The 57,671-nt window shown below is 42.4% G+C and carries 41 protein-coding genes, 2 tRNA genes and 2 pseudogenes (2 of these 45 only partly in view); 21 read left to right on the plus strand and 24 right to left on the minus strand.

Annotation, left to right across the window (positions count from 1 at the left end; translation table 11 throughout):
* From HMPREF0659_RS11980 to HMPREF0659_RS12025, 7 genes are all read right to left on the minus strand, one after another.
* Window positions 1-319, minus strand: the 5' portion of a protein-coding gene (locus tag HMPREF0659_RS11980; RefSeq protein ID WP_044046148.1) for a nitrophenyl compound nitroreductase subunit ArsF family protein. The gene continues 125 nt to the left of window position 1, outside the view; the window shows 319 of its 444 coding nt (coding positions 1-319); its start codon is at window positions 317-319; the stop codon falls past the left edge of the window.
* A gap of 9 nt (window positions 320-328) precedes the next feature.
* On the minus strand, window positions 329-562 hold the full coding sequence (locus HMPREF0659_RS11985; RefSeq protein WP_005800948.1) for a thioredoxin family protein: 234 nt from the start codon (window positions 560-562) through the stop codon (window positions 329-331).
* Window positions 563-640: 78 nt separating this feature from the next.
* Window positions 641-967, minus strand: coding sequence for an ArsR/SmtB family transcription factor (locus tag HMPREF0659_RS11990; RefSeq protein ID WP_044046149.1), 327 nt, complete (start codon window positions 965-967; stop codon window positions 641-643).
* A 371-nt stretch (window positions 968-1,338) separates the two neighbouring features.
* Complete coding sequence (locus HMPREF0659_RS12000) at window positions 1,339-1,806, minus strand: hypothetical protein (RefSeq protein ID WP_044046151.1); 468 nt, start codon at window positions 1,804-1,806, stop codon at window positions 1,339-1,341.
* Window positions 1,807-1,856: 50 nt separating this feature from the next.
* Window positions 1,857-2,753 (minus strand): ankyrin repeat domain-containing protein, encoded by an 897-nt coding sequence (locus HMPREF0659_RS12005; RefSeq protein WP_167310038.1) that lies wholly within the window; start codon window positions 2,751-2,753, stop codon window positions 1,857-1,859.
* A gap of 1,110 nt (window positions 2,754-3,863) precedes the next feature.
* Window positions 3,864-4,253, minus strand: coding sequence for a hypothetical protein (locus HMPREF0659_RS12020; protein WP_013265691.1), 390 nt, complete (start codon window positions 4,251-4,253; stop codon window positions 3,864-3,866).
* Window positions 4,254-4,270: 17 nt separating this feature from the next.
* On the minus strand, window positions 4,271-5,395 hold the full coding sequence (locus HMPREF0659_RS12025) for a hypothetical protein (RefSeq protein WP_013265527.1): 1,125 nt from the start codon (window positions 5,393-5,395) through the stop codon (window positions 4,271-4,273).
* Window positions 5,396-5,570: 175 nt separating this feature from the next.
* On the opposite strand from HMPREF0659_RS12025, the pseudogene HMPREF0659_RS12700 reads away from it, so the two are divergent.
* The 12 genes and pseudogenes from HMPREF0659_RS12700 to HMPREF0659_RS12080 form a co-directional block, all read left to right on the plus strand.
* A pseudogene (locus tag HMPREF0659_RS12700) lies at window positions 5,571-5,744 on the plus strand (IS4 family transposase); the annotation flags it as partial.
* Window positions 5,745-6,169: 425 nt separating this feature from the next.
* Window positions 6,170-6,631, plus strand: coding sequence for a hypothetical protein (locus tag HMPREF0659_RS12030; protein ID WP_052299155.1), 462 nt, complete (start codon window positions 6,170-6,172; stop codon window positions 6,629-6,631).
* Window positions 6,632-6,930: 299 nt separating this feature from the next.
* Window positions 6,931-7,440 carry a hypothetical protein gene (locus HMPREF0659_RS12035; protein ID WP_013265292.1) on the plus strand — a complete coding sequence of 170 codons (510 nt, stop codon included), beginning with the start codon at window positions 6,931-6,933 and terminating at the stop codon, window positions 7,438-7,440.
* Between the two features lie 341 nt (window positions 7,441-7,781).
* Complete coding sequence (locus tag HMPREF0659_RS12040) at window positions 7,782-8,210, plus strand: hypothetical protein (protein ID WP_044046231.1); 429 nt, start codon at window positions 7,782-7,784, stop codon at window positions 8,208-8,210.
* A 705-nt stretch (window positions 8,211-8,915) separates the two neighbouring features.
* The gene (locus HMPREF0659_RS12045) at window positions 8,916-12,230 is read left to right on the plus strand and encodes a SusC/RagA family TonB-linked outer membrane protein (protein ID WP_052299159.1); all 3,315 of its coding nucleotides are present in this window, start codon (window positions 8,916-8,918) and stop codon (window positions 12,228-12,230) included.
* 12 nt (window positions 12,231-12,242) lie between these two features.
* The gene (locus HMPREF0659_RS12050; RefSeq protein ID WP_013265678.1) at window positions 12,243-13,814 is read left to right on the plus strand and encodes a RagB/SusD family nutrient uptake outer membrane protein; all 1,572 of its coding nucleotides are present in this window, start codon (window positions 12,243-12,245) and stop codon (window positions 13,812-13,814) included.
* A gap of 11 nt (window positions 13,815-13,825) precedes the next feature.
* Window positions 13,826-14,713 (plus strand): zinc-binding metallopeptidase, encoded by an 888-nt coding sequence (locus tag HMPREF0659_RS12055; RefSeq protein ID WP_013265523.1) that lies wholly within the window; start codon window positions 13,826-13,828, stop codon window positions 14,711-14,713.
* 136 nt (window positions 14,714-14,849) lie between these two features.
* Window positions 14,850-16,127, plus strand: coding sequence for a DUF4302 domain-containing protein (locus HMPREF0659_RS12060; protein WP_044046233.1), 1,278 nt, complete (start codon window positions 14,850-14,852; stop codon window positions 16,125-16,127).
* Between the two features lie 2 nt (window positions 16,128-16,129).
* A complete protein-coding gene (locus HMPREF0659_RS12065; protein ID WP_013265139.1) occupies window positions 16,130-17,194 on the plus strand; it encodes a BACON domain-containing protein in 1,065 nt (354 codons plus the stop codon).
* Between the two features lie 312 nt (window positions 17,195-17,506).
* The gene (locus tag HMPREF0659_RS12070) at window positions 17,507-17,974 is read left to right on the plus strand and encodes a hypothetical protein (protein ID WP_044046154.1); all 468 of its coding nucleotides are present in this window, start codon (window positions 17,507-17,509) and stop codon (window positions 17,972-17,974) included.
* The gene (locus tag HMPREF0659_RS12075; RefSeq protein ID WP_044046155.1) at window positions 17,967-18,383 is read left to right on the plus strand and encodes a helix-turn-helix domain-containing protein; all 417 of its coding nucleotides are present in this window, start codon (window positions 17,967-17,969) and stop codon (window positions 18,381-18,383) included. The genes HMPREF0659_RS12070 and HMPREF0659_RS12075 overlap by 8 nt, the downstream gene beginning before the upstream one ends.
* The gene (locus HMPREF0659_RS12080; protein ID WP_044046156.1) at window positions 18,383-18,826 is read left to right on the plus strand and encodes a hypothetical protein; all 444 of its coding nucleotides are present in this window, start codon (window positions 18,383-18,385) and stop codon (window positions 18,824-18,826) included. The genes HMPREF0659_RS12075 and HMPREF0659_RS12080 overlap by 1 nt, the downstream gene beginning before the upstream one ends.
* Before the next feature lie 2,331 nt (window positions 18,827-21,157).
* Here HMPREF0659_RS12080 and rbr read toward each other — a convergent pair.
* Window positions 21,158-21,811 (minus strand): rubrerythrin, encoded by a 654-nt coding sequence (gene rbr, locus HMPREF0659_RS12090; protein WP_013265577.1) that lies wholly within the window; start codon window positions 21,809-21,811, stop codon window positions 21,158-21,160.
* A 799-nt stretch (window positions 21,812-22,610) separates the two neighbouring features.
* On the opposite strand from rbr, the gene HMPREF0659_RS12095 reads away from it, so the two are divergent.
* Window positions 22,611-26,405, plus strand: a complete 3,795-nt coding sequence (locus HMPREF0659_RS12095; protein WP_013265708.1) for a TIM-barrel domain-containing protein — start codon at window positions 22,611-22,613, stop codon at window positions 26,403-26,405.
* A gap of 654 nt (window positions 26,406-27,059) precedes the next feature.
* Window positions 27,060-30,254, plus strand: a complete 3,195-nt coding sequence (locus tag HMPREF0659_RS12100; RefSeq protein WP_044046157.1) for a M60 family metallopeptidase — start codon at window positions 27,060-27,062, stop codon at window positions 30,252-30,254.
* Between the two features lie 306 nt (window positions 30,255-30,560).
* Here the strand turns inward: HMPREF0659_RS12100 and HMPREF0659_RS12105 are convergent, their stop codons facing one another.
* The 4 genes from HMPREF0659_RS12105 to HMPREF0659_RS12120 form a co-directional block, all read right to left on the minus strand.
* On the minus strand, window positions 30,561-31,208 hold the full coding sequence (locus HMPREF0659_RS12105) for an NYN domain-containing protein (RefSeq protein WP_044046235.1): 648 nt from the start codon (window positions 31,206-31,208) through the stop codon (window positions 30,561-30,563).
* A gap of 589 nt (window positions 31,209-31,797) precedes the next feature.
* Window positions 31,798-32,682: a hypothetical protein gene (locus HMPREF0659_RS12110; RefSeq protein WP_226893220.1), complete on the minus strand. Its 885-nt coding sequence runs from the start codon at window positions 32,680-32,682 to the stop codon at window positions 31,798-31,800.
* 224 nt (window positions 32,683-32,906) lie between these two features.
* Window positions 32,907-34,604, minus strand: coding sequence for an energy-dependent translational throttle protein EttA (ettA, locus tag HMPREF0659_RS12115; protein ID WP_013265323.1), 1,698 nt, complete (start codon window positions 34,602-34,604; stop codon window positions 32,907-32,909).
* A gap of 269 nt (window positions 34,605-34,873) precedes the next feature.
* Complete coding sequence (locus tag HMPREF0659_RS12120; RefSeq protein WP_013265536.1) at window positions 34,874-35,692, minus strand: KilA-N domain-containing protein; 819 nt, start codon at window positions 35,690-35,692, stop codon at window positions 34,874-34,876.
* Between the two features lie 270 nt (window positions 35,693-35,962).
* On the opposite strand from HMPREF0659_RS12120, the gene HMPREF0659_RS12125 reads away from it, so the two are divergent.
* From HMPREF0659_RS12125 to HMPREF0659_RS12150, 6 genes are all read left to right on the plus strand, one after another.
* A complete protein-coding gene (locus HMPREF0659_RS12125) occupies window positions 35,963-36,232 on the plus strand; it encodes a hypothetical protein (RefSeq protein WP_013265555.1) in 270 nt (89 codons plus the stop codon).
* Window positions 36,233-36,982: 750 nt separating this feature from the next.
* Window positions 36,983-37,186 (plus strand): hypothetical protein, encoded by a 204-nt coding sequence (locus tag HMPREF0659_RS12130; protein WP_044046158.1) that lies wholly within the window; start codon window positions 36,983-36,985, stop codon window positions 37,184-37,186.
* A gap of 27 nt (window positions 37,187-37,213) precedes the next feature.
* Window positions 37,214-38,920: a hypothetical protein gene (locus HMPREF0659_RS12135; protein ID WP_013265507.1), complete on the plus strand. Its 1,707-nt coding sequence runs from the start codon at window positions 37,214-37,216 to the stop codon at window positions 38,918-38,920.
* A 667-nt stretch (window positions 38,921-39,587) separates the two neighbouring features.
* The gene (locus HMPREF0659_RS12140; RefSeq protein ID WP_394330199.1) at window positions 39,588-42,695 is read left to right on the plus strand and encodes a SusC/RagA family TonB-linked outer membrane protein; all 3,108 of its coding nucleotides are present in this window, start codon (window positions 39,588-39,590) and stop codon (window positions 42,693-42,695) included.
* Between the two features lie 22 nt (window positions 42,696-42,717).
* Entirely contained in the window at window positions 42,718-44,331 is a 1,614-nt protein-coding gene (locus HMPREF0659_RS12145; RefSeq protein WP_013265074.1) for a RagB/SusD family nutrient uptake outer membrane protein, read from the plus strand.
* Window positions 44,332-45,279: 948 nt separating this feature from the next.
* Entirely contained in the window at window positions 45,280-47,058 is a 1,779-nt protein-coding gene (locus HMPREF0659_RS12150; RefSeq protein ID WP_013265662.1) for a M6 family metalloprotease domain-containing protein, read from the plus strand.
* 1,044 nt (window positions 47,059-48,102) lie between these two features.
* Here HMPREF0659_RS12150 and HMPREF0659_RS12160 read toward each other — a convergent pair.
* From HMPREF0659_RS12160 to HMPREF0659_RS12210, 12 genes and pseudogenes are all read right to left on the minus strand, one after another.
* Window positions 48,103-48,176, minus strand: a tRNA-Asp gene (locus tag HMPREF0659_RS12160).
* A 25-nt stretch (window positions 48,177-48,201) separates the two neighbouring features.
* Window positions 48,202-48,275 (minus strand) — tRNA-Asp (locus tag HMPREF0659_RS12165).
* A gap of 86 nt (window positions 48,276-48,361) precedes the next feature.
* Complete coding sequence (locus tag HMPREF0659_RS12170) at window positions 48,362-48,880, minus strand: GNAT family N-acetyltransferase (RefSeq protein ID WP_044046161.1); 519 nt, start codon at window positions 48,878-48,880, stop codon at window positions 48,362-48,364.
* Between the two features lie 3 nt (window positions 48,881-48,883).
* Window positions 48,884-50,086 (minus strand): glycosyltransferase family 2 protein, encoded by a 1,203-nt coding sequence (locus HMPREF0659_RS12175; RefSeq protein ID WP_013265628.1) that lies wholly within the window; start codon window positions 50,084-50,086, stop codon window positions 48,884-48,886.
* The gene (locus tag HMPREF0659_RS12180) at window positions 50,087-50,539 is read right to left on the minus strand and encodes a hypothetical protein (RefSeq protein WP_013265061.1); all 453 of its coding nucleotides are present in this window, start codon (window positions 50,537-50,539) and stop codon (window positions 50,087-50,089) included.
* 7 nt (window positions 50,540-50,546) lie between these two features.
* Window positions 50,547-51,155, minus strand: coding sequence for a recombination mediator RecR (recR, locus tag HMPREF0659_RS12185; protein ID WP_013265871.1), 609 nt, complete (start codon window positions 51,153-51,155; stop codon window positions 50,547-50,549).
* 183 nt (window positions 51,156-51,338) lie between these two features.
* A complete protein-coding gene (locus HMPREF0659_RS12190) occupies window positions 51,339-51,818 on the minus strand; it encodes an outer membrane beta-barrel protein (RefSeq protein WP_013265743.1) in 480 nt (159 codons plus the stop codon).
* Window positions 51,819-51,956: 138 nt separating this feature from the next.
* Window positions 51,957-52,106 (minus strand): annotated as a pseudogene (locus HMPREF0659_RS13085) (IS30 family transposase); the annotation flags it as partial.
* 127 nt (window positions 52,107-52,233) lie between these two features.
* The gene (locus tag HMPREF0659_RS12195; RefSeq protein WP_013265679.1) at window positions 52,234-52,491 is read right to left on the minus strand and encodes a hypothetical protein; all 258 of its coding nucleotides are present in this window, start codon (window positions 52,489-52,491) and stop codon (window positions 52,234-52,236) included.
* Window positions 52,492-52,546: 55 nt separating this feature from the next.
* Window positions 52,547-52,816 (minus strand): peptidase, encoded by a 270-nt coding sequence (locus HMPREF0659_RS12200; protein ID WP_226893221.1) that lies wholly within the window; start codon window positions 52,814-52,816, stop codon window positions 52,547-52,549.
* Between the two features lie 1,135 nt (window positions 52,817-53,951).
* A complete protein-coding gene (locus HMPREF0659_RS12205) occupies window positions 53,952-56,159 on the minus strand; it encodes a sodium-translocating pyrophosphatase (protein ID WP_013265392.1) in 2,208 nt (735 codons plus the stop codon).
* A 681-nt stretch (window positions 56,160-56,840) separates the two neighbouring features.
* Window positions 56,841-57,572, minus strand: coding sequence for a nitroreductase family protein (locus tag HMPREF0659_RS12210; RefSeq protein WP_013265359.1), 732 nt, complete (start codon window positions 57,570-57,572; stop codon window positions 56,841-56,843).
* A 97-nt stretch (window positions 57,573-57,669) separates the two neighbouring features.
* On the opposite strand from HMPREF0659_RS12210, the gene HMPREF0659_RS12215 reads away from it, so the two are divergent.
* Window positions 57,670-57,671, plus strand: partial view of an adenosylcobalamin-dependent ribonucleoside-diphosphate reductase gene (locus HMPREF0659_RS12215; RefSeq protein ID WP_013265237.1) — a 2-nt sliver only. The gene runs 2,599 nt beyond the window's last position; a 2-nt sliver of its 2,601-nt coding sequence is all that appears in the window; the start codon is cut by the window's right edge — 2 of its three bases fall inside, at window positions 57,670-57,671; its stop codon lies off the right edge, out of view.

The raw sequence follows: 57,671 nt of genomic DNA on the forward strand, positions 1-57,671 counted from the left end.
AGCCGTTAACAAACAAAGACGACCATGTAACTTCGTACTTGTCTGCAATCGTTTCTTTTTCTTTCTTTGAAATATCTATCACTTTATAGATAATTTTACCGTCTGCTTTTTCTTTTGCATAAAGGCTATCCAAAAGGGCTTCTGTATTTGTTTCTATCGCTCGGCAAGTGATACACCGTTGCGCTCCATGAAAATAAAGAACCTCTATGCGGTTTGACTGTATTTTTTCCGCTTGATTTTCTCCGGTCTTTTTCTTTGAATCGTTACCACAGGAAACTAAGACCAGCATTGCAATCAGTAGATAAAATAATTTTCTCATAGTTCATTTTTATTTGGTTATCAACTCTTTCACTTCTGCAAGGGATAACTTTTTCCCAGCTGATACGACTTTCTCGTCAATCACCAAAGCTGGAAGCCCTAAAATGTTATACTCCATGATTTTCAATAAATCTTCCTCTTTGATAAGGGTTGCATCGCAACCTAATTCTGAAATAGCTTGTTTGGTAGTTTCGTACAAGGCTTTACAGCTTGAACATCCAGTTCCTAATACTTTAATTTCCATTGTCATTCTACTTTAAAATTAATATGATTGTTTGAAGTTCGTAGAACTACGAACAACTGTTCCAAAAAAAAGGTACAGCTATTCACAGCACGAGGTACCTTTGCTTTTAGACTCCCCTAAAAAAGCTGCAAACAAATTTCGGGCAAGTTTCCAGTTCTCCCAGTTTATACAATACCGGACTTTGGGCGTTTCTATTTCCCCCTGAATTAAACCAGCTTCTTTCAATTCTTTCAAATGCTGCGAAACAGTTGCTTTAGCAATAGGTAGTTCTTCGTGAATATCACCGAAGAAGCAACTATCTTGTTTTGCCAAGAAAGCAAGAATAGCCATCCGTGTCGGATGTCCCATTGCTTTCGCAAACCGAGCAATCTGTTCCTGATCTGTTGTGTACCGTTTATTTTTCATTCCAATTCTCCATTCTTCTTTATTGTTCGCAAATATACGAACAACTTTTTGAATAGCCAAATAATGCGGCATATTTTTCTATAGCAGAAGTCGTTAGGCACAGAGGCACCGTTGGTGCGTGGAGGAAAAGAGGATGTTTGCGAGTTTTACTAATGTTTTTGTCTACTTCATTACAAAACATTTGTTTTGCAAGATTTCTTAAAACGTTTATTACCAAAGCTATCAGCAACACGTACACTACGGCTCTGTCGCTCTTTGTGCCTTCGGCACCTCCGTGAGATTGTTTGCTTTCACCTCCGTGTTCTCCCCCTCTCTGTGTGCCTTTTATATGTAGTAGGCTTACTTTATCACTCCATATTTCGGAAGAACCTTTATTTATTGCCAATGTGGCATTTTTCAAAAGAATGATCCATACAATAGATTTCAACTTCACCACAATTAATTTTCATTTTATCGTATGTATCTTGCAATGGAATCGTATCTATAACTTTATATTGCTGTGTATCTATAACGATAACTTCTAACTCAGTAGCAATAAGTATTTTCTTTTCAAATATAGCCATTTCACAAAAAAGAAAGCCTAAGTCTAAATACATTATTCTACGTTTCAAGTCAAAATCATAGATAGCAAAATCTTGATCAATTCCTATAGCAAATATCTTTGGGAATACTTCTATGAACTGAGGCTGTAATAGGTCACTTGACCAAGCAATTTTCGCATAGGAATCGCCTTCCACTATCTTCCCATATATTCGATAAGAATCATTATGATAGTCTTTGAATACTGAATCATAATTTAATCTTTTATATGTATCATAATCGATAATTTCAATGTTCATTTCTTTTTATTATATGTTTGAATCAAAATCATTACCGTAAAGAGACCAATTTAATAATGCTTTATATAATAATCGAAGTCTGCTTTATTTTTAGGGGCTATCTCACGCATTATAACCCCATACATTCCACTTGGTATTGGTGATTTCCAATAATCTAATCCCTTTCTCTTCAAGAAATTAACAACTTTCATTTTCTCTTTGTATGCCTTTGAACCAATTGGGTATACGCATTTACGTAGTTTATATAGAATATCTACTTCAAAAGTAGGGTAATCAGGCTTATCCACGTCTATTTCTGTAAACTTTCTGCGATAGTCTGCTCCTTTTTGTAGAAGATATAACATAATATCCATCCTATCATGAAACATACAATTTTCTATTGCGCAATTTCCAGTAGATGTTGCATAATTAATGTTTGCCCCTGCATCAACTAATAATTTAACCTTCTCAAAGGAGGAAAATACAGCAGCACTTAAAGCAAAATCTCTCATTGGTACAATCTCTCCCAAACCATCCTCCTTAACTCCACAAGCTGTTGAATTTGGGTCTCCTCTATACTTCAGTAATAAAGCAAGTACTTTACTTGAAGGTCTTGTAAAGCGACAAGCTAATAAGACTGCACTTTCTCCAAAGTATTTAGTGGAGTCATCATGTGCATTAGGATTAGCTCCTAACTCTAATAATTTCTCAACAGATTCTATTTTATTAGTCCTTGTTGCTAACATCAAAAGAGTCTGCTTGTACTTTGGATCTCGATAATCTACAGGAATATGCATCTGTAAAACTTGTTTAGAAATCTCTGTAGTATCTTCATCTTCGACAGCCTCTGCAAAAGACCATGCAGGCGTATGTTTATACAACCTAAAATCATCTCCTAACATATCTTTTACGTTAGGCTCTATACACGAAAAACCAACGAATAACACTAATAATAAAAGGTACTTCATACTCATGATAATTTTATTCTTTATATCTTAAAATCCTTCCTATAAGTAAAATGAAAAAGCTTAAAATCCATACGTAGTATCCAATCTGCAATGAAACAATATCACTATGTTTTCCAGCTTCGTTAATAACAATATAGGGGCATCCGTGGAATAAGCATCCTAAAATGAGACTGCCTGTTAATAATATTATCCCGATATACTTTCTCTTTATAAATAAAGATATCAAGAAAAGAATATTCGCATACCATGATATATAATAAACAGTTAGTTTGCTATTTATAAATACTCCAGCCCATCCCAAGAATAAAGCCGTGTATCCCATGTAATCAAAGGAACTATCTCTTACAGAGAAGCATGGTAGAAAGCAGCTAATTATAAATGTAATTAGACCTATAAAGGTTATAATTCTCATGTTCATTTATATCCCTTTCTATTTAATTTGTTATAAGTCAATCTGTAAAGTATGTTTTGAAAGAACTAACTTATTTATAAGTTATTTGCATGCGATCTATATAATATACGTGAGGAAAAGGTTCCTTTAGCACGTATCGTACTACGATATGATTGATAACTGAGTCCCCATAAATCTGATATAGGCTATCTGATTCATGAGTTGTTGAGATTTTATGCTGATTTCCCTTACATTCTACTTCAATTCCACTACTGGACCCCCTCCCTCCAGAACCTGTTGGAATATAAAACAATACTGGGAGTTGTTTGGTGAGATAACCTTTCAAACTTCTGCTTTTCAAATCGCATATAATGTAAAAGATTAACCAAACTACAAAAAACGCACAGCCTACAACATAAGAGTAGTAATGCAGTTTATTCTTTATTTTAAGTATTATATAAGAAAACAGAAAAATCAAAATGTTTAATGATATCATATAGAAATACGTATCTATAATGACATACGCTCCCACATAGAGTAGTATCAACAGCCCCGCTAAGGCCAAGAAACACCAAGTAGCTTCTTCCTTTAATATTTTCTTTAGATTCATTGTCTCATCGAATATTTATAACTAACTTCTCCAAGGAAAAGAATGCAGTTTTTGGCTGCCTTGGAGAGTTCTAAGAGGGAATTAATAAAAATGTCCTAATATACATAATCTACATTCTCCTCCGCTCCTTCGGAAACTCCTTATCAACAATCCGCTTGATGATATAGTTGCGGATGAGCAGAGGAATACCGAAAATAAAAATCACTGGAATGAAAACTGGCACAAGAAGATGCAAATAGAGGTTTGCACGCCTTGACCTGAACGTTTCGCCTTCAAGATTATTACCTATAGGTATAGCCATAATCTCATTTCCGAAGAAGTAAAGCCATAGAGAGATGAGGATGATGATAGAACCTATCACATAAACATTGAGTACTGCCTTCTTGACAATTCTCGGCCGCTCCTTCTCGGGTACGCGCTGCAAAGAACGTACTGACTTGGCTATATTGTTTGCACGAGTATACTTGTCACCCAAGATTTTTTTAAACATCTTATTCATAAGTTTATCTTTTAGCCTTAACTGCCTTGAAGTATAAAATAATAAGGGGTCCTTGGATGATTGACATCGTCTCTTTCAAATAGTTGCAGTCCCTCAAAGAAGACATTGTCATCATTGACCAGCTTGTCACAGACATGATTATGAATCTTATAAATGAGTTCAGATACTGTGAAGTAGCTACCATTGTCTGCTTGCAGGAACACTTTTTCTTCCCTTGACTCTTCCAGTTCATCGTCCCAATGTTCGTACTGCACCAGGATACGACTGCCAATCAGCTTCAGTTCATCCGTCCAGACACCAGGGGTGTATTCGCCAGTGATTTCTTCATTATACGCTTGCAATTCGTCTGCAAAAGCAGCCAACGAATAATATCTCTGTTGCCTGAAGCTCCACGCAATGCCGCATAGCAATTCTTTTGGGAATCCTGTACGCTGGTCTGTTTCCACAGGCTTTATCTGCTGGACTTCTTCTGGCAAGGCATCTGTAAAGAGACGGCCCGTATCCTTGCCGTATTTCAATGCCAAGTTATAATATGACATACTGGCATCCTCGCCAATCATATCGTAGATGGACTTGCGAAGCTCTGGCAACAGGCGGAGGTCGTGATAGTTTATCCTGTCGCTATAGGCTTTATATCCTTGCAGCAGCAAAGCACTGGAGTAGTCTATGCTACCCGACTTCGAACCCCTGATTTTATATTCTTCTTCCTGCTGGCGAGATAATTCCGTCCGAAATTTGAGCTCTCCACGTACAAGGTAGACCCCATCGTCATAGTTCAGAAAGAACTCTGGAAAGTCTAAGGTGTGGAAATCAACTGCCTCATAGGCATAATGCGTCCAGTCAAATCCCTGTCTGTTCCGTCGTTTGAAGCTGCTCTTATAGATGAAGCTGCCGGGAATGATAAATTCCCGACTATGTAATTCAGGTGTATCGGATATTTCTTTATACACAGCGACCAGATAACAGTCTGAGAAGAAATCAAGAGCGCTATCCTTTCCAACCTGTTTCGTTAGCCGGCTAATATCCACAAGAATCTTGCCAAAAAAGTATTTCTTGTAATAATCATTATAGACATAAAAGATATCACCTTCTTTTATCTCTTTCTCAGCATGGGTTATACCCCTGTTTAACTTGATTGCCATAATTTTTCTTTATTACTTCATTACATTTATTTTGCAATTTATCAATACCACCATATTTATCAACTAAAGTTTCCCACCCTAATAAATAGATAGAAAAATAACAGTTTGTCGAATTTTCTTTGTAAATTAGTAATCGCTAAAGAACTGATTTTAAAGACAAGACAACAAAACTGTTATAGAAACAAAAATAGAGAAAATAAGTGAGTTATCCAAACTTTTGAGTGTTAAAACTCGAATGAGTGATGATTTATTTCATCTTTTTGGCAAGTTTGGCATCGGTCACCTGTTATCTCGTCTTTCATTGGAGAAACAGAACGGAGTTTCGACTTCGCAAGCAACTTGTTCACTCGTTGACTCGTCCACTTACCATGTTACTTTGTCTTTGATACAAGCAACTTGTTCACTTGTCCACTCGTTGACTCGTCCACTTATCCACTTACCATGTTACTCTGTCTTTTATTTACCCTGTCTACAAGCAACTGGTTGACTCGTCCACTCGTTGACTTGTCCACTTACCATGTTACCAATTGAAGTATCGAAATCACAGGATAAAGATAAAAATTGAAATGTAGCCCCCCAGAATTTGTTTTTAACAAAAAGATTAAGTAAATTCGCACTTGGTACTTGACTTTGCCAAATTTAAATTTAGAAACCAATTTTATGCCGAGCTATACGATGGAGCAGAGTTGTATGAAGTTTTTAGCGATGGCAGAGAGATATTAAAAGTAATATTTAGCAAGAAAGAAAATAAATTTATATCTATAAAGTAATTTTATGAGAACGTACAAACGAGGAAATTTTGCTATCTATCTATCACAAGAGTATTATTTTTATAAAACAGATAATCCTGATATGTTTGAATTAATAGATAGAAAGTGCCAATATGAAAAGTTGAGCAAAATAGGTTTCTTGCAACATAATAATATAATAAGCTATAAATATGTTTCAAAAAAAGATATTTCAAGCGCCTTTAATACAATAACCTTTGTTAAATATAAGGGATTTAATTTCTTTGTAGAGAATTCTTCAGAAGGCAAATTTATACTTCGTCCATTAGAAGAAGCAATGAAATATTTCAAAGATTTTCCAAGACACGGATATGACCCCATATATGAGGCGATGGAAGAGGAAATTTCTGACATTTGGGAGGAACGCAGACCAATAGAGGGTTTCAAATTTGATGTAGAGCCAATTGTTTATCTTAAAAAAGATGGTATTTGGTTGGTGGAGGAGTAAAACAAGGACATTAAGTTGCATCTTTTAAATAATAGTTGTGTGGTCATAAGATTCAAATCAAAAGATATTCCTGAAAATATTGTTATCCCCAAAGGTGGTACTTTTGATGATTAGGATTCTCCTTTCACTTCACATAGTTTTACAGCTGGAATAAAAGGAAGAATTGGGGTTCCAGAATTTACGATACCAAGAGGTCTTGGAGTTTCTATTGAAGATGGAACTGAAATTTGGAAGATAACACGTGATGATAAGCAAACCTTATATGCAGTATTCAAAGAAGGAAAATTTATAGTTATCAAATGATGAAAATAGAAAAAAAGGTAGGTAAGCGAATCTTAATAAATGGAAAAGAACTACGATTAGATACTTACTGTAATAATGACAATATGTGGTTCTGGTATATCTATACGAAAGAAGAGGTTGATTCAAGGTTATTCTCAAAAAGCGGAGAGTATTTTAAGCTATTCCTTAAAATGGATCAGAAGTATCCTTATTCCGCCTATGAAAGTCGCATGTATTGCATTTACTTGGGGTACAAGTATGAAGTTGAGAATATATGGCATGGATTATTCATACTATCCCCCAACGAACGTAAAACGAGAAGACACCTTAAGCTAAATGACCATGATGATAGCCGAATAGAAGTTCCTTATGAGGAATTCATAGCTTCATCTCCAATTATTTGGGAAGAGCGAAAGCCTATTTCTGATTTTGTTTTTGATGTAGAACCATTAGTCTATCTGTTCAAAGATAATTCATATATTGAAGAGAATCTGCATGGTGCATGGTATAAGAGAAACATCAAATAAAGCGCGAATGAATAATTGTAATCCGATTTAAATAAGAAGATACCTCACAGATACTTGTCATCCCTACTTCAGAAGATATGGATTATCCATTTACTTCCATAGGATTTATCTCTGGTAACAATGGTAGATTAGGAATACCTGAATGAAATTTGCTACAAAGGATAGATTTTGAAGATGGCACTGAACTTTGGGAAGTTTTCAATGATGGAAGAGAAACGCTGCGAGCAGTGTATAAAGATGGAAAGTTTAATACAATAAAATAATTTTGTTATATGGTTTTAAAGGATGTCAGTTATTTAAAGAGGGGCAATTATATATATATGTATGGGCATTGGTTGAATATGGAATTTAGCCAGGAGTTTGATACCTCCTATTGGAAGATTTTTACTGAAAATGATTTCTTTTTAAAATTAGGGTTTAGGAAAGAAAATAATTATTATAAGCTATATATTCCGTATGGACGTAGTTATGGGTATTCTGCATTCTATAAATATTGTTATTGTAAATATCAAGGGGGAAAATATACTCCGAATACGGTTGTGTCAGATGGTAATATCATCCTATTCCCAGATTTGGAAACTCAGACATGCTTATTAGGATTTTTAGATAATGGAGATCATTATATAGAAATCCCATACAAAAAGTTTATTGAAGAAGTAACTGACATTTGGGAGGAACGTACCCCCATTGAGGGTTTCAAATTTGATGTAGAGCCAATTGTTTATCTTAAGAAAGATGGGGTGTGGTTGAAAGAACCGAAGGAACAATAACCTCATGGTATGCAATCATAGACGAATGTGCAGAACTATGGGAGGTGTATAGCAATGGACACGAGGTGCTGAGAGCTGTGTTTAAGTAGACGAGTGAACGAGTTGACAAGTTAGACGAGTAAACAAGTTACTTGTTATGAAGGGAAGTAGACGAGTTTACAAGTTGATGAGTAAACAAGTTGCTTGTTAAGGAGGGTAGTAGACGAGTAAACAAGTTACTTGTTATAAAGGAAAACTCGTTCTCATGTTACTCTGTCTTTCTTTGCAAGCAACTGGTTCACTCGTCCACTCGTTGACTTGTCTACTTGTTAACCATGTTACTCTGTCTTTTATTTACCCTGTCTACAAGCAACTTGTTAACTTGTCTACTCGTTGACTTGTCTACTTACCATGTTACTCTGTCTTTTATTTACCCTATCTACAAGCAACTGGTTCACTCGTCTACTCGTTCACTTGTCCACTTGTCTACTTTTCAACAAAAAAACTTCACAACCTTGCATTTTCAATAAATTTTGCTATATTTGCAAATTGTTTAATACATATGTATCACATGTTTGTTGAGATTATAGATATTTTATACTATGAGTTTAAGCTGTAGTCACTGTGTATGGAAGGCTCAAGAAGAGTTTTGTTTGTCCTTTTATATGATAGAGAAAGTGTTTCACAATCGGATTTAATAAGATCAGACTAAATATAACAAAGTTTATGAGTAAAAAGTTACTTATGTGTTTTGCCATGCTGTTTATGTGCGTAAGCGCAGCATTGGCACAAACTAAAATTTCGGGTACCGTAGTGGCTGCCGACGATAACGAACCCGTTATCGGTGCTACCATTATGGTCGTGGGCACCAAGTCGGGTGCAGTGACCGATGTTGATGGTAAGTTCTCGCTTACCACTGACGTCGCTAATCCTCAGGTTACTGTGGGCTACATTGGTATGGCGTCGCAGACACTGAAGGGTACAACCGACATGAAGGTGGTGCTCAAGTCAAGCACCCAAACACTAAACGAGGTAGTTGTGACGGGTCTTACCCGTACCGACCGCCGTCTCTTTACGGGTGCAACGGACAAGGTTGATGCTGAGAAGGCGCGCCTGAGTGGTGTGGCAGATATCAGCCGTTCGCTTGAAGGTCAGGCGGCGGGTGTGTCTGTTCAAAATGTCAGCGGAACCTTCGGTACGTCTCCAAAGATTCGTATTCGTGGTGCCACCTCTATCTACGGTAGCAGTAAGCCACTTTGGGTTGTCGATGGTGTAATCATGGAAGATGCAGCCAATGTCGGTGCAGACGACTTAGCATCGGGTAATCCAGAGACCCTTATCTCTTCTGCGATAGCAGGTCTTAATGCCGATGATATTGAGAGTTTCCAGATTTTGAAGGACGGTTCGGCAACTTCTATCTATGGTGCGCGTGCGATGGCAGGTGTGATTGTCGTTACTACGAAGAAAGGTAAGCAAGGACAGGCACACATCAGTTATACCGGTGAGTTCACCTCTCGCCTCGTTCCCTCTTATAGCAACTTCGATATCCTCGACTCAAAGGAGCAGATGGGTATCTACAGAGAATTGGCAGACAAAGGTTGGTTGAACTTCTCAGAAGTACTCAATGGTAGCGAGTATGGTGTATATGGAAAGATGTACGAGCTGATTAACACGTATAATGCACGTACAGGGCGTTTTGCCTTAGAGAACACCACAGAGGCACGCAACCGCTATCTACAGCGTGCAGAGTTCCGCAACACCAACTGGTTTAAGGAGTTGTTCTCATCTAATATTATGCAAAGCCACTCTATCAGCTTGAGCGGTGGTACACAGAAGTCAAACTACTATGCATCGTTCAGTGCATTGTTAGACCCGGGATGGTATAAGCAGAGCAACGTAAACCGTTATACGCTCAATGTGAATCTCACACAGCACTTGTCAGACAAGCTGTCGTTGAACCTCATTGGTGGTGCGGCTTATCGTAAGCAGCGTGCACCGGGAACACTTGGTCAGGACGTTGACGTAGTAGGTGGTGAGGTGAAGCGTGACTTCGATATCAACCCTTATTCCTACGCAAGCAACACCTCACGTGTACTTGACCCATCAGCAACCTACGTAGCGAATTATGCACCATTCAACATCTTCAACGAGTTGAATAACAATTATATCGACCTCAATACTCTCGATGCTCGTTTCCAATTGGAATTGAAGTACAAGCCTGTCAAGGGCTTAGAGTTGTCACTCTTGGGTGCATTCAAGTATATGGCTTCAACACAGGAGCATTTTGTGAAGGATGAATCCAATCAGGCATTGGCTTATCGTGCGATGTCAAACGGAATTATTCGCGATGCCAACAAGTATCTTTATAAAGACCCTAACAACCCTTACGTATTGCCAATGACCGTATTGCCATACGGTGGTTTGTATCATAGGGGCGACAACCGCATGAGCGATTATGACATTCGTGCAACGGCAAACTATAGTCACACCTTTGCCGAGAAGCATATCATGAATCTCTTTGGTGGTATGGAGTTGACGAGTATTGAACGTCAGCGCAATGCCTTCGAGGGTGTCGGTCTGCGTTATGATGCTGGTATGGTACCATTCTATATCTATCAGTATTTCAAGCGTGCATTGGAGTCGGGCAATACCTATTATACTATTAACCCAACCAACTCACGCAGTGTAGCCTTCTATGGTAACACTACATACAGCTATCAGGGCCGTTACGTATTCAATGGTACACTTCGTTATGAGGGATCAAACCAGATGGGTCGTAACTCAAGCGCACGCTGGATGCCAACATGGAATGTGTCTGGTGCATGGAACGTACATGAGGAGAATTGGTTTAACAAGCTCTCTCCATTGAACAAACTTACCCTGCGTGCCTCTTACAGTCTTACAGGTACACCTCCAGATGCTTCTTATAGCAACTCAACCGCTATCATCACCGCTTCAACTCCTTTCCGTCTCTTTGCAGAAGATCAGGAACCACAGCTTGAACTGAGCGAGTTGGCAAACTCAACCCTTACCTATGAGAAGAAGAACGAGTTGAACCTTGGCTTCGATGCTTCACTGTGGAACAACCGTTTGGGTATCACCTTCGACTACTACACACGTAGAAACTTCGACGAGATTGGTCCGATGGTAACAGCTGGTTTGGGTGGTGAGATTATCCGTGCTGCTAACGTTGCCGAGATGAATTCTAATGGTCTTGAGCTGAGTATCTCTTCTGTAAATATTAAGAAGAAGAACTTCTCTTGGACAACGAGCTTCATCTATTCTTATGCAACGACCGAGATTACAAAGCTCTTCAATCAAGGTAACGTGATGAGTCTTGTGAGTGGCAATGGTTTTGCGAAGAAGGGTTATCCTGCTCGTGCACTGTTCTCAATCCCATTCATGGGCTTGAATAGCGATGGTATGCCAATGGTACTCAACGAGAAGGGACAGGTGACAACCGATGACATCAACTTCCAAGAGCGTACAAAGACCGACTTCTTGAAGTATGAAGGTCCTACCGATCCACCACATACAGGTTCGCTTGGCAATATGTTTACCTATCGTGGCTTCCGTCTGAACGTGTTCTTCACTTACGCTTTCGGTAATGTCGTACGCCTTGATCCTAAGTTCCGTGCACGTTACAACGACCTCGTTTCCATGACCAATGCGTTCAAGAACCGTTGGATGGCAGCAGGTGAGGAGAAAGAAACCAATGTTCCGGGTATCCTTTCAAAGAGCCAGTATATGGCAAACACCAATGTTCGCTTGGGTTACAACGCTTACAACTACAGCGATGCACGTATTGCAAAGGGCGACTTCATCCGCCTCAAAGAGATTTCTTTAGGCTATGACTTCCCTGCGCAGATGTTCCAGAGTAGCATGATCAAGAACGTATCGTTGAAGCTTCAAGCTACCAACCTCTTCCTGCTCTATGCTGACAAGCGACTCAATGGTCAGGACCCAGAGTTCTATAATGTGGGTGGTGTAGCATCGCCTATGCCAAAACAATTTACGTTAACAGTAAAACTTGGACTTTAAAACTTTATGAAGATGAAGGTCAAAAAATATATTCTATACTTGCCAGTGGCTGCATTAGCGTTAGCACTAACGTCGTGTAACGACTTCCTTGACAAGTATCCAGACAGCCGTATGGACCTTAAGAACCCTACGGAAGTGAGCCAGTTGTTGGTGAGTGCTTATCCACAGGCGCACCCAGCTTATCTCACTGAGATGTATTCGGACAATACTGACGAGCAGTTGCATAGTACTTGGAGTGCGTTCGACCGTTTCCAAGAGCAGGCTTATCAGTGGAAAGATATTGACGATGTGAGCAATACGGAGACTCCTTACCAGTTGTGGTCGGCACATTATGCTGCTATCTCTTCTTGTAATGAGGCGATTGCTTTTATCAATAGTGTGTCAAATCAAGATGAATATCAGGAGCAGTTGGGCGAAGCCTTGCTCTGCAGAGCGTTCTCAATGTTCCAGTTGTCAACTGTCTTCTGTCAAGCTTACGACAAGACTACGGCTGCCAAAGAGTTGGGTTTGCCTTATCCAACAGAGCCAGAGAAGGTTGTTGGTAGATTGATAGAGCGTGGTACATTAGCTGAACTCTATCAGAAGATTGAGGCAGATATGCTGAAAGGTATTTCTCTTGTCGGTACAAAGTATGCGAAGCCTAAGTTCCACTTCACCAAGCAGGCGGCTTACGCTTTCGCAACTCGCTTCTATCTCTATGCACAACAGTATGACAAGGCAGTGAAGTATGCTAACATGGTATTGGGCGATCAGCCAGCAGACATCCTCCGCAACTGGGCAGAATGGAATCGATTAGGTCCAAGTGGTAACGTACAGCCAAACGCTTTCGTGAATGCAAGCAACAATGCGAACATCATGTTGTTGCCAGTTCCTTCACAGTGGGGTGTTATTAGTATTCCTATTCAGGCAGGTAGCAAGTATGCGCATGGTGAGTTGATTAGCAAGAATGAAACCTTGCAGGCTCCGGGTCCATGGGGTGACAGCGGTTCAACGCTTAACTATACTGTTCTTTATAATAATGGTGTGTCAAAGTATTGCTTGCGCAAGCTTCCATACGTACCAAAGGTGATTGATGCAACAGCAGAGATTGGAGTACCTTACGGAGAGTATGCAGTGTTTAGCACAGATATCACCCTGCTTGAGCGTGCTGAGGCTTATGCCCTCTTAGGTCAATATGACAAGGCATTGAAGGACATCAACACCGAGTTGACAGTCTTCTCAAAGAATAGAAAGCAACTCACACTTGCAGACATTCAAGACTTCTATGGTTCAATGACTTATTACACACCAACAAAGCCAACACCAAAGAAGAAACTCAATCCATTGTTCACTGTTGAGGCTACCACACAGGAACCTCTCTTGCAATGTCTCTTACAGTTGAAGCGATTAGTTGCCATCCATGAGGGTTTCCGTCTGCAGGATGTTAAGCGTTATGGTATCACAATGTATCGTAGAAAGGTTGATGTGCAGTCAAACGTTACTGCTGTAACCGACTCTATGAAGGTTGGCGACCCACGCTTGGCTATTCAGTTGCCACAGGACGTCATCACAGCTGGTGTGACACCTAATCCACGTAATAATTAAAACGATAGGTTATGAAAAAGTATTTATATTTGGTTGCAATCACTCTTGTCAGCTGTGGCGCAGTCTTGTCTTCATGTAGTGATGACAAGATAAGCGGTGACTCTATCTTCTCAACGAAGGCTGTGGAGCGTAATGCCTTCGACCAGTGGTTGTACAAGAACTACACCATGCCTTATAATATAGACTTCCAGTATCGTCTGAAGACAGAGGAGACCGAGCAGGCTTACAACTTCGTTCCTGCCGACTCTGCAAAGACGGTGAAGTTAGCGATCCTCACAAAGTATATGTGGTTTGATGCTTATGCAGAGACCGTCGGACTTGACTTCATCAAAGAGAATGCCCCACGTATCATCTTAGTGACAGGTACTCCGGGTTACACACGTTATCGTACGGAGGTAATCGGTAGTGCTGAGGGTGGCTATAAGGTAAGATTAGGTAAGGTAAATGCCCTTACCGATGACCAGCTGAAGGACTATGGTAGTATGAATAACTACTATTTCCACACGATGCACCATGAGTTCATGCACATTCTTAATCAGAAGAAGCCTTACGATGAGTCGTATGATAATATCTCACGCTCTGACTACGTAAGTGGTAACTGGACTTCTATCCCTGATAAGAAGGCGCAGAGCATGGGATTCGTTTCGGCTTACTCTATGGAGAATCCTGCTGAGGATATTGCCGAACTTTACTCTATCTACGTGACCAGTACGCCAGAGGATTGGGCTACAATCATGAAGAATGCGGGTAACAAGGGCGGTACGATTATCAACAAAAAGCTGAAGATAATTCGTGAGTACATGAGCAATTCATGGAATGTTGACATCGAACTGCTGCGCAATGCAATCCTCAGAAGAGGTGGAAAGATTGGTACACTCGACCTGAACACACTGGAATAAGAGAATGGGCAGTGTACATATTATCAATAAATAAATAAACAAGGGCTTCTGACTTAGCCTGAAACTCCCCATGCAAGGGTGTGAGAGAGTGTGAAAGACTAAGTTCAGAACCTGACAAAAGTAAATGAATACGCAAATGAAAAAGGTATATTTACTATTCATGGCTATCGTACTGACACTTTCTTTGCAATCGTGTCTACATGACGATAAGACCACTTTCGACCTCCCTGCGGCTGAACGAATTGAGAAGAAGGTTGCTGATTATAAGGCACTTTTAGAGTCGTCAGAGGATGGTTGGGTAATGCAGTATTATACAGGAAAGAACTATAGCTACGGTGGTTACACGCTGTTACTGAAGTTCAAGGACGGCCATGTTACCGCTATGGGTGATGTGAAGGACGTTGAGGCACAGGCTACTTCGGGCTATGATGTTGTGAAAGACTTGGGTCCTACCTTGTCATTCAATGAGTATAACGCTGTGATTCACCCATTGGCTGAGACTTGGCTGGGTAGTCCTGATGGTGCGCAGGGCGACTATGAGTTCTCTATCCTCCGTGCAACCAACGATAGTATCTTCTTGAAAGGACGTAAGTGGCACAACGAGATGGTGCTTACTCGTCTGCCAAAGGGTACCAGTTGGGAGGAGTATATGCTCGGTCTTGTTACCGTAATGGAGGGTATGAATGTCGAGACCTACGACTTTGTCTTGGGCAATGACACCCTCGCACAGGGAACACTCACGCAGGAGGTAAGACGTCTTACTGTTACCTTAGGCGATAAGAAGTGGGAAATGCCTTATTGTACAACCAATACGGGTATCACACTCCGTGAGCCTATCGTCATCGGTAACAAGAAGTATCAGCACTTCACATGGAATGATGCCGACCACTCGCTGACACAAGACGACCTTAAGATCATTCAGTTCTTGCCTAAGAGTCATAAGAATATCGACTTCTGGATTGGTGAATGGCAACTCAAGACGAACCTGCGTAAGCGTATCAAGCTTACCTTGGAGATGGGTTCTGTGGCAAACACGCTGAAGGGTAAGTTGAATATTAATAATATCAACTATGAGATTCTCTTGACTTACGACCCTGCTACGGGTCACCTCGAGCTTCCTGGACAGCCTGTGACCGACCCTACTTATAAGTATCCAGCAGGTATCGTAATGATTCCAGCATCGCAGAAGGAGGGCAAACTCTTCGGTGAAGGTAAGGGTAGCTTGTTCTTCACATGGGATGAAGATATGCAGCGTGCAAAGGCTGAAGACAGTGGTCAGATTACAGGACATGCCGTAGACTCCTTCTTCGGTGTGGCTTATGGCGAAGACCTCCAGCCTGTCACCGATGCTCAAGGCAACTACGTATTTGCCTTCACATTGCCAAATATCCAGTACATGACGAAAATTAATTAATTATGAAGAAGTATATTTCTATATTCCTACTCGTTGCAGCTGCCGTTCTTGGGACGGCATGCAGCAACGATAATAACGAACTGCCTGAGTATGCTGCGGGATTGAAGGTCGTAAAGGCGCAGACTGCGTTCAACGTGATTGGTGGTGCGAATGAGGTGAAGATGGCTTCTGAACCTGCTCAAGCTTATGCGCAGGATGCGTGGCTGACGGTTACGAAGAAGGCTGAAACACTCTTGTTGACGGCTACAACCAATACCAGTCCACAGACGCGTAACACGCTCTTGGTTATCAAAGACGCGAAGGGCGACTCTATCACACTGAACGTTCAACAAGAGGGTATCACCTTCGGACTGCCTGCTGGGCAGGATATCTTCACTGACGATAAGGCGGTGCAGAAGACGCTGATTGCTACGGCGAACGTTCCTGTCACCTATACAACGACTGGCGATTGGCTTTCTGTTGCCGAGCAAGGAAGCGAAATAACCGTAAAGGCAGCGGAGAACACTACGGGTAAGGCTCGTGTGGGATGGGTTATCGCTAAGGCTGCTGGCTTAGTTGACTCGCTGAAGGTGGTGCAGGCTTCATTGGCTGACTTCGTTGGCGAATACAAGCAGACGGCAAAGATGCGTAATGCTGACCGTACATTGTCTGAGAGAACCTCTGACGTCCGTATCGAGGCGACGGGTACCAATAAGGCGAACTTCATCGTTGATAACAAATACACGTGGGCAGTAGACTTCATTCCTGGTAGTGGCTTCAAGATGACCAACGGTAAGGTCGTTGCAAAGAATGAGGTGCAGACAGGTGTTTACGAATACTTTATCTCTGTCATCGTGGCTGACGACTTTAGTAAGGAGCATGAGACGGCTATCAATGGTACGCAGGAAAGTATCCTCCTGTCTATCGACGACGCTGGCAACCTTGTCTTCAAGGAGGCTCAGAAGCTTGCCTCTGAGCAAACCTTCTCCTCTTACGGTTGGAACCGTTTCTCTGACTCTAAACCAGTCATGGGTGCCTACCGTGGTATCGGTGAGGTCTATGTGCAGCCAAAACTTACGCGGAAGTAGGGGGTGTTCAAGTTGACGAGTTGACGAGTAGACGAGTTAACAAGTTGCTTGTGAAGGAGACAGAGTAACATGGTTAACAAGTAGACAGGTTAACAAGTAACTTGCCAACTCGTCTACTTGTCAACTCGTCCACTTCAAAGTGAGACATGGTAACATGAGAACATGTTTCTTCTTTATTACAAGTAACTTGTTTACTCGTCTACTCGTCTAACTTGTCAACTTCCTACAAAAGTTAAAGCATGGGTTATTTTTGCTTATTATTTGCATATATCCGAATTTTCTTATATATTTGCATCGTAAATATACACATTTATGAGTTTTCGTATAGTGGAGATGAAAGACCTCTCTGGAGCTAAGGCGCATATCTATTCTGTAAAATTCGATGGCTATGACGAAACTTTATTAGATTGTTTTTTTAATGAGAATGAAGACAATAAGAATCTACAAGAGATGCTCCATAAAATAATTGTTATGGCAACGAAGACCGGATGTCTTAAACAATTCTTTAAAGAAGGAGAGGGTAGTCTTGCTGATGGTGTTGTTGCACTCTCTGTAGGAAATCTCAGACTATATGGAATATATTTTAATAATACAGTCGTTCTATTAGGTTCGGGAGGTGAAAAGAATGTTAGAGCCTATCAACACGATCCTATTCTTAATGCGAAAGTAGAACAAATAAAATATGTTGCTAAGAAGATAAACAAAGCTATCGTAGAAAGAGATATCATAGTATCAGAAGATGGGGAACTAAATCTCGATAATTTTGAAGTGTATGAGTAAGATGCAAGTAAAAAAGAACGTTTTAAGCCAACTTCTCTCTACTATTGATGAGGTTGCACTTAAAAAGACAAGCAATCGCATGATGATTGCTGCAAAGATTGGTAATGCACTTAAAGATAAAGGTATATCGCAAAAGGAATTTGCCAAGAAATTAAAAAAGTCTGAGTCTGAAGTTTCTTCATGGTTATCAGGTGATAGGAACTTTACAATAGATACGCTTACGGAGATTTCACTGGCACTTGATATATCGCTGCTGGATACCGAGGTACAATCCGTTTACTCATTTCCTACTCGTATTTTTTTACCCGAGACAGGAAATGTGTCAAATACAAAGATTTCCGTTAGTTCGCAATGGACATGTAGCTTAGGTTATATCGATTGTAGAAATAAAACTCAAAAGGTAGGATAATGAAAAATGGAGATAAAATAGAGTTTGCCATTGTAGGAATGCAAGAAGATTCCTATAAGGTCAATTACGATATTGACTTTTCAAAGCTAAACCAAGAAGAGTTAGAGTTTCAGATAGAGCAACGTATCAACGTATCTGCTGAACCTGAAAACATAATCATTTCAATGCGAGTACATTTAATGAATGGTGCTGAAGAAATAGCTATGCAAGGCGTTAGAGCTATCTTCAAGGTAAAACCTTTCAACAGCTTTGTAAATGACATGCAGGAAGATGATTTAAAGGTGTCTAATCCCGCACTTATAGATACTTTTATAAGCGTGTGTATTGGTGCTATCCGTGGTATGCTTGTAAAGAATCTGAAAGGAACACCTTTAGATAATGTGGTGCTACCACTGATACCTATGAATGTTATTAGAGCTAATTCTACAAAACGAACGAAATAAATAGTGGTAAATCATAATAAACGTAATGACTTTAACTGCAGTCCTTACATTTAGATAACGAGTGAATGAGTTCCTAACTTGTTCACTCGTTTTCTTTTTGCTAATCTATTATCCTTTTTCACAAACATCTTGTCCACTCGTTAACTTGTTTAACTCGTCGACTAACACCCTTATAAACCTTCAAATTCTTTCCAATGTTTGCAGAATTGGAAAGAATTGGAAAGGTTGATGACTTGAAATATAATTTATAATTATGATTACTATTATAATTCATAATCCATAATTATGATTACCGATGTAGTGACGGTTCAAAGCTCAAGGGTTAAACACAATGGTAGGTATATAAGAAGCAATAGTCAGCGAGACACCCAATTGCCAACAGAGTCTTAGGACATAATGTGTAGGGACTTGCGAATGCTCATCCCCACACTCCTGCTATTCATATACTACTTATGGGTAAAATATCAATTACATCAAATGCTACAAAGTATAAACTACCAGCTACAATTCCCGCAAAAAGATAGTTTCCGTTGGTTCTTGTTACGATCTTCCACAATAAGAATGCCTTTCACTTTATAGCATTCATTATCACCTTTGCTTTGTGTATGGTTGATTGTCACTTTTAAAGTAAACCTTTTATTCTTGTACCAAAATATGTCTTTCTGATTTGATACAAGAGTAAACTCTTCTAAATGACGATTAATCATCATGTAGGCTGTGGTTGCAAGGTCATTCACCATTATGTAGCTTTTATTTCGCATTTTGTTTGGATACTTATAAAAGACACAACATCCACCATCTATCTCTGATGGTATAGAGTCGAAGCTCCCTATTTCAATGCTGACATTCGATTTTACCTCTGCAAAAGATGTGAGAGAATATAGTATTGAAAAACAAGTAATTATAGATATCTTCAAAGTATTCATTTCTATTTGTTTTATAATTTCACTTAGGCGTAGTTATCTCTTTTTGTTTGCAAATATATAAAATAGTTTCTATATACGGTATTTTAAGCATATAATATTTTACTAACCCAAGTTTAACACCCACTTTCGTCTAAATCTAACTATCACCGTACTTTCCTCGTTCTTCTTATGGGCTCTGTGTCCTACAAATTTTATTCTTCTTGAATGGTGAGTGTTTTAAGTTCAACTTATCGTAAATCTGCTTGGGTTTCTTCTCATTTTTTATGTAGCTTATCTGGTAGAACTATCCCGAAAATTTATGAAAAATAATTTTGCCTGTTAAACTTGGGTTAACTGCGAATTACGCGAATGACACGAATTATTTAGCAATAAGTTTAGCGTAATTAGTGAAATTCGTAGTTCTAATCAAAAAGTTGACTGCGAATTACGCGAATGACACGAATTATATAGCAATAAGTTTAGTGTAATTAGTGAAATTCGTAGTTCTAATCAAAAAGTTGACTGCGAATTACGCGAATGACACGAATTATATAGCAATAAGTTTAGTGTAATTAGTGAAATTCGTAGTTCATTAACGGTACATATCATAAAGTTCAATGTTCAAAGTTCAAACCTCAAAGTTCAAAGGATAAAAATGATTAGCGTAATTCGTAGTTGGTATTACTTTGCAATAATGATTAGAAAAATTCGTAGTATGTATTCGAATTTCTTTTACATTTTAGTTAATGAAAGGGTAGGGGAAAGGAATAAAAATGTGTTATTTTGGGGTCTTTGTAAGTATTTTATTCTCAATTAGTTGTGATGATATGTTTTTAAGAGTGCTTAGTAAGGTTTCAATAGGGCGTTAGTAAGGGTCTTAAAGGGCATCTTTTGCAAGCCAAAAGGGCGTTAATTCGAACGCTATTAACGCCCTTCTGAATGATAGTGAACAAGTGGACAAGTTAAAAAAGTAAACAAGTTGCTTGTTATGGTGGGAAGTAGACGAGTTAACAAGTTGCTTGTGAAGGGAGACAAAGTAACAAGGTAAGTTGACAAGTAGACGAGTAAACAAGTTGCTTGTGAAGGAGACAGAGTAACATGGTTAACAAGTAGATAGGTTAACAAGCAACTTGTCAACTCGTCTACTTGTCAACTCGTCCACTTCAAAGTGAGACAAAGTTACATAAGAACAAGTTTTCCTTTATAGCAAGCCACTCGTCCACTTGTTACTCGAAAGAACTTTGTTCTCCTGTTACTTTGTCTTCAATTATCCTGTCTACAATCAACTTGTTTACTTGTCTACTTGTTCACATGTCTAACTCGTCTACTCGTTCACTTGTCCACTTGCAACAAAAAACCGTGCCAAGGTCCGCAAAGACCTTGGCACGGTATGTGACTAACGCTGTGGAATTATTATTGCGTCGATTTAGTAGTTTGACTCCTCAACCTGGAAGAAGCTCTGTGGGTGGTTACATACAGGGCAAACAGCTGGAGCCTTCTTGCCGATAACGATGTGACCACAGTTGCGGCACTGCCAGATGCAGTCGCCCTCACGAGAGAATACTACGCTATCCTCGATGTTCTTCAAGAGCTTGCGGTAACGCTCCTCGTGGTGCTTCTCAACCTTACCAACGCTGCGGAACTTAACTGCCAACTCAGGGAAGCCTTCTTCCATAGCATCCTTTGCCATCTGCTCGTACATATCGGTCCACTCGTAGTTCTCACCAGCTGCTGCGTCAGCGAGATTCTGAGTTGTTGTAGGGATATCACCCTCATGGAGGAACTTGAACCAAATCTTAGCATGCTCCTTTTCGTTGCGTGCTGTCTCCTCGAAGAAACCAGCAATCTGCTCATAGCCGTCCTTCTTAGCCTTTGAAGCATAGTAGAGATACTTAGTGTGTGCCTGGCTCTCACCTGCGAAAGCGTTCTTAAGGTTCTGCTCAGTCTTTGTACCCTTCAAAGCCTCTGGGTTGAACTCCTTGAACTTCGCAGCCTTAGCGTGACATACTGGGCACTCTGCTGGAGCCTCTGTTCCCTCGTGGATGTAACCACAAACGGTGCAAATAAATTTCTTTTTCATAATGTTCTTGTATTTGTATAATGTTCTTGTATTATAATATGATTTGTGTATGAATTACGAATACTATCACTTTTATACCCACTGACAGTCAGTTGGATATCTATTGTGTTCTTGCTCTGTAATTATTACAATCTTTCTGGGTGCAAAGGTATTAATTATTTCCGAATCTGTCAACTTTAATCGCTCTTTTTTTATACCAAACGACCTATTTAGACAACGAATAATTAATGAATGAATAGTACTAACAGGGCGCATAAAAGACAAAAAACCTCTGTGTTTCACGTTTCCAAATAGGATGTTTCAAACCCCAAGTTCCAATCATAAAGTTAACTACGAATTACGCGAATGACACGAATTTTTATACTTTGAACTTTGAGGTTTGAACTTTGAACTTTATGATATGTACCTTTAATGACTACTAATTACGCGAATGCCACGAATCATTATACTTTGAACTTTGAGGTTTGAACTTTGAACTTTATGATATGTACCTTTAATGACTACTAATTACGCGAATGACACGAATTATTTAGTAATAAGGATTTGCGTAATTAGCGAAATTCGTAGTCATAGAAAGTTCCAAGTTCAATGTTCAAAGCTCAATGTTCAAAGTTCAAAGGTAAAAGAGTTCAAAGTATAGAAGTTTTTAGTTAAAAAAATATTAGTTAAATAATTGTAGTTTATAAAAATATGGTGTATCTTTGCCACTCAGTAACAAAAACAACTATTAGCTAAAAACCAAAAGGAGTTCGGGAACCAAGTAAACCTAAGCTTGGGGACGGGCGACGAGATCTATAAAATGAAAAAGAAGAAAGCCAAGATTTTACTTGCTGCCTTGTTATTGGCAGTGGGAGAGACCGCGTTCGCTGACGGAAAGGCAGTGAGTGGTATTCGACAAATCAATCCAACAACGGTAGAGATTACTTATAGCGACGGTGGCGTGATGACAGTAGACTTCTATGGTCAGAATGTATTTCGCCTTTTTCGCGACCCAAAGGGTGGCATCGTTCGTGACCCTGTTAGTAATCCTCCAGCACGTATCCTCCTCGATAATCCACGTAAGAACGCTGGACGGTTGAGCGTTAATGCGACCGATGCCGACGTGGCAGTCGCAACCGCTGAGGTACGTGTGCGCTTCGATCGCAACACAGGTCTGATGACTGTCACCGACCTTCGCAATGGTAAGGAGGTTATTAAGGAGGTGAAGGGAGTCGACTTCCAGAAGAATCGCACCACTGTAACCCTTGCCAATGCAGCAGGAGAGTATTTCTATGGTGGCGGTGTACAAAATGGGCGCTTCTCACATCGTGGCAAACGCATTGAGATTGTCAATACCAACAGCTGGACTGATGGCGGTGTTGCTTCGCCAGCTCCGTTCTATTGGTCAACAGGGGGCTATGCTGCCATGCCTTACACCTTTGCTCCCGGTGCCTACGACTTCGGAAGTACGGATAAGAACACGGTGACGATTAGTCACGATATGCCTTATCTCGACCTCTTCCTAATGGTCGATACAACCCCAGTTTCTTTGCTTCAAGATTATTATCAGCTGACCGGTAACCCCGTCTTGTTGCCAAAGTTTGCTTTCTATGAGGGCCACCTCAATGCCTACAACCGCGACTATTGGAAGGAGACAACCGAAGAAGGTAAGGGAATCCTTTTTGAAGACGGCAAGCGATATGTAGAAAGTCAGAAGGACAATGGCGGTATCAAGGAAAGCCTCAATGGCGAGAAGCAGAACTATCAGTTCTCTGCTCGTGCCGTTATCGACCGTTATAAGAAAGACGATATGCCATTGGGTTGGATTCTGCCTAACGATGGATATGGAGCTGGATATGGTCAGACAACTACCCTCGATGGTAATATAGCCAACCTTAAGAGCCTTGGCGACTATGCGCGTAAGAACGGTGTAGAGATAGGTCTATGGACCCAGTCAAACCTTCACCCAGTCGACAGCATTCCAGCACTCTTACAGCGTGACATCGTGAAAGAGGTGCGTGATGCAGGCGTACGTGTCTTGAAGACCGACGTAGCATGGGTCGGTGCGGGCTATTCCTTTGGACTCAATGGTATTGCCGATGTGGCTAATATCATGCCTTACTACGGCAGCGATGCGCGTCCGTTCATTATCACCCTCGACGGCTGGGCTGGTACACAGCGTTATGGCGGTGTATGGTCGGGCGACCAAACCGGTGGCGAGTGGGAGTATATCCGTTTCCACATCCCAACTTATATCGGCTCTGGACTCTCCGGAATGGGTAATATTACGAGCGATATGGACGGTATCTTCGGTGGAAAGAACCTACCAGTGAACATTCGTGACTTCCAATGGAAGACCTTTACACCAATGCAGTTGAATATGGATGGGTGGGGTAGCAACCCTAAGTATCCACAAGCTTTGGGCGAACCAGCCACAAGTATCAACCGCTCTTATCTCAAACTCAAGTCAATACTCCTGCCTTACACCTACTCATGTGCCCATGAGGCGGTGACTGGTAAGCCACTCATGCGTGCGATGTTCCTTGATGATAGCAACGATTACACCCACAGCAGTGCTACACGCTACCAATATATGTATGGTCCTTCGTTCCTCGTGGCACCTGTCTATCAGAACACGGCAGCCGACAAGGAGGGCAACGATGTGCGCAATGGTATCTACCTACCAAAGGGAACATGGTACGATTACTTCACGGGTGCTACTTACGAAGGTGGTTGCATACTCAACGATTACTTCGCACCCATCTGGAAGTTGCCTGTCTTGGTGAAGTCGGGTGCTATCATTCCGATGGTTAATCCGAATAATAATCCTTCTGAGATTGACAAGAACCGTCGTGTCTTTGAACTCTATCCAGACGGCAAGACCGAGTTCACACTCTATGATGACGACGGTACAACACAGAAATATCTCGCTAATGAGAAGGCTACAACCCGCATCACCTCCGATCTTAACGATAAGCAGGTGTTGACCGTAAGTATCGACAAGACCGAAGGATCGTTCGATGGAATGGTGAAAAATCAGTCGACAACCTTCTATCTGAACACCAATGCAAAGCCTAAGAAGCTCACAGCCGTTATCGGTGGGAAGAAGATTCGACTCACAGAAGCAGAGCAGGGCGATAACACATGGCAGTATGTTCAGGCTTCGAATATCAACCGTTTCTCAACGGCTAACAGCGAGATGGAACGCCTTTTGGTAACTAAAAATGCCCAAATCATCGTGCGTTTGTCTTCCTGCGACATCACAAAGGAGGCTGTAGAACTCCGTGTGGAGGGTTTCGTACGTCTGAATAAGTCTAATGAAACCTTGCGAAAGAAGGGTGCCTTGACAGCTCCAGAGCTCCTCGAGGCTGATATTCAGTCGTATAGTGTCACTCCAAAGTGGAAGCCTGTGCAGAATGCTGACTACTATGAGATAGCCTTCAACGGTCAGACTTATACCACTATCCGCCACAATTCACTCCTCTTCGACGATCTCCAGCCTGCCACCGACTATGATTTCAAGGTGCGTGCAGTCAATAGCGAGGGTGCAAGCGAGTGGACGCCGCTACACGTGAAGACGGCTGTCAACCCATTAGAGTATGCTATCCAAGGACTTACCGCAACCTCTACTGCCCGCGATATGGAAGGTTTCGAAATCCATCGACTCGTTGACTTCAGTACGACTGGCGACATCTGGCACACCTATTATTATACGAAGGCGGTGCCATTCGACTTCACTGTCGACCTTCATAGCACCAACACCCTCGACAAACTGCAGTATGTTCCACGTGCAAATGGCGGTAACGGTACGATTACGAAGTGCGATATCGCTGTCAGCAAAGACGGTAGAAACTGGACAGAAATCGGTCCACAGCAGTGGGCTCGTGACGGTAGAACGAAGGAAGTGACGCTCTCTACCCACCCAGTGGCACGTTATGTGAAGGTGAGCGTGAAGGAAGCTGTTGGCAACTTCGGCTCTGGTCGTGAGTTCTATGTCTTCAAGGTGCCGGGTACAAAGACTATTCTGCCGGGCGATATCAACCTTGATGGTAAGGTAGACGAGAACGATTTCACCTCTTATATGAACTATACAGGACTTAAGAAGGGCGATGCCGACTTCGATGGTTATATCTCTGGTGGTGACATCAACGGCAACGGTCTCATTGATGCTTACGACATTTCGAATGTTGCCATGCACCTTGAGGATGGTTGGAACGACGATGACGTAGCCCCTGTTGGCGGTAAGGTTTATTACGAATACAACCGTAAGTCTTATGCTGCAGGCGACGATGTCATCATCAAGGTGAAGGGTAAGGACCTGCAGTCAGTCAATGCCTTCAACCTTATCTTCCCATATAGTCCGAAGGAATTGCAGTTCGTTAAGGTTGAGACCGACCCATCAATGGTAATGCGCAACCTCACCTACGACCGTCATCACAGCGATGGTTCTCAGGTTCTCTATCCAACCTTCGTGAATGTGGGCGACCACCATACGATCAATGGCGATGCCGACCTCCTCGTCATCCGTATGAAAGCCCTCAAACCATTCACTGTTAAGAACACAACTGCCAAGGGCTTGTTGGTGGATAAGCAGTTGAGAGAGGTGGAGTTGTAGAAAAGCAAGCAACTAACAACTAACACCCCCCACCTAACACCCAACTGGCCCCTCCCCCTTACCCCTCCCCCAAAGGGAGGGGAGTGAAATGCGGGATACCCCGTAAGAAGTAAACGAGTGGGCGAGTTAACAAGTAGACGAGTTAACAAGTATACGAGTTAACAAGTATACGAGTTATATGTCACAAAGCATATAACTCGTTAACTTGTCTACTTGTCTACTTGTCTACTTGTCAACTTGTCTTCTAAAAACCTCCATGCTATCTTTGAACTTTTCCGTGTGGCATTACGTCATAGTTTTAAACCCGAATCTGTCATTAGATTCTAAACTTATTTTGTATAAATATCAATTAGTTTGTCTATCTTTGCAGCGCCAACGTAGCAGACTACGCCAAGGTACGAAGACTGACACGATGCTGATAAGAAAATAAAAGGCATTAGAAATCAATATAATTAGTAAGCTTTATGAGCATTGTAATCTACTAACCGATTCGGTTTTAATCACATCTAAGGAATGTGCGAAGCTTTAGCACGGAGTGTGCAGAGGGTAAACACCGTTGGTGCAAGCCGTCCACACAATTTTAATAGTGCATGAATAGGGGCTTGAATATTATCGAAGAGAACTAAAGAGAACAATTATTTATTTTTTACATATATGTTATTCGAAAGATTTTTACGCAATAAGTCTCTGATGGCGGCAATGGCATTGACCGCTGTTATGCCAAGTGTTGCGAAGGCTTCGATTCTGTCAGCTGCTCCAACAGCTGAGGGGGAGAACCAGCAACTCAAGGCGGGAGTTTATTTCATTGTTAATGACAAGCGTCAGGCAGGCACAGACCTCCATGTCTATGTTGACGAGAGTGGTTTGCATGGAAAGAATTACACGTCTCTTGCTGCAGACTATTCTAATGCTTTTCTCCTTCATGCTAAGGGCGACAAGTATACCATTCAGAGTTTGAAGGATGGTAAGTATGTGCAGAATGTCAATGGTAACAGTGTCCCTTATAAGACAGGCAACGACGCTCATAAGTTCCAGATTGTTTATCAGTCACAGTCAAGTGGTACGGGTAAGTCTTACTTCAATATCTATAATGATAATGTAGGAGGAAACCAATTCTGCTGGCACCTCGATGCTCAGAGAAACGTTGTACGTTGGTATCCATTGACAGATAACGGCAGAATAGCACTCGGACCAAGTGAGTTTCGTCTTGATCCAGTGACTTCTCTCAGCAAGCAGCAGGTTCTTGATCGTTTGGCTGAGTTGACAAAGATTGTTGACCCACGTAAGGATTTGAATAAGTACTATCAGATTGTGTCTGATACTTACGGCAGAGCAATGCGTGAGGACTATATTGTTGGAGAGCTGTCTACGGGTGGTTTCGTTGATACCGACTACAGCTACTGTTGGAAATTAGTGAAGTTGGGTAGCGGTCGTTATGCTTTCCAGAATGCTGTTACAGGTAAGTATATTGCTCAGCAGAATGGTCAGACAAGCCGTTACTATACAACATCTGAGGAGCAGGGCAATGGCTTTGAGTTCAATCTTAACGAAAGCGACCCATATGTATTGACTTTCGAGATGGTTGATGCTTACAACGTAGGTATTCACTGTGCTGAGAGTCAGGGCTATCATCCAGTAGGATGGTATGTGAACAACGAGGCTAATAAGTGGGTCTTCAAGGTGGCTACAATCGATCAGGCAAAGCTCAAGGAACAGCAGGATGCTTACAAGGCACGTGTTGACTTGACGAGAAATGTAGACAGGTACGCTACGGCTGTTGCAAAGTATTTCACTAACAGTGCCGCTACGGAGGTTACTGCCGCTACTAAGGCGATGACCGATGAGGCTTTGAAGGCGCAGATGACTACCGAGGGTGTGCCACAGGGTTTGCAGGAGGTTGTGTTGAAGATTAAGAACCAGAGCTGGACCGTTTATCCAAGTGGTCGCAACTGGGAGAAGCAGTTCCGTATCGCTGACTATAAGGTTTACAGCGAGAATAACTATGGTGCTTGGGCGCGTTCAATGGGTATCGGCTACGATTATGGTAGTATGACGAACCCAACAGGTGTAACTGCTCGTGATGGCGAAGACCTCTTTGTCTTCCTTGGCGATGACATCCCACAGGATGCAACAGTGCAGATTGAGCTCGTACCATTGGGTACACGCAGTGCTGGTAAGTACCATAACTTGAAGAAGGGATTGAATATTATCCTCAATCAGGGCGAGAACAACGTGTTTGTTAACTATATCGGTCGTACCTTCAACAACGGTAAGTACCTTAGAGATTATAAGCCTATGAACATCCACATAGAGGGTGGTAAGGTGAATGGTTACTTCGATCTTACTAAGGGTAATACCAATGAGGACTGGCAGAAGATGCAGTCTGACGGTCTTGTTTGGGCTAAGGCGTTCAATATGAAGGGCGAATTGGTTGTTATGAACATGCCAAGCCAGGCTTGCAAGGACTACACTCCTGTTCACATGAAGGAACTTGTTGAGATCTGGAACAGCATCGTACAGCGTGAGGACGACCTCATGGGCTTCCGTGCCGCTAAGCGTGATAAGTGCAACAACGTCCTCAATGCTACTGCCGTTGACCATGGTTATATGTATGCTACAACAGGTGGTACCTACTATAACTACAACACTTTGGCTGACGTACTCAACTACGACAAGATGAAGTGGGGTAATGGTACACTCTGGGGTCCTGCTCATGAGTTCGGTCATAACCACCAGCAGCTGTTCAATACGGCAGGTATGACGGAGATTTCTGTCAATATGTACTCTAATATGGTGATGTTTACTTCTGGTCGTGTAACCAGTCGTTCAGAGCATTGTAATTATACTGACGTGGATGGTCAGGAGCATAGAGGTGTTTGCGAGAGTGCAGTTTCAACCTATGCTGACCGCTTTGCTAATAAGAAGATGTGGTTTGAATATGGCACATGGGGTACAACGCAGATGTACTACAAGCTCTATATGATGTTCCATTCGACTGGTCTTGATGATCAGTTCTGGCATAAGTGCCTCGATTATCTCCGTACCCACCGCCTTGAAGGTCAGGGAACAGCCAACTGTCAGGGTCAGAACGACTACTTACTCTTTGCTAAAGCGTGTTGTGTAGCAGCCAATCAAGACCTCTCAAGCTTCTTTGAGGCATGGGGACATTTCTATGATGTGAACGGTTCTGTTATCGGTGACTACAGCAACACAACCATGTATACCACGAGAGCACAGTGGGTGGAGGCGAAGAAGTTCATGCAGCAGTTCCCTAAGGGCCCTGCAAACAATATGATTTTCATTGACGATCATATCCGTCCTACCCCAGCTATCTATCCTGGTGCTGCTCCTGGCACAATGCGTGAGGACTTCAATGGTGCCGTACGTGTTGGTACTATGGGCGACTTCGGCTCATGGGATCAGTTCTGTCCAGACAGCCTTGGTCAGGGTTATGCTATTATCAAGACGCAGAGCGATGCTAATGGTCGTCGCACCTATACTATGGAGGCTAAGAACAGCCACGTGGTAGGTTTCAAGATCTACGATAGTAAGGGTAATCTCATTTACTTTGCGAACACCAAGACATTCACTATTCCTAAGAAGGTGATGGAGGATGCACAGAACAATATCGTTATTAAGGTCTGCGGTTCAGACGGTTCTGAGGTTGACCCAGGCACTGTTCCATTGGGTATCAAGACCTTCTCAGCTCAGGCTAACGGTGGTAAGGTAGATGTTTATAGCATCTATGGTGTCCTCGTTCGTAGTAAGGTGAACCCAGAGACAGCCCTCGAAGGCTTACCTAATGGCGTTTATGTTGTTGGTGGTAAGAAGGTGGTAGTGGGTAAGTAAGAAGCCGAAGCAGCAGCCATTACTGGCCCCTCCCCCGTCCCCTCCCCCAAAGGGAGGGGCGTGAAATGTAACGAAAGCAACTGGCCCCACCCCCAACCCCTCCCCCATAGGGAGGGGAGTGATTAGCGAGATACCCCTATGATAGGAAAAGCTGTTTAGTCATTCCTAAGCAAACAGTTTCCTGCACTCCCCCTCTCTGTAGGAGAGGGGGTTGGGGGTGAGGCTTTATAAGATTTAAAGACAGAGTAATACGTTCGTTTGTTACTCTGTCTTTTTTCTATTATTAGTCCTTTTTGTACTTACTAACTATTTCCATTTCTCAGGTATAGAAACAGACTGATTTCCAACTGTGATAGTATGGGGCATGACAGCATTACGAAATCGACGTTCATTCTTTTCGAGAAATACCCATTTGCTATGAAAGGTTCTGAGGTGATTATGTAATTCAAGAGCGTGGCTGCCTGGTGGGAAAAAGACTTTGACCTTCTTATTAGGATAATTTGTATGTATAAAATTTAATGGAGGGATAAGGTCGGTGTCCGCACTTATCAGTACAATAACATCTGTTTTATCTTGAACACAATCAGCCATCATACGGACTGAGATGTTTACATCGGTCCTTTTTTCTTCAGGTTTCGATATCGAATATTTACAATAGGGACATTCAATCTGCTTAGACATGTATTTACCCCTAATAACTTCAAACTTATCAGAATGCAGGATGCGGTTTGCATTGAGGAATGCACTCTGGCGACTGTTCTTCTGTGGGCTAAGAGGAGAAGCTGTGAAGTAAATCACCTTTTCAAGAACTTGGTCGGGACCGAGAAAACTTTCGCAGAAAGCGACTAAATCCAACCAATAAAAATCCTTCCATTCAGGGGAAATCTTTTTTTTGCGTTTCAATGCAAAATAGAAATTGAAACCATCGAAATAGAATGTTACTCTCTTTGGCATAGTATGTAGATTAAATAAAAAAAGCCACTCGGAAGTGGCTGAAACTCTGCAAGAAAGCAGAGCGATGCTTTTAATACTGCAAAAGTATAAAATTAAAAGATAAGTTCCAAGTTTTTTCTCCATTATTTTCTGTTGGATATGATAATTTATTGCAATGAAAAAGACAATATTGATTACGAGCTTTTTGATATACTCCCAGTATATGGAAGGATAAGAACTCTTTAACCAGAGATACGATTATCGCACGTTATAAGTTTAGTTTTTATTTGCTGTCACTTTTAACATTTCAAGTAGTCCCAATGTAAATCAATAAGTTAGAACGTAATCGTAAGTGACAGTAATGACAGCAAAATTATTTTCAAGGACTACCTTCTTATAATGATTCGTGCCATTAGTACCATTCGTAGTTCAAATTCTAAAGGCGACTACGAATTACGCAAATTGCACGAATCACTTAGCAAAAGAATTCGTGTCATTCGTGCCATTCGTGCCATTCGTGCCATTCGTAGTCGTTCGTAGTTCTGATTATAAAGTTCAATGTTCAAACCTCAAAGTTCAAAGTTAATAGTTCAAACCTCAAAGTTAACAGTTATTTTACCGTATAAACAGTCGAGGTCAGTTTCATCTTTTCGACATCAAACGTAGTGAGGTAAGAAGTATCTGCGAAGGCTGTTGAGAGAACGGAGAACCTCTTTATCCCATACAGGTCGCAACCATAAAGCATATAGTTAGCGATATCTGTCGTTGTGAAATAAGGTGTCATCGGAGTATGTGAGTGTATTACCTCTGTTATCTCTTCACCATTCATTGTTATTGGTTGCTCAAGAAAACTACGATGAAACCTGCGCCAACTGAGTATGTTCATATCCTTGTCAAAGTCGAAAGCGTAGTCATCACCGATAGGAATCACCCCATGTTTTGTTGTACCATGCAGGAGGTAGAGTCTATAACCACCTTTCTCCAAAGGGAGCAAGTCCCAGTTCAAGCCAGAAGTGTTAGCCAAGAAAATACTATCTCCCTTCTCTTTTATGACCTTACGCGGTGCAATCTGCTTTGCTTTGAGCTGTTCAATCTCGGTTGGTTTAAGTTTACGTGGTGTGGCAGAACAGACATAGAAACTCGTGTCGTTACTCAAGTGGAGCGTCAGTTCAAAGACGGTTTGTTCCTTATCAAGGTTAGCAAAGATATAACGCCATGTCAGGTTTCCTTCTTCAAAAGCGGTAGCAGAATTGATTTCCTCTCTCTTGACATTATATTTCATAAGCGAATCAGTAGCTCGCCACGCCAATTTCTCATAAGTATACAACCACATTCCTTCCGCAAGGATAGAGTCATTGATAGCTTGGAAACGCTCTGGAGAGGGCGCAGTCAACTTCTTTGGTGCGGTCTGTGCCTTACCATAAATGGAGAAACATAAGAAGAAAAGTACGAACAAAATCGGTTTTGTCTTGGATTTGCAAAGTAATGTTTTCATAATAGTATTTGTTTAGGAAACCTCACCCCCCAACCCCTCCAGCCTCACCCCCCAACCCCCTCTCCGAAAGGAGAGGGGGAGTGCAGGGAACAGTTCGCTTAGGAACGACTAAACATCTTTTCTAACCATAGGGGTATCTCGCTAATTACGCCCCTCCCTCTGGGGGAGGGGTCGGGGGTGGGGCCAGTTGGTTGGCCAGTTGATTGGTTGATGGGGCCAGTTTATTACTCCTCCATCAACTTCCTATATCTACCCTTCTTAATCTCCTCATTGCCGAGTCGGCGTGCCTTATTGATTTCGTAATCAGAGAAGCCACCTTCGAAGTAGACAACTTCACCATTACCCTCAAAGGCAAGGATGTGGGTACAGATACGATCGAGGAACCAACGGTCGTGGCTGATGACAACCGCACAACCTGCAAATGCCTCAAGACCTTCCTCCAATGCACGGAGTGTATTCACGTCGATATCGTTGGTAGGCTCATCGAGAAGGAGGACATTACCTTCCTGCTTCAATGCCATAGCCAACTGAAGACGGTTGCGCTCACCACCAGAGAGTACTGAACAAAGCTTGCTCTGGTCGGTTCCTGAGAAGTTGAAACGTGAGAGATAAGCACGTGAATTGATGTCACGTCCACCCATACGAATCGTCTCGTTGCCTTGCGAAACTACGTCATATACCGTCTTGTTAGGGTCGATATCCTTGTGCTGCTGGTCAACATAAGCAAGTTTAACGGTCTCACCTACCTCGAACGTACCGCCATCAGCCTGCTCCAAGCCCATGATAAGGCGGAAAAGCGTTGTCTTACCCGCACCGTTAGGACCGATAACACCTACGATGCCGTTAGGAGGCAACATGAAGTTGAGGTCGTTGAAGAGAACCTTCTCACCAAAAGCCTTCTTTACGTGCTGTGCTTCGATAACCTTATTACCCAAGCGTGGACCGTTAGGAATAAAGATTTCGAGCTTTTCCTCACGTTGTTTTTGTTCCTCGTTGAGCATCTGCTCGTAAGAATTCAGACGCGCCTTACCCTTTGCCTGACGCGCCTTCGGTGCCATGCGCACCCATTCCAACTCACGCTCCAAAGTCTTACGACGCTTAGAAGCCGACTTCTCTTCCTGCTCCATGCGCTTTGTCTTCTGATCGAGCCATGAAGAGTAGTTACCCTTCCATGGAATACCCTCGCCACGGTCGAGTTCGAGAATCCACTCGCTCACATCGTCCAAGAAGTAACGGTCGTGGGTAACCGCGATAACAGTACCCTCATACTGCTGCAAATGCTGCTCCAACCAGTCGATACTCTCAGCATCAAGGTGGTTGGTAGGCTCATCGAGCAACAATACATCTGGCTTCTGAAGGAGCAGACGGCAGAGGGCAACACGACGGCGCTCACCTCCAGAGAGGTTGGTCACAGGCAAATCACCCTTAGGACAACGCAGTGCATCCATCGCCCTTTCGAGTCGTGAATCAATGTTCCAGGCGTCCGTTGCATCGATAATATCCTGCAACTCAGCCTGACGCTGCATCAGCTTATCCATCTTGTCAGCATCAGAGTAATACTCCTCCAAGCCAAACTTTACGTTGATATCGTCGTATTCCTTCAGTGCATCATAGATATGCTGCACACCTTCCATAACATTCTCCTTCACGGTCTTCGCCTCATCGAGTGGTGGATCCTGTGGCAGATAACCCACCGAATAGCCCGGACTCCATACCACTTCACCCTGTGTTGGTTCCACAAGACCAGCGATAATCTTCATCAGCGTAGACTTACCTGCGCCGTTGAGACCAATAATACCTATCTTTGCACCATAGAAGAACGAGAGGTAAATGTTCTTCAGAATCTGTTTCTGGTTCTGTGGGATAATCTTCGATACACCCACCATTGAGAAGATAATCTTCTTGTCGTCTACTGTTGCCATTTCTTCTTTCGTTTGTTTTGTAGGCAAAGATAACGAAAATAATTCATATTGGCAAGTTAAGAAGTTGACAAGTAATCAAGGTGCTTGTGGAAAGAAGACAGAGAATATAAAAGACAGGGTAACAGAAGAACGCTTAGGATTCAGTCTTTTATTGTCTCAACATATAGCGACTTTCTAATAATTACCACGCCCCAGAGACTATTATATCTATCTTCTTTGTGAACGAGAGAATATGTATTGTTTTCAATTGTTTTATTGACGAAAAGAAATCACCGTAAAAGATTTCTATTACTATTCCTCTCAAGGATTTGCATTTGATGAATAGCTATCTGATTAAGTCTAACAAGTCTTTCCCCTTGAGGTATATCATCATTGATAAGTACTGCATTGATATTCTCCATGTTCGCCAAACAAATCAATTCATTTACAGAAGCATAGTCACGAATATTACCTTTCAAATCAGGATTAGACTCTCGCCATTGTCTGGCAGTCATTCCAAACATGGCAACATTCAGCACGTCTGCCTCCTCTGCATAAATGATGTTTGCCTGCGTAGGGGTAACTTTCTCAGGGATGAGATGACTCTTTATAGCATCCGTATGTATGCGATAGTTTATCTTAGATAATTCTCTTTTTGCAGTCCATCCTATCAACTCTTGTTCTTTAGCTTTCAGACGTTGGAACTCCATGACAAGATAAAGTTCAAACTCAACAGAAACCCAATTGGCAAACTTGAAAGCTATATCACGCTGAGCAAAAGTACCACCACCAGCTCCATTCTTAGTGAAGACACCTATTGCTGCAGTCAACTCCACCCATCTGGTTGGGCTCATAGTAAAAGAGTTACTACCTGCTTCTGCCAAAAGGGGGTCGAATTCGACCCCTTTGAAGTTAGGATTGTTTAGTTTCTCCCATAAACCCAAATACTCCAGCGTATTCTTTTGGCGCATCCAATTCTTAACAACGTCTTTAGGCTCAGCAGTATTCTTCTGTCGAGCAATGTCTGTTATACAGATGTAATCAATACCATCTTTTGTCATAGTCTTAATTGCTACATCTTTAACGAAGATTTCTCCCTTCTTTGTCATAGTATTATTATTTTTATAAATATATGTGCAAAGATAATATAAAATTCACTTCCTGCTCACTCCTATCAACAAAATACTAATAAAATCGTTGATAAATAAGAATAATGTTTACCTTTGCAGGGGTTATCATTAACAGAATACTAACGTAACGTGTTGGCAGCCAAACATAAATATACGAAGTTTTCTTATCTTTACTTACTTACAAACACCCACCGACAGGGAAACTTATCCCTCAAATTAGGAAAGTATTATCTTATAAAACAAGCGATTATGGAAGAATCTCCTTCAGCCTACAGATGGTTCGGATATATGTTTGTTTGGATGCTGGCGTGTCTACTTATTCTTGACAAAGGAGTAAGTTCCGAGCTGTTTCTCTTCATCCTTTTATTAGTAGCAATAGTGCTCAATGCTTATTGCGCGTATAAGTTTGCTTTGGGAAAAGGGACATTCTTAGCCATACTGGCATTCGTCGTGGCTATGGTGCTTGACTTCTTCCCAATTGTTGCCTATTTTGTAATAATAGAAATATTCATGGCGTAACTAACACTTCAGAGTCGTTTCCTACTTTTCTTATCGCACTTACGCTTTGAATTTTCCTTACATAATAACGGCGAAAACACCCCTAAGAACACCCAAAAACAGTCTTTTTAAACGTCTTTGTAACTAACAGTATATCAAATTATTGCAGACTCGTAATGCAAAAGGTGCTTAATTGGACTCCAAAAGGGCGTTAATAAGACCTCAAAAGGGCATCTTTTGCAAGCCTAAAGGGCGTCTTTGAGAAGCTAAAAGACCATATGTTAAAACACTGCGTATAGAAAATTGTTTACAAATAAACGCACCCACCTCCCCCGACCCCTCCAAAGGAGGGGAGTGCCTAACGGAGTGAGAGTTAAATCAAAAGCAGGAACCTCCCCCAACCCCTCCAAAGGAGGGGAGTGCCTAATAGATAAAGATTAGCAGAGTAAACTGATTGTCTTTTGGCTGATTTCGTTTTTTATCATTACCCCATTTGACACTCCCCTCCTTTGGAGGGGCTGGGGGAGGTCCCCTTTTATCTCTTCAAACATTTGTTAAAACATTACACCTTTTTGTACTTTTAACAATGTTAGAATCCTTCGTTTGGTAAAATTATCGTAATTTTGCACCAAATCTTGTAATAAAGCTTATTATAGCTAAAAGATAGATTCCGAAAAACGGTTTACGATAATGTATTCACGTGTTATGCCACTAAGCGTTACTCCACAAGAAATCATATAAAAAAACAATAAATTAAATTACTCAATTTAAATGAAAAAAAGTTATGTTAAGCCCTGCAGTACATGTGTAATCATGGCTGTTGAGCAAGCTATGTTGGCAGGAAGTAAAGGTCTTCGTGTTACAAACCAAAACCTTGAAAGGGTGGATCATACCATAATCGGTTCTTCTACGCCTTCTACGCCTTCTGCGGGTGGAAATGCTAAAGAGAATCCATTTCAATATGATGAAGAGTAAGTAAAACCATTAAAAAAAAGAAACCAAATGAATTTCAAGAAGATTTACGGTCTTATCCTTGGTGTCATTGTCGCAGGCTTGACATCATGTTCAAGCGATTTGAATAATGAGGAGAAAGCTCCTGTTGGTCCTAATGAGACAGCGGTACGTTCGCTGAGTATTGCTACAGGCGATGCAAAAACTCGTTCAGAAGTTAAGATTGATGCTGATAATAAGTGGGTTACTGGTGATAGATTTATGGCTTTTAACCGCACCTTTACGGGTTCTTCTTCTGAGTCTCGTTATGGCGTGTTAACTGCAAGTAGCACTGGTACAAGAACAACACTTGATGGTGTGATCGCATGTAAGGATAATGACGAGTTAGGCATTTTCTATCCTGGTTCATACGTCACAGGATTTGATCAAGGTAAAATGCCAGTAGTTATGACTGCAAGTTATATCAATGATAATAAGGGTCAAGATGGTTCTAAGGAGAACCTAAAGTACTTTGATTATAGCTATGGAAAAGGAAAGGTTACTGTAAATGGTGCTTCTGCATCAGGTAGCGTTGATATGAAAAAGTTGTATTCTGTCTTAGAGTTAGACTTCACGGCTGGTGGTGTTAAGCTTACGAACATCAAGAAGCTCGTCCTTTCTAATGTTCTTACAGAGGCTGTTTATAATATTCAGAGCAATCAGTTAGAGAGTCTTGAAACTGGTAAGATAGAAGTTAATTCACCAGTAGCACTCGAGAAGGTGTATGTAGCGATATTGCCACAGAACCACTTCAGCCCTACATTTGAAGTATATACCACGGATAATAAGTCTTATCGTTTCGCAGTAAGCACTCCAAACTTTAATCTTGTTGCTGCTAAGGTTTATCCATTTACAGTGCAGGTTAAGGAGTTTACTCCAAATCCTCCATACATTGAAATCGGTGGTGTGAAGTGGGGTAAGTATAACCTCCAGTATTCTACAGGTACTAAAGTTAATGGTTGGGTAGATGGTTATCACCTTGCAGAGAACCCTTGGGATTATTATATGTATACACCTTCGAAAATTACAGAACCACTTTCGGATTTACAAATGAGTCTTCCTTCGTATAATCCAAATGATGTTAAGTTTGATCACTTCAGATGGGGTGATATCGAATATGCTTACGACTATACAAAGACTGGACAATTCTGGACTGAAAGAAGAGATATACAAGGTGTTATTAGCTCAGACAAGAAGCATGGTGATTTGGCTGCATACGCTTCTAACAACAAGTGGAAACTTCCAAGTGCTACGGATTTCAATAATCTGATGAAAGCCACTGCAGAGTATCTCGGTTACTTTATCGATGATAATGGCAACAAGGTTTATGGTGTGTTGTTTGATCCAAACGTAGCAGAAGGACTTAAGGGTAAAGTCTTAGATAAGAACAATAAAGTACTTGGTTCAAGTAATACGGCTGCTATAATTAATGCAGGTAAGAACTTGAGACAGTTTGTCAAGTCAGATTTCGACAATGCACTGTTCTTCCCTATGGCTGGTATATATTATACTTATACTGGTGCTATTGATAAGCCAGGTAGTCAGGGTGGATACTGGACCTCAACAAGTAATCCTTCTAACAATAATGCTGCAGCATTCATGCCACAGATGATGAGCAATTCTTTGGGTGTTTATCAGGGCTTCTCTGGTACTACTCAGAAAGCTTTGATTAACAAGAATAATATGCACAGCATTCGTCCAATCTATGTAGGACAGTAATAAATAAGGTCACCCAACAGACTCTTCCCGACTCCTTCCCATGCAGGGAGGGGAGCAGATACAACAATATCCTTGTGGATATGCACGCAGTGGGGAGCTGAAAGAAGGGGACTGAGAAAAGAATATAACCCAAAAGGGAAGATGTAAAAGATGATTTTACGTCTTCCCTTTTCTTTGGACTAAAGAAAAAGCCTCACCCCCAAACCCCCTCCAGCCTCACCCCCCGACCCCCTCTCCGAAGGGAGAGGGGGAGTGCTGGGAACAGTTCGCTTAGAAACGACTAAACAGCTTTTCCAACCATAGGGGTATCTCGCTAATCACTCCCCTCCCTATGGGGGAGGGGACGGGGGGTGGGGCCAGTTGCTTTTGTTACATTTTACTCCCCTCCCTATGGGGGAGGGGCAAGGGGGAGGGGCTGTTTGTGTCTGTTTGTGTCTGCGTTGTCATAATTATTACGTACTGATAAGAACTCCGTTCGAATAACTCTGGATTATAGTAGTAATCATAATTATGAATTATGAATTCTGAATTTTGAATTACTATAATTGCTTGTGTGCGTGAACAATACTTCTGATTAAAAAAAAAGAACATTTCTTTTGGTATTTGTTGTATAAACGACTATATTTGTAGCACAAAACCTAAATCAATAGAATATATGTCTAATTTTATGAAAGTAAGTCAGAGTCGCAGAAAGCACCCACCATTTGTTAGTGGTCGCTTAGCTTTCTCCTTTGCACTTGGGTTGATGGCATTTGCACCGTCCCCAGTATTAGCCAATGTGGATGCGAACACGAGTATGAGTGTTCAGCAGCAAAAGCAGAGTATCAATGGTGTAGTGAAAGATGCTAATGGCGACCCAGTCATTGGTGCTTCTATACTGGCAAATGGTACTCCAGTAGGGGTGACCGACATGGACGGTCGCTTCTCAGTCTCTGTCGCTCCGGGTACGGAGTTGAAGATTAGTTATGTTGGTTTTGCCACTCAGAGCGTCATGGTGAGAAGTGGTGTGACGAACTATAACATTACTCTGAAGGATGAGAACAGCGCCTTGAGTGAGGTTGTTGTTGTCGGTTATGGAACTCAGAAGAAGGCAAACCTCTCCGGTTCTGTTGCACAACTCGATAGTAAGGCGCTCGAAAACCGCCCTATCTCTAACGTGTCTTCAGGCTTGCAGGGCTTACTTCCAGGTATCACGGTGACCGGAGCTGACGGTGCGCCGGGTCTTGACAATGGTTCGATTCTTGTGCGTGGTGTGGGAACATTGAACTCCGCTTCACCTTATATATTGATTGATGGTGTTGAAGCAGGAACGCTCAACTCGCTTGATCCAGAGGATATCGCGAGTATCTCAGTTCTGAAGGATGCTTCTTCAGCAGCCATCTATGGTTCAAAAGCATCTAACGGTGTGATTCTGGTAACTACAAAACGAGGGCAGAACGGTGCGCCAAAGGTTAGTTATTCAGGTTATTTTGGTATTCAGAATGCAACAGCCTTGATGGAAAGGATGAATTCTGCCGATGCCGCTTACTATTATAATAAGGCATTGGAGCGTAGTGGTAAGGCAGCACGTTTCTCTGATGAAGCAATTAAGAAGTTCCGTGATGGTTCAGACCCTTACAATTATCCTAATACCGACTGGTACGATCTTGCATTCAAAACCGCTTGGCAGAATCGCCATAGCGTGAACATTACGGGTGGTAATGAGTATGTGAAGTATCTGGCTTCTGCTGGTTATCTCAAGCAGAGCAGTATTCTTCCTAATGCAGGTCGTGAGCAGTTTAATGGTCGTGCGAATCTCGACATGGTGTTGTCAAAGCGCATCACTGCCCATCTTAACCTCGCTTATATCCAAAACAACTATCGCGATGCAAGTAGTGCATACGCTGGTGGAAGTAGCGATCAGATTATTCGTCAGCTGAATATCATCGCGCCTTGGATTGTTTATAAGTACGAAGATGGTACATATGGTACTGTTTCTGATGGTAACCCAATGGCTTGGCTGGAGTCAGGAATGACCGTAAACCGCAACAACCGTAACTTTACGGGTATGATTGGTCTTGACTATCAGATTCTGAAAGACTTGAAGTTGACGCTGCAGGGCGCATATGTTGATGCTTCACAGCGTTACTCTTACTTCCAAAAGTTCATTCAGTATAACCCTAATAAGGCCTCTGACCCTAACAAGTTAGAGATTGCTCACTATGACTGGCATCGTACAACCTTCGATGCGTTCCTAAACTATGACAAGTCATTTGCGAAGCATAACTTCAAGGCTATGCTCGGTTGGCATACTGAACGCTATAAGTATCTGCCAGACTGGATGTATCGTAAGAACTTCCCTAACAACGAACTTACCGATATGAACGCTGGTGATGCTTCGACACAGCAGAATGCTGGTAACACTCGCGAGCTGTCAATGGTGTCTTACTTCGGTCGTCTGAATTACGACTATGCTGGTCGTTACCTCTTTGAGGCAAACTTCCGTTCTGATGCTTCTTCACGCTTTGCGGAGGCTCATCGCTGGGGTTTCTTCCCATCATTCTCTGCTGCATGGCGTATCTCTGAGGAACCATTCATGGAGAGTTCAAAGTCATGGTTGAACAACTTGAAGCTGCGTGCATCATGGGGTCAGCTTGGTAATCAGGACGCTTTGAACGATTACTATCCTTGGATGAACACTTACAACCTCAATGCGAAGTATCCATTTGGTGGTCAGCTCACTCCGGGTTACTATCAGGGTAGCTATCACCTTGAGACAATCTCTTGGGAGCGTTCAACCACATGGGGCGTTGGTCTTGACTTTACCCTCTTCGGTGGTTTGACTGGTTCGTTGGATTACTACAACCGCAAGACGACTGGTATTATCATGAACGTGTCTGCTCCTGCAGAGTTTGCACTCGGTGCTTACAAGGATAATATCGGTGCATTGCGCAATCAGGGTGTTGAGCTTTCATTGGCTTACGCAAAGCAGTTGAACAAGGATTGGACAATCAATGTTGGTGCGAACTTCGCTTACAACAAGAATAAGATTCTCAACTTGGGTGAAGGCACAGAATACATTGGTAGTGGCAACCGCCGTACAGCAGTAGGTCAGCAGTACAATAGCTTCTTTATGTACAAGGCTACTGGTAAGTTCTTCAACTCACAGCAGGAGGCTGACGACTACACAGCGAAGTATGGCAACCCATTCGGACGTAAGTTCATGGCGGGTGACCTTATCTATGAGGACACAAACGGTGATGATAAGCTCGATTCAAACGACCGTATCTACACCAAGCATACTGATATCCCAGCAATTACCTACGGTTTCAATCTCGGTGCAACATGGAAGAACATTGACCTCTCTATGATTTGGCAGGGTGTTGGTGCAGTATCTCATATCTACAATCGTGAGGTACTTGGTGAGTTCTCTGGTGATGCCAGCCACCCTTCAACACTGTGGAAAGACTCATGGACAGACGACAATCACAATGCTAAGTTGCCACGCGTATTCGAGACAGGAAACAGCCCAAGCGACATGACTCGTGCTATGTCAACCTTCTGGTTGTGGAACACAGCCTACTTGCGTTTGAAAACTTTGCAGTTGGGTTACACCCTTCCAAAGAGTGCACTCAAAGCTATTGGACTTGAGAAGGTACGTATCTACTATGCAGGTGAAAACCTCCTTACCTTCGATGCATTGCCATTCAATATTGACCCAGAAGTGACCAGCGAGCGTGGATCATCTTATCCATTGCTGCGCTCACATTCTATCGGTATCAATATCACATTCTAACCGTAAATACCCGATATACATTATGAAAACTGTAAGAACATATATATTAGCAGGTGTGGCAGCCTTTGCGCTCACATCTTGTAATGACTACCTTACCACTGTGCCGAAGGATGCAATGTCACCATCTACAACATGGAAGACGGGCGACGATGCTGAGAAGTTCCTTGTGGGCTGTTATGATGGTTGGGAAGATGGTGGAGCCCTGCTTTATTGGGACGCTGGCTCTGACTTTGCGTACAACAACTTCCCTTGGGAAGGCTTTACCAATATCGGTAATGGTTCGCTCTCACCATCGTCTCCGGGTTGGTCGTTCTACGATTATACTATCATTGGTAGATGTAACACCTTCCTTGAGAATGTTGATAAGTGTGTATTCAGCAGCGATGCGGTAAAGAAAGACCTCGTTGCGCAGGTGAAGGCTATCCGTGCTTACAACTATTTCCGCATGGGTTTCCTCTATGGTGGTGTGCCAATCGTTAAACCTTTCACCAGTGCTCAGGAGGCACGCGTGCCACGTAATACGGAGCAAGAAGTGAAGGATTTGGTATTCAAAGACCTTGATGAGGCGATTGCTGATATCAATACGTCTCCTGCTGCACGTGGACGTATCGCAAAGGGTGCTGCCTTAGCTATGAAGATGCGTGCTGCTCTCTACTGGGGCGACTATCAGAAGGCGAAGGATGCTGCTCAGGCTATCATCGACTTGGGTAAGTATGAACTTGATCCTGACTACACTAACCTCTTTAAGTTGGCTGGTGTTGACTCAAAAGAAATCATCCTTGCCGTACAGTATAAGAGCGGTACTCGCCCACTGGGCACTATCGGACAGCTCTATAACAATGGCGATGGTGGCTGGTCATCAGTGGTTCCAACACAGAAGTGTGTTGATAACTATGAGATGAGTAATGGTATGACAATCACTGAGGCGGGCTCTGGCTATGATGCAACGCATCCTTTCCATGGTCGTGACCCACGTATGGCAATGACGATTCTCTATCCCGGTTGCGACTGGGAAGGAACTATCTTCAATACCCTCGACGAGAATGTCAATGGTAAGAAGAATCCTAACTATCCAACCAATGCTGCCAACTCATCTAAGACTGCCCTCACATGGCGTAAGTACTTAGATCCAAAGACACAGTATGCTGACGTATGGGACACAGAGGCTTGCCCTATTGTCTTCCGCTATGCAGAGGTGCTCTTGACATGGGCAGAGGCAGAGAACGAGTTGAATGGTCCTTCTGCCAACGTCTATGCAATGATTGACAAGGTGCGTACACGCGTGGGAATGCCTGCTGTTGACCAGTCAAAGTATAACACAAAGGACAAACTTCGTGAGTTGATTCGTCGTGAGCGTGGCTCAGAGTTCGCTGGTGAGGGTCTCCGTCGTGCTGATATCTTACGTTGGACAAGCAATGGTAAGATGGTCGCAGAGACAGTTTTGAATGGTCCATTGAACCGTATCACAGGTACTATTAACACATCTGCTACCGACCCAACCATGCGTGCCGTAGTCAGTGGTAGCAGCAAGGTTGAGGACCGTACGTTCCAAACCTTCAACAGATATCTGCCTATCCCACAGTGGAATATCTCTGATAATCCTAAGTTGGAGCAGAATCCGGGGTATGCGAAGTAAGGGAAACTGACTCGAACTCGTCACAACTGGCCCCTCCCCCAACCCCTCCCCCGTAGGGAGGGGAGTGATTAGCGAGATACCCCTATGGTTGGAAAAGCTGTTTAGTCGTTCCTAAGCAAACAGTTTCCTGCACTCCCCCTCTCTGCAGGAGAGGGGGTTGGGGGGGTGAGGCTTTTATCCATATTAAAAACCTTGACATTTCCTTCAATAAAATCCTTGAAATAAAGGTGAAAAACACGTATTGTGAGTTAGTTTGTAACTCGCAGAGAATCAAATGATTATAAAATACTACACTAAAAGGTGCTTATTAAGGCTTCAAAAGGGCGTTAGTAAGGGTCTTAAAGGGCACCTTTTGCCAGCCAATTAGGTGTCTTTAAGAAGCCAAAAGACCACCTCTCGCCCTCTATATGCTTGAAAAAAGTTGACAAGATGGGTGAGTAGATGAGTGAACGAGTGGACAAGTGAACAAGTTACTTGCAAGAGAAGACAAAGTAACAGATGAACAGGTGTTTAGTGGACGAGTGAACGAGTGGTCAAGTGAACAAGTTACTTGCAAGAGAAGACAAGGTAACAGGTGAACAGGTGTTTAGTTGATAAGCCACTTTGTAACAAATACCTCGTTTGCAGGTTTACTTGTTTACTCGTCAACTTTAAAAACCTTGTTCCTATGTTACTTTGTCTTTTATTTACCCTGTCTACAGGCAACTTGTTTACTCGTCTACTCGTTTACATGTCAACTTTAAAACCTTGTTCCTATGTTACTTTGTCTTTTATTTACCCTGTCTACAAGCAACTCGTTCACTTGTCTACTTGTTTACTTGTCTACTTGCCCACTTTTTTGCCATTTTATTTTCTTACCTTTTAATTTTTTATTTATCTTTGCATTGTCTTTTGAAAAATAACATCTTACTAATTAAAAACCAGAGAATCATATTTAAAAGCAGTCTTATGAAGAAAATTATAACTCTCTTAGTTAGTGTATTGTTGGCAACATCATCATTTGCTATTCCTGCCATGCGGATGTGGCGAAGCTTTAAGCAGGCTGACGGAACAATCCTAAAGGTGATGACCGTAGGCGATGAGCATTTCAATTATGCGCTGACAGAGGACAACATCCCTGTGTTGCCCCATAATGGCAGCTATTATTACGCGCGTATCGAGGATAATCAGTTGGTACCTTCATCGGTGTTAGCCCATGACAAGGCATTGCGAAAGGGAAAGGAAGAACTCGTTGCGGCAGCCATTCAGCAAGTAAGACAACTGCAAAAACAGCATGAGATGCATGTCAATTCTAAGCCTTTCGGAGAAGGATTGGGAATGACATGGGAGGGTAAAAAGAAAGGACTCGTCATCTTGGTTGAGTTTGAAGATGTGGCTTTCAAAGACCCAAAGAATGTGTTGACACTCAAACCACGTGAGAAAGATGTCAAGACGCTCTATGAGAACATGCTCAACAAGGTGGGATATACCAATGATAACGGTGCTATCGGTAGTGTTCACGACTATTTCCTCGACCAAAGTAATGGTAAGTTCGACCTCACTTTCGATGTCGTAGGACCCGTAAAGCTCAAGCATCCTCATCAGTTTTATGGTGAGCGAACAGCTAATATGAATGATGCGAATGCACCACAGATGATTATTGATGCCTGCAATGCTATTCAAGGGCAGGTAGACTTCAGTAAGTACGACTGGGATGATGATGGCGAAGTAGAGCAGGTTTATGTCATCTATGCCGGTGAGGGTGAGGCGACAGGTGGTGAGTCAAGTACTATCTGGCCACACAAGTATTCCCTTACCGATGCAGGACTTGACGCACTGACATTCAACGGACAAACGATAAATACATACGCTTGTAGCAATGAAATCATTCGTGCGAAGGTGAATGAGAAGTCGCGTATCTACTATTCTGGTATCGGTACTATCTGTCATGAGTTCTCGCATTGTCTCGGATTGCCCGACTTTTATGACACACGTGGCGGCAGTAACATTGGCTCTGGACGATACGATTTGATGTGTGGTGGTAGTTATAACGGTGGACCAGAGAGTCTGATTAACGTCTATGGTGGTACTGGAATCGGTACTGTGCCAGCTGGTTACGATGCTTATGAGAAGGCATATATGGGTTGGTTAAAGCCTATCACACTTGGCGATGAGGCTGTTGAGGTGAAGAATATGAAGGGACTTGCTGAGGGTGGCGATGCCTATTTCCTCTATAATCCAGACACGAAGAATGAATATTATATCTTTGAAAATCGTACTCCTCACCGCTGGGATGCTGAGTTGCCGGGGCACGGACTGATGGTCTTCCACGTTGATTTCGATGCTTATTCATGGCGAATGAACAACCTCAATGCTGCTTCTGCACAGCGTCATCCACGCTTCACGATAGTGTCTGCAGATGGTCGACTCGATCATGACACGCAGAATAGTGACCCATTCCCAACGGATTTGAACAATAGCTTAACGAAGTCTACTGACCCTCGTCTAAGTTTTTATACAAACTATAATGTCAGCAGTCAGGCTGGAGTCAAGCAGATTGTTCGCAATAATGACAATACAATCTCCTTCCACTTTACTCCGCTAAAGGCTGCAACAGGCATTAACAACCTCTCTGCCGACCACGAACAGTTAGCTGAGACCTATACACTCTCTGGTGTAAAGGTTGCGGACAATCAGAATCTCCACAATCAGATTGTGATAGTTAAAGGTAAGAAGGTGAGAAAGTAGACGAGTGAACGAGTTGCTTGTAGACAGAATAATAGAAAGACATAGTAACATAAGAACACGAGTTTGTTGCGAGGACAAGGTAATAGTGAAGACATAGTAACAGATGAACAAAGTTCTTTTGAGTAACAAAGGGACGGGTTTTTGTGGACGTGTTAACGATTTGTTTGCGGAGAAAGACCGAGAAACAGAATAGTGAGTTTTAGTTGACGAGTTAAGGAGAGAGTAAGTTTATAAGTTATATGTTGTGATAGATATTTGAGAGTGATGGCTGAAAAGCGCAACTTCGTGTTGTCATCTTCTCTCGCCCTCTGCTCTGTAAATATAATTAATAGTGGTATAAATAAAGGGCATGAATTGGCTTTTCATTCATGCCCTTTTGCTTTGGAAGAAGTGCTCTTTATGTATATACCTAATTCTCTTGTCCACTTGTAAACTCGTTTACTTTGATATTTGACAATTTTTTTCATACCCTTCAAAACCAATATATGGTCTTTTGGCTGCAAAAAGGTGCTCAATAGGCTTGCAAAAGGTGCCCTTTTGCGCTCTTACTAACGCCCTTTTGAAATCCAAGTAAGCATGTTTTGCAAGGCAATAGTGCAAGTTGTTGATTACAAGATGATTACAGAGGTACGAGAAATGCTTGTTTTTAGCCATTCTCTTAGAGATATTCTTTGCAGAATTGTAATAACTTTTCTTAGTATTTTGGTTGTAATTTCCTCTTGCAGAAGGCAAAGCCATGCAAGAAAGCGCAGCTCTACAGGCTCTTTTTAGATAATCGAAAATGCTCAGAAACCTAAAGGTCATGGAACGAACAGAACTTTTAGTTTTTGGTTGGTAAGTCTTGCTGGTTGACAAGTTTCTGGTTGACGAGTAAACCAGTTATATCCTTTGTAGCACATAACTCGTCTACTTATCGACTTGTTAACTCGTCCACTAAAAAAGTTTATCTGTTACTCTGTCTCTCATTCACAAGCAACGGTTCTCTTGTCTACGCTGTTAATCTATCAAAAACAAAAAAACCTTGGCGGGAAGCCAAGGTTTCAGCGGTGCGTACGAGACTCGAACTCGTGACCTCCTGCGTGACAGGCAGGCATTCTAACCAACTGAACTAACGCACCATGCATTACAGATTTGGGGTTTCAGCGGTGCGTACGAGACTCGAACTCGTGACCTCCTGCGTGACAGGCAGGCATTCTAACCAACTGAACTAACGCACCAAAATGGATGTTTAAAACCCTTTTTCTGTTTTGCGAGTGCAAAGGTAATAATAAAAATCTATTCCACCAAAATTAATTTATGCTTTTTATATAAAAAGTTGCATTACCCTTGCATCCTTGTATTGTCCGTCGCAATAAAGCCACTCTTTCAGTATACTACCATTTGTAAAACCAATGGACGAAAGACAGCGGATTGACACCTCGTTGTCAACGTCTACTACAGCGTAGATTTGTTTGAGGTGTAGCCCATTGCGCGTATAATCGATTAAGGCAGAAATAGCCGCCTTTGCATAGCCTTTTTGGCGAAATGGTTTCATGATGATAATACCCATTTCCGCCCGCTGATGCTTTGGATCGAAGTTGACAAGGTCTATCACACCGACAATTTCCTGCTCACGATTCTCAATCATCATACGCAGTTGTCCGTCGATATAGATATCGTTTTTCGCATCAGCAATGTAGTTATGCAGGGCATAACGGCTGTAGGGAACATTCGTTGCACTGATGTTCCATAGGCTACGATCGTTCTCAATGTGATAGAGCATATCGAGGTCTTCCGGCTCCATAGCTCTCAGTCTGACTTCCACGTACTGTTTCTTTTCCATGCTTTAATCTCCTATAACTTCCATCATGGTGACGACTCTGTTCTCCTTTCTATGGTAGAAACCAATGTGAATATTCTGCTTTGGCTGTTCAGCAAAGACATTCAGGATGTCTTGATAGCTGAATAAGTCGGTGTCATAGACGATGCAGTAAGCGCGACTTTTCCCTCCAAACTCCTTGAGTAGGTCGGCGTGCATGTGCTGCAAGCTATCCTTATCCGCTACTCGATACTCTGCCACGAGGGCATTATCTGTAGCCAATCGTTGGCATTTTCCCATGACATCTTCGCCTGCAACAAATATATAATGTGGGAATGATTTAGCTTTCGAAGTGCGAAATCCCAATTTCTTTCTCGTTGCTCGAATGGTAGTACCTATCAGTGAACCAAAGGCTTTCACGTAGATAGCCGTCTTAATCGGTAGTCGCCATAGTACGTTCATACCGCCATAATGCTTGCGGAAGAAGATGAGCATGGCATCATAGAAGACGTGGACATATCGGAAGCTCGACTTCTGCGTACTCTCACCCTTGTAATGCAGGATGCGCACGGGGAGATACCAGTTCTCAAAGCCACCTTTCAGCAGTCGATAGCTGAGGTCGACATCCTCGCCATACATAAAGAAGTCCTCGTCTAAGAGTCCTACCTTGTCTAAGGCTGTCCTGCGAAGGAAGCAGTAAGCACCGCTGATTACCTCAATCTTGCCCGGAACATCCCACGACAGACTACCCATATAATAATGTGCAAAGCGGCCACTTTGTGGGAAATGCTTGCAAAGTCCTACCATCTTATAGAACGAAACCATGGGTGACGGCAAGCCACGACGACTTTCTAAGGCTCGTTCACCACAGTGAGTAAGCATCTGTACGCCATGCCCTCCAGCCGTTAGGTGACTATCCATGAAGTCGATAGAAGCATGAATAACCTCCTCGCCCACAACCGTGTCGGGATTGAGTAGTAAGACATATTCACCCTTACTTTGGCGAATTGCAATATTATTACCACCCGCAAAGCCTAAGTTATGCGCACTGGCAATGAAATGAACATCAGGGAAACGGCTGCGAAGGTAGGCTACGGAGCCGTCATGAGAATGGTTGTCAACCACAAATACCTCTGCTTCAACGCCTTTCAAAGCGCGCTGAAGACTCTCAAGACACTGTTGGAGATAGTATTTTACGTTATAATTAACGATGACAACGCTCAGCTTCATTTATGCTTGTTCTGAATTATCCATAGAACATTCATGCTCGCAACGCTTCTTGTTGGGGAAGACGAAGAATAAGCTCAACGCTAAGATGACAGCAAGATAGAAGAAACTTACACTATCCCCGAAGGCATAGTAGAAGAAGGTATTGAGTATCATCGGAACGCAAAGCATCATTATTCGCACGCTACCCCAGAAGAGCAGCTTACGACTGACGTGACTCTCGTCGGTATGTAAGTCAGAGTGTACGTAGCCAATCTTGAAAAGAAAGAGTGCAAGTGGGATAGTAGCGAGGGTCAACAGCTGCATAAGAAACTGCACAGTAACCATATTGCTGCTTTCAACATCAGCCCACGCACCGGGCAAGATCAGTTCAAGTTCATACACCGCGATGATGAGCAGTGTGATAAGGCATGAGCCAAAGAACTCAATAAGAAGTATTTTTCTTGTTTTATCCATGGTTGTTTTAAGATTCAAAAGGTGTGCGGTTCAGAATACTTCTGCCCAACGTCACCTCATCTGTATATTCAAGTTCGTCGCCAACAGAGATACCTCGTGCGATAACCGACAGTTTCACGCCTGTGTCTTTCAGCTTGCGTGAGATATAAAAGTTGGTTGTGTCGCCCTCCATCGTACTGGCAAGGGCAAGGATGATTTCCTTCACCGTACCCTCTTCCACGCGCTCTACGAGCGATTCAATCTCTAAGTCGTGCGGTCCGATACCGTCCATCGGAGAGATAATACCCCCCAAAACGTGGTATAATCCATGGAACTGCTGGGTATTCTCAATCGCCATCACGTCCTGAATGTTCTCTACCACACAGACCACTGACGCATCACGGCGTGGGTCAGAACAGATAGAACAAACCTCGTTATCGGAAATATTATGGCAAACCTTGCAATACTTCACATCGTGTTTCACACGTATAACAGCATCCGCAAAGCTATCCACGTCCTCAGTCGACTGGCGTAGCAGATGCAAAACAAGGCGCAGAGCGGTCTTGCGCCCCACACCTGGCAACTGTGAGAAAGCCTCTACGGCACGTTCTAAGAGTTGAGAAGGGTATTGTTGCATTTAAAATTAATTCTCGTAGGCTGGAGATATCGAAAGGAGGGTTACACTTGTAATCCTCTTTTTTATTCTATATAGTCGATTAGGACAATGGCTTTGATTTTGAGAGATATAGGGACACACCCCAAAAGTGCATCCCTATACAGACAGCCAGTCCTTAAAATAATATCTGTTGCTTCCTCTTGATTAATCATCAAAGAGGTAGATGCCGAGACCAACCTTCAAGCCCACTGTCGAATAGTTATGTGTCTTGAATGACTGATCATAGTAAAGCGCAGGCTCAATCGTCACTGAACGGTTGATGAAGAAGGCATAACCCACCTCAACACCCGGCATCAGGTCGTTATAGTTATGGTTGGCATGGAGAAGCTTCACACCCGCACCCAAGTAGAGACCGTTCTGTGTGATATAATAACGTCCACCAACACCTACGCTGATATGGTCGGCAACAGCCTCAGAACCATTGTGTACAGCATCGAATGTAGCAAGTACCATGAGGTTATCCCAAGGGAAGTAACCCGCCTTAGCCTGCACACCAATATTCATGCCGTCATGACCATTATAGTGCAAGTCGAGTCCTGTCAGGGAAGCACCTAAGTAGCCCTTACCCTCTTGAAACTGTGCAGATGCACTGATGCTCACTACCATTGCTGCAACGAGCAGCATAAATCTTTTTATCATAGCAATATTACGATATAAATAATAATTTAGGATTGACAAGTAATACCATAGGTTTTATGTCAATAATCTTAAGACAAAGGTAAGGATAATATTTGGAATGAGGAAAAAATTGACATTCTTTATAAAATAGATGGTGACCCCAAGACTTATTCCTATCATTTCATGACAAGCAAATTCAGTACCATTGTCACTTGAAATAGACTTGACATGCTCTTTGAATGGAGATGGCAAATGTATTACAGTGCGTACCAACTCTTTGCATTTTTCCCCTTTGATATTCTATTATGCCATGTAACATGCAGGTTATCTTCTATCTATGATTTGTCTTTGAACAAATAAAGCAGCTATAGGCAAAGTCCCATACTTTCTTCGTTAATTTCTTTTCTACTTCTACAATTCTTTATTTAATATTACGACTTTCTTCTATTAGTTTTTCTTTTGATGGTAATTTTTCTACGTTAAGGATAAAGGCTATTTTCTCATCATATATTAAAGTTAAATATCCTTTATGTTCCCATTCTTTTAATACAGGAAGTATTCTTTCCCTTTCTGTATATATAATTGGAGGAAAGCCATCCCATGTCCAGATAGGACTATACGCAAATGGATCATGACAAATAAAAGTTGCCAATACACGAATAATTTTTATTCTCTTCATATTATTTTAATGTTATTGTTCTACCTGTTTTCAAGTTCACCATTCTCATCAATCATTATTTGAAATTCAGGCTCTCTTCTATTAGTTTTTCTTTTGATGGTAATTTCTCTGGAATAAAAGAAAAAGCAATCTCGTTATCTTCTATTAATTTTATATATCCATTTTCCTGCCATTTCAACAAAATGGGTCTAATTCTTTCATAATTATCTCGAATATTTTTATTTAGCACATCTAATAAATTCCAATCAACAATTGGAGACATCAAATAAATATTATCGTGATAAATATAATTTATTATTATTAATAATAATCTACTACGTTTCATAACTCATGTGTTATTTGAAGGTTATGACTTCTCCTGTTTTTAGATTTGTCATTCTTGTTAATTTAATTTTATATTGTGTTATAAATTGCGTCTGCTTTCTTACCGCTTCGTATTTTAAACGATTCAGTCGAATGTGTTGAAGGGTCTATAGTTTCTTAGTCCATGTATTATTTATTGGTTCTTTTATCAAGCTATTTGCTTACTCATAAGTGTATTAAAAGCAAAAGTTCCACCCTGGTACGCATTTAAAAGAGGCGTGGTGGAAACTGTCACGACAAAGATAGTTCTTTTATTTTAATCTTGCAAGTCTTTAGAGTAAATCTTTGAAAATCATTGAGAAAGGTAAATTGAAGTATGAATAGAAAAGCTATTGTTCTCTGGTTTAAAAGTGTTTGTAAACTATTTTCACTCATCTCAAAACCAATACATGCTCTTTAGGGGTCTAAAAGACGCTCTTTCGGCTTGTAAAAGGTGCCCTTTTGAGGTCTTATTAACGCCCTTTTGAAGTCCAATTAAGCACCTTTTACGTTACTACTTTATAACTAATTGATTTCCTTATGGTTACAAACTTGCTTTTTATATGTGTTTTTGCCGTTATTTATTGATGTTTTCTTTGAACTTATGTAATGTTTTTTTCAATTTATTGCCTATAGATTTCGAAGTCTTAAAATGAAAAGGTTGGGTCTTCAGGATGTTGGAGTGATAAGGTTTGCCACTTGTGTTTAGAGTTTAAAGTAATGTCACACGGAGGCACGGAGAGGACGGAGGATTATTAAAAATACAGTACAGGTAGTTACGGAGGCACCGTCGGTGCGTGGAGCAACGGAGCTTGTTAGCAAACTTTGTTAGAGTTATAATGCACAGAACATTTAACTTAAAACGTATCAGGAATCTGTACGCTGCATCTCCGTTGCTCTTTGTGCCGTCGGCACCTCTGTAATATAGGCTTTACCTCCGTCCCCTCCGTGACTCCGTGTGCTTTTTATATAATAGCTTTAGCCGCATAGTCAGGTTTCTTACAGCCTGCACACAGCGGATTACCTTCACGAAAAGAAACGTTTTTTTTGGGGAAGATAAACATTTCTTTCCATGAAAGTAAAGCCTTATTCTTATGAAAATACCTCCGAGAGTGTTGTTATAGGCAGGCAACAGTGAGGCCCGCCATGACGATGCTGACCATACTCATGAGTTTGATAAGGATGTTGAGCGATGGACCAGAAGTGTCTTTGAATGGGTCGCCAACGGTGTCACCGACGATGGTTGCCTTGTGAGCTTCAGAGCCTTTACCACCGAAGTTGCCCTCTTCGACATACTTCTTCGCATTGTCCCACGCACCACCAGCATTCGACATGAAGACGGCAAGGGTGAAGCCGGCTGCCAAACCGCCTACTAACAAGCCCAATACACCTGCCACTCCGAGCAAAAGACCGACGACAACGGGGATGATGATGGCTAAAAGCGATGGGATAATCATCTCGTGTTGCGCACTCTGAGTACTGATTTCTACGCATCGTCCATAGTCTGGTGTGCCTGTTCCTTCTAATATTCCCTTAATCTCACGGAACTGGCGACGCACCTCTTCCACCATCTTTCCAGCTGCTCTACCAACGGCACCCATCGTCAATCCGCAGAAAAGGAAGGCTGCCATAGCACCGATAAACGCACCGACAAGCACCTTTGGATTCATCAGGTTCACTTGGAAGAAGTTCATGAAGTCTGGGATAGTAGCCTTTGTAGCATCAATGGTTTCGCCTGCAACGTTGGTCATTTGTGTACCGACACGAGCCATGGCAATCTTGATTTCTTCGATATAAGAAGCCAACAACGCCAATGCTGTCAGTGCAGCCGAACCAATAGCAAAGCCCTTACCCGTAGCAGCAGTCGTATTACCCAAGGCGTCAAGGGCATCAGTACGCTGGCGCACCTCCGCTCCTAACTCGCTCATCTCCGCATTACCGCCAGCGTTGTCGGCAATCGGTCCGTAGGCATCTGTTGCCAAGGTGATACCCAAGGTTGAGAGCATACCGACCGCAGCGATACCGATACCATAGAGTCCGTGTTGAATAGAGAGTGCTGACATTGACATGTCAAAGCCGTTGGCACAGAGATAACTCAGCATGATAGCCACTGAAATAGAAAGGACAGGGACGCAAGTAGAAATCATACCCGTACCAATACCTTTTATAATAACAGTCGCAGCACCTGTATGACTTGCCTCCGAAATCGCCTTTGTAGGCATGTAACTCTGGGAAGTATAGTACTCCGTTGCCTGTCCGATGATAACACCAGCTGCCAAACCAGCAATCACAGAGAAGCTAACACCGAGCCAATTCTCCAGTCCTAAGAGGTAGAGAATGAGGAAGCTAACAGCTGCAATGAGTACAGCAGCCGTGTTCGTGCCCAATCCTAAGGCGTGGAGAAGGTCCTTCATCGTGGCTCCCTCCTTCGTTCTTACGAGGAAAATACCGAATAAACTAAGGAAAACACCGACGGCAGCGATGAGCATTGGTGCGATGACAGCCTTCAGTTGCATATCACCTGATGAGGCTGCAAAGGCAGTAGCACCCAAGGCAGCCGTAGAAAGAATCGAACCACAATAGCTCTCGTAGAGGTCGGCACCCATACCAGCCACATCGCCCACGTTGTCGCCCACGTTGTCGGCAATCGTTGCAGGGTTGCGTGGGTCGTCTTCAGGGATGTTAGCTTCCACCTTACCCACGAGGTCGGCGCCCACGTCAGCCGCCTTTGTATAGATGCCGCCACCCACACGAGCAAACAAAGCCTGTGTAGATGCACCCATACCGAAGGTCAACATCGTTGTTGTGATGGTGATAAGCATTTCGCTCGTTGTCATCTTATCAGAATAGAACCAAGTGAGGACAATGAACCAAATGGCTATGTCTAACAAGCCTAATCCAACGACAACGAGTCCCATGACTGCGCCCGAACGGAAGGCAATTTTGAGTCCATCGTTGAGTCCGTTGCGTGCTGCGTTGGCTGTTCTCGCACTGGCATAGGTAGCCGTTTTCATACCGAAGAAACCCGCAAGGCCAGAGAAGAAACCACCAGTCAGGAAGGCGAAGGGTACCCATTCATTCTGTGCATTGAAGCCATAAGCCATGATGGCGAAGACGATAGCCAGAACAACAAAAACAATCAATACGACTTTGTATTGCTGTTTCAGATACGCCATGGCACCACGGCGCACGTATTCAGCAATCTCAACCATGCGGGGTGTACCTTCCTCCGCTTTCATCATAGACTTAAAGAAATACCATGCCATACCCAAGGCGCATACTGATGCAATGGGAATGAGCCAAAAAACTTGTGGGATGTGTTCCATAATTTAAAATGTTTAGGTTGTGTAATAGATAGATTATAATATGGTGCAAATATATAAAAAAATATTGAGAGAGGAAGGAAATGGAGGGAAAAAGAAAGCGTAAAACAGCAACCAATCACCACAACAAGCAGCAACAACTGGCCCCTCCCCCCTTACCCCTCCCCCAAAGGGAGGGGAGTGAAATGTAACGAAAGCAACTGGCCCCACCCCCCAACCCCTCCCCCATAGGGAGGGGAGTAGAATGCGAGATACCCCTATGGTTGGAAAAACTGTTTAGTCATTCCTAAGCAAACGGTTCCCAACACTCCCCCTCTCTGTAGGAGAGAGGGTTGGAGGGGGGGAGGCTTTTTCACCTTCTCCAAGCCAATTAACGCCCCGCACATCTTGTGCGAAGCCTTCGCACGCCGTGTGTTAAGCCCCCACACGTATCTCTTTACACACAAATACCAGCCTTATTAGCTTTTCAGCATTGTCTATCAAAAGGCTAAGACTATGTGAGAATTAGCCTTATTCCTTACTATATTTTACATAAAACACACCTTAATCTATCCCTTTTCTATCCTGAAATAGCAAACAATATGGAAACCACAAGGGGTACCTCGCATTTCACTCCCCTCCCTTTGGGGGAGGGGTTGGGGGTGGGGCCGCTTGCTGTGGTGTGTTTTGGTGGTTTCTTTTTTTTTACCACTGCCCCTTCAGCGTTTCTAACAACGCCTTTGATATTGCCTCATTCGCCTCTTTTGTATATCTGAGGTCGGTGAAGACCTGTGCGAGGGTTTCTTTGTTGTTGATTTCCACAAAGTGTTTGTTCTCCTCTAACTGCTCCTTTGGCGTATAAAAAGCATCGATACGGTCGGGGGTATAGTCTTCGTAAGTCTCGTGGTGGATGATACTGTCGATAGGAAGGCGGTCGGTGAGGGCAGGATCTTCTGCAGGCCAACCGAGTGTGATAGTGGCAACAGGCATCACGAGACGAGGCAGTTGTAGGACTTCAATGATGGTTTTAGGGTTGTAAATGGTCGTACCTAAGAAACAAGTACCTAAGCCCTCTTCCTCAGCAAGATTGCAGAAAGTCTGACAATAGAGCAGCGCATCGGTGGCAGCATTGAGGAAAGAAAGGAAGTTGTCGTAACCCGGAGTAGCCTTACGGTTCTCCGCCCAGAGCGTAGTACGACGGAAGTCAGCGCAGAAGGTGAGGACCACAGGTGCCCCCATGACCATTGGTTGGTTGAAATGAGCAGGTGCCAATTGCGCCTTCTTTTCCTCGTTGCGAGTGATGATAACCGAGTAAAGCTGCAGGTTTCCCATTGTTGGGGTACGCTCAGCCTTCTCCAATAGAGTTCTCAGTAAATCTTCCGATACATCCTTGTTGGTGTATTTTCTTATTGTCTTTCTTGTATTGATAGTTTTCATTTTAGATAATTTTGATGTTACAAAGTTAAGTAAATGTTTTCTATTTTGGAAAACAATTCGTAACTTCGCAGACGAAAAAAATTCTAAAACGACAATAAT

This window comes from Prevotella melaninogenica ATCC 25845, from assembly GCF_000144405.1.
In the GTDB taxonomy this organism is placed as follows: Bacteria; Bacteroidota; Bacteroidia; order Bacteroidales; family Bacteroidaceae; genus Prevotella; species Prevotella melaninogenica.

Coding starts and splice junctions, on each gene's coding strand:
- HMPREF0659_RS11985 (WP_005800948.1), bottom strand. CDS start 562: ATGGAAATTAAAGTATTAGGAACTGGATGTTCAAGCTGTAAAGCCTTG.
- HMPREF0659_RS11990 (WP_044046149.1), bottom strand. CDS start 967: ATGAAAAATAAACGGTACACAACAGATCAGGAACAGATTGCTCGGTTT.
- HMPREF0659_RS12000 (WP_044046151.1), bottom strand. CDS start 1,806: ATGAACATTGAAATTATCGATTATGATACATATAAAAGATTAAATTAT.
- HMPREF0659_RS12005 (WP_167310038.1), bottom strand. CDS start 2,753: ATGAAGTACCTTTTATTATTAGTGTTATTCGTTGGTTTTTCGTGTATA.
- HMPREF0659_RS12020 (WP_013265691.1), bottom strand. CDS start 4,253: ATGAATAAGATGTTTAAAAAAATCTTGGGTGACAAGTATACTCGTGCA.
- HMPREF0659_RS12025 (WP_013265527.1), bottom strand. CDS start 5,395: ATGGCAATCAAGTTAAACAGGGGTATAACCCATGCTGAGAAAGAGATA.
- HMPREF0659_RS12030 (WP_052299155.1), top strand. CDS start 6,170: ATGAGAACGTACAAACGAGGAAATTTTGCTATCTATCTATCACAAGAG.
- HMPREF0659_RS12035 (WP_013265292.1), top strand. CDS start 6,931: ATGATGAAAATAGAAAAAAAGGTAGGTAAGCGAATCTTAATAAATGGA.
- HMPREF0659_RS12040 (WP_044046231.1), top strand. CDS start 7,782: ATGGAATTTAGCCAGGAGTTTGATACCTCCTATTGGAAGATTTTTACT.
- HMPREF0659_RS12045 (WP_052299159.1), top strand. CDS start 8,916: ATGAGTAAAAAGTTACTTATGTGTTTTGCCATGCTGTTTATGTGCGTA.
- HMPREF0659_RS12050 (WP_013265678.1), top strand. CDS start 12,243: ATGAAGGTCAAAAAATATATTCTATACTTGCCAGTGGCTGCATTAGCG.
- HMPREF0659_RS12055 (WP_013265523.1), top strand. CDS start 13,826: ATGAAAAAGTATTTATATTTGGTTGCAATCACTCTTGTCAGCTGTGGC.
- HMPREF0659_RS12060 (WP_044046233.1), top strand. CDS start 14,850: ATGAAAAAGGTATATTTACTATTCATGGCTATCGTACTGACACTTTCT.
- HMPREF0659_RS12065 (WP_013265139.1), top strand. CDS start 16,130: ATGAAGAAGTATATTTCTATATTCCTACTCGTTGCAGCTGCCGTTCTT.
- HMPREF0659_RS12070 (WP_044046154.1), top strand. CDS start 17,507: ATGAGTTTTCGTATAGTGGAGATGAAAGACCTCTCTGGAGCTAAGGCG.
- HMPREF0659_RS12075 (WP_044046155.1), top strand. CDS start 17,967: ATGAGTAAGATGCAAGTAAAAAAGAACGTTTTAAGCCAACTTCTCTCT.
- HMPREF0659_RS12080 (WP_044046156.1), top strand. CDS start 18,383: ATGAAAAATGGAGATAAAATAGAGTTTGCCATTGTAGGAATGCAAGAA.
- rbr (WP_013265577.1), bottom strand. CDS start 21,811: ATGAAAAAGAAATTTATTTGCACCGTTTGTGGTTACATCCACGAGGGA.
- HMPREF0659_RS12095 (WP_013265708.1), top strand. CDS start 22,611: ATGAAAAAGAAGAAAGCCAAGATTTTACTTGCTGCCTTGTTATTGGCA.
- HMPREF0659_RS12100 (WP_044046157.1), top strand. CDS start 27,060: ATGTTATTCGAAAGATTTTTACGCAATAAGTCTCTGATGGCGGCAATG.
- HMPREF0659_RS12105 (WP_044046235.1), bottom strand. CDS start 31,208: ATGCCAAAGAGAGTAACATTCTATTTCGATGGTTTCAATTTCTATTTT.
- HMPREF0659_RS12110 (WP_226893220.1), bottom strand. CDS start 32,682: ATGAAAACATTACTTTGCAAATCCAAGACAAAACCGATTTTGTTCGTA.
- ettA (WP_013265323.1), bottom strand. CDS start 34,604: ATGGCAACAGTAGACGACAAGAAGATTATCTTCTCAATGGTGGGTGTA.
- HMPREF0659_RS12120 (WP_013265536.1), bottom strand. CDS start 35,692: ATGACAAAGAAGGGAGAAATCTTCGTTAAAGATGTAGCAATTAAGACT.
- HMPREF0659_RS12125 (WP_013265555.1), top strand. CDS start 35,963: ATGGAAGAATCTCCTTCAGCCTACAGATGGTTCGGATATATGTTTGTT.
- HMPREF0659_RS12130 (WP_044046158.1), top strand. CDS start 36,983: ATGAAAAAAAGTTATGTTAAGCCCTGCAGTACATGTGTAATCATGGCT.
- HMPREF0659_RS12135 (WP_013265507.1), top strand. CDS start 37,214: ATGAATTTCAAGAAGATTTACGGTCTTATCCTTGGTGTCATTGTCGCA.
- HMPREF0659_RS12140 (WP_394330199.1), top strand. CDS start 39,588: ATGAAAGTAAGTCAGAGTCGCAGAAAGCACCCACCATTTGTTAGTGGT.
- HMPREF0659_RS12145 (WP_013265074.1), top strand. CDS start 42,718: ATGAAAACTGTAAGAACATATATATTAGCAGGTGTGGCAGCCTTTGCG.
- HMPREF0659_RS12150 (WP_013265662.1), top strand. CDS start 45,280: ATGAAGAAAATTATAACTCTCTTAGTTAGTGTATTGTTGGCAACATCA.
- HMPREF0659_RS12170 (WP_044046161.1), bottom strand. CDS start 48,880: ATGGAAAAGAAACAGTACGTGGAAGTCAGACTGAGAGCTATGGAGCCG.
- HMPREF0659_RS12175 (WP_013265628.1), bottom strand. CDS start 50,086: ATGAAGCTGAGCGTTGTCATCGTTAATTATAACGTAAAATACTATCTC.
- HMPREF0659_RS12180 (WP_013265061.1), bottom strand. CDS start 50,539: ATGGATAAAACAAGAAAAATACTTCTTATTGAGTTCTTTGGCTCATGC.
- recR (WP_013265871.1), bottom strand. CDS start 51,155: ATGCAACAATACCCTTCTCAACTCTTAGAACGTGCCGTAGAGGCTTTC.
- HMPREF0659_RS12190 (WP_013265743.1), bottom strand. CDS start 51,818: ATGCTGCTCGTTGCAGCAATGGTAGTGAGCATCAGTGCATCTGCACAG.
- HMPREF0659_RS12195 (WP_013265679.1), bottom strand. CDS start 52,491: ATGAAGAGAATAAAAATTATTCGTGTATTGGCAACTTTTATTTGTCAT.
- HMPREF0659_RS12200 (WP_226893221.1), bottom strand. CDS start 52,816: ATGAAACGTAGTAGATTATTATTAATAATAATAAATTATATTTATCAC.
- HMPREF0659_RS12205 (WP_013265392.1), bottom strand. CDS start 56,159: ATGGAACACATCCCACAAGTTTTTTGGCTCATTCCCATTGCATCAGTA.
- HMPREF0659_RS12210 (WP_013265359.1), bottom strand. CDS start 57,572: ATGAAAACTATCAATACAAGAAAGACAATAAGAAAATACACCAACAAG.